The sequence below is a fragment of the Streptomyces sp. NPDC028722 genome (genome assembly GCF_040637655.1).
In the GTDB taxonomy this organism is placed as follows: Bacteria; Actinomycetota; Actinomycetes; order Streptomycetales; family Streptomycetaceae; genus Streptomyces.
In genome coordinates this window covers 1-44,419 of record NZ_JBEZWU010000039.1, presented here as the reverse complement: position 1 = coordinate 44,419, position 44,419 = coordinate 1, and the positions used below count along the sequence as shown (strand labels likewise).

The window sequence follows — 44,419 nt, the reverse complement described above, 5'->3', positions numbered from 1 at the left end:
ACGCAGGCGCAGATCGGTGAGCGTCTGGGTGTCTCGCAGATGCACGTCTCGCGGCTGCTGTCCCGCACCCTCAAGCGCCTGCGCGAAGGAATGCTCACGACCCGCTGAGTTCCCTTCGTCCAGTCAGGGGCATGGAGACCTACAAGGCGGGTATAGGCGGCCAAGTGAAGGTAGTGAATGCGGCTTCCACGGCGTGCGGTCTCCGCGCCGACCGTGTACGGGACATGACCCCCGAGCCGATACAGGCCAGCGCGGCGCTCGACGGAGGTGTCGGCTGCATCGCCGAGGCCCGGCGCCGGGCCGCCGTGTTCCTGACGCACGCCCAGCAGGAGTACGGCGTCCCGGTCTCCGCCCGGGCGCTCGACCTGACGCAGCTGGTCGTCAGCGAACTGGTCACCAACGCCTGCAAGTACGCGCCGGGACCGATCCTGATGGACCTGCGCGTCTCCGGCGCCCTGGTCGAGGTGTCCGTGTGGGACTCCGACCACGTGCTGCCGGTGGCCCGCGCCGCCGAGCCCGGCCGGGTCGGCCAGCACGGCCTGGAGATCGTCCTGGCCGTCGCCGAGGCCTTCGAGGCGCAGCGCGAACCGGTGGGCAAGAGGATCACCGTCCGCATCGCCCTGGCCGACGGGCCGGCCGCGGCCAGGTAGGACATCGCCGGGCGCCCACGCCGAGGACCGCGTGCCTGCTCAGGCATGCGGGCCCGGCACGCCCTCCAGGCGACCGGGCCCCGCTCCGCGTGAGGAATCCGCGACGCACGCGGCCCCGGACAGGAAGTCGCCCACATTTTTCTCACCACCGTACGGCCGCTCCCAGCAGGGATTCCGCACCGGAGTGCCGCCATCGACCGCACGGAGCGGCTTGCGCCTGACACCAGGATGGGGAACTGTTGCCGTAAGGCATCTATTTCCCGAGGCAGGAAGGTGGTGGGGCGCGCATGCTGCGTGCCCCTGCTTGTGTGCGCTTCTCGCGGCTTCTCCGCCGCCCCGCGCGACGCCGCCGACAGTGTCGGTGCGACGTGGGTCGACGCCCCCTGTCCCGTCCTGGTCGTCGACCGGCACGGCGGCCTGGTGCACCTCAACCGGGCCGCCCGGTCGCTGCTGCCGGACGCCTGCGACGGTGACCGGCTCCACGACATCGTGCCGGTCTGGCTGTCCGACGCCCACCGGCACCTCGCCGGCGGGCAGCCCGATTCGTCCTGCGGCCCGTCGAGCGGCACCATCGACGAACGCTTCTTCGACGCGCATCCCTCGCCGTCCGCCGACGGGGACGTGGTGTGGTGGCTGGTCGACGACACCGGCCGCCGCCGGGCCGAACAGGCCCTGCACAGCGCCCAGGAGCGGTCGAACGCCCTGGCCGAGGTCTCCAGCAGGCTCCTGTCCACACTGAACGTGCCCCGCTGCATGGAGGTCGTCGCCGACACGGCCGCCGAGTACCTGGCCGAGGCCGCCGTGCTCGTCGCCCCGCCGCAGGGCCGGCGCCACCATGTGACGTACGCACGGCGCGGCGGGTCCGTCACCCAGGTGACCCGGAACATCGATCCGCACGGCGTTCCCGGTCTCAGTGAGGCGCTCCAGGGCTTCCCGCCCGTCCCGGCGCGCTGGATCAACCCCGACGACATCCCGGACTGGCTGCTGCCCGAGGGGTTCCCGGGGACGGCCGGCTCCGTCATCATCGCCCCCCTGCCCGGCCACGGGGTACCCGCCGGAGCACTGATCCTGCTGCGCTCCGGCACCGAGAAGTCCTTCTCCGACGGGGAGGAGGTCTTCGCCCGGCTGTTCGCCGCCCGGGCGGGCGCCGCCCTGTCCGCGGCCCGGCTGTACACCGAACAGGCCGCCATCACGGCCACGCTGATGCGGGAACTGCTCCCGCCCGCCCTGCACCGGGTGCACGGGGTGGAGTACGCCGCCGCCTACCGCCCGGCCAAGGACCACGAACGGGTCGGCGGGGACTTCTACGACTTCCACCCCGGCGCCGACCCCTCCCGGGAGAGCCTTGTCGTCCTCGGCGACGTCGCCGGCAAGGGCCTGGACGCGGCCGTACTGACCGGCAAGATCCGCAACACCCTGCACGCGCTGCTGCCCCTCGCGGCGGACCACCTCCAGGTCCTCAGCCTCCTCAACGGCGCCTTACTGACTTCGCACCACACCCGGTTCGCCACGCTCGTGCTGGCCTCGGTGTCCCGTCGGGGCGGCCGGACGCAGCTGCGGCTGACCAGCGCCGGACACCTTCCGCCGCTGGTCGTCCGCAACAACGGCGAGGTCGAGGAGATGCCCACCCGCGGCACCCTGGTCGGCGCGCTCCCCACGGTGACGGCACGCACGGTCGAGACGACGCTCGCGCCGGGGGAGACCTGCCTGCTCTACACCGACGGCATCACCGAGGCCCGCGGCGGACCGCTGGGCGACGAGTTCTTCGGGGAGCACAGGCTCCGGCGGGCACTGGCCGAGTGCGCGGGCATGCCGGCGGAAGCCGTCGTGGAACACGTCCAGATGCTCGCCACCCAGTGGCTCGGCACCGGCCACCACGACGACACGGCCGTCCTCGCCATCAGCGCCCCCACGACCGGCCCCCTGTCGCTGGTCGACGGCAAGGCCCGGCATCCGCATCCCAGGAGGAGCAGGTGATCCACCCCGCCCAGGCGGACGAGTGCCGCGACCGGCTCTGGGAAGCCGTCGCGGCCGGTGACGAGTACGACGCCGTGGACGTGGTCCGGGAGGCGCTCGCCGACGGCCTCGACGAAGAGGCGCTGCTGCTGGAGGTGATCGCCCCCGTGCAGGAGAAGGTCGGCACCGAATGGGCCGCCGACCGCCTCACCGTCGCGCAGGAGCACGCCGCCACCGCCATCAACGAACGGGTGGTCGCCGCCCTGGCCCACCCGCCGCGGGCCGAGCGGACCGGCCGGACGTACCTGGGCCGGGTGACCGTCGGCTGCGTGGACGGCGACTGGCACGCCTTCCCGGCCCGGCTGGTGACGGAGGTATTGCGCCTGCGCGGCTGGCAGGTGGACTACCTCGGGGCCCAGACGCCCACCCCGCACCTCATCGCCCATCTGCACCACACCGATCCGCAGGCGGTCCTGTTGTCCGGCTCGCTGCCCACCCACCTGCCCACCGCCCACATGGCCATCACCGCCTGCCAGGCCGTCGGCGTCCCGGTCCTCGCCGGGGGCCGCGCCTTCGGGCCCGGCGGCAGATACGCCAGGGCACTGGGAGCCGACCGCTGGGCGGCGGACGCCCGCGGCGCCGCGGACGTACTGGCGGACGGCCTGCCCCGGCCCGCACCGACGGCGGTCCGGCAGGCGGTCGACGACCTGCCCCACCTGGCCGACCAGGAGTACACGATGGTCGTCCACTCCCGTGGCGGGCTGGTGAAACAGGCCCTCACCGACCTCGAGGACCGCTTCCCGGCGGTGCGCGCCTACACCGATGCGCAGCGGGAGCGGACGGCCGAGGACGTCGCCCACATCGTCGACTTCCTGGCCACCGCCCTCTACGTGGACGACCCCGAGGTGTTCACCGCGTTCCTGACGTGGACCGCCGGCATCCTGCGGGCACGCGGGGTGCCGGTGCACTCCCTGCTCGCGGGGCTGGACGTCCTGGCCGGGCAGCTGCGCGACTTCCCCCGCACCCTGGGACTGCTGCGCGAGGGGAGCCTCGCGATACGCACCCGCTCCACCGGCCCCGCTCCCGGACCCGACATCCGCGTATGACCGAGCACGCCCCCACCGAATTCAGCCTGGAGATCACCGGCGAGCCTGCCGTGTGGACGGTGCACATCACGGGCGAGCTGGAGTACTCCACCAGCGACGACCTGGTGGACGCCGTCGTCGGACAGCTCCAGCGCCATCCGCGGCCCAGGGTGGTCCGGCTGGACTTCCGCGGCTTGACCTGGATCGACTCCTCCGGTCTGTCCGCCCTGCTCATGGTCCACCGGTACACCAGTTCCCTGGGTGCCGACCTCTGCCTGGACAACCGCCCCGGCTTCCTGGACCACCGGCTCCGGCTCACCGACATCCTCGACCACCTCACCCGGCCCGCGACGCCCGCCGACGCCCGGGGAGCCGGGGCGGACGGTGGCGCCACCCGGGCCGGCGCCACCTGAGCGCACCTCTTTCCCCCGGCACCGGCCGGAGCGTGCGCGCTGCTGAGGCCCCGGTTCCCCGGCGCGCCCGCGGGCGCGCTCCCGCCGGCCCCGGCGAGAAGTGCGCCACAGGTACGGCGGATCGCCCGGAGCTCGGGGTACACGGATGACAGAACGACTTCTGCACGTCCGCCCAGGGACCATCCGGCGCACACAGTTGCCGTTTGACAACTATAGCCAGGAGGCAAGAAAGTAGCCGTGTCGTATGTACACGGGGAAGGATTCGGGATGCTCCGGTCAACGGAGGCCGCTCCGTGTGCGCGCCACCGTCCAAGAGAAGCGGTGCCGGCCGGCCGGCCGGTTCAGGCGGTCCGGGCGGTCCGGCTTCCGGGCCCCTGCGCGTCGTCGTGTATCTGCTCCGCGGCCACGGCACAGAACGCTTCCAGCCCCTCCGCGAGCGCGGTCCGCTTCGAGACCGGCATGAGGCCGAGGACCGCCCTGATCTCCGCCTCCCGGCGGGACCGCAGATCGGCGAGGAAGGCGCGGCCCCGGCCGCTCAGGCGCAACCGCACCTCACGCCGGTCCGCCGGGCTGTTCTCACGCTCCACCAAGCCCGCCGCCTGCAACCTGTCGAACAGCCGGCTGGTCGACGGCGGCGTCGAGGCCAGTGCCTCGGCGAGCGTGCGCATATTGATGCCGTCCTGGTGCTCGAGGATATGCAGCAGGCGCAGCTGGGACGCGGAGGCCGGCGCGGTGGACGCCCGGCCCCACAGGACTTCCAGCAGCTCCGCGGCCGTCGAGGTCACGCGTGCGATCTCTTCGGGCTCCGGTCGGCGGTGGAAGGAAGTCACAGTCACACTCTCGCAGGCACTGGGGTGCCCGCCAGCGTACTAGGTGCGGGTGCTGGCGACGGATGTCCGGCGCGACCGGCTGACGGTACGCGAGAACTTCGCCTCCGCAGGAGGCTCACACTTTGTCCGGCGAAAGATTGGTTCACTTCCCATCGTGAAGAGATTCGTCGCCGCTGTACGCGCTCTGCGGACAGCGGCTCCCCATGAGTTGCTCGACGCCGCCCGCCGCGTACTGGTCGAACAGTACGCGGCCGAGGCCGTCGAGCTGTTCATGGCCGACTACAGCCTGACCGTGCTCCAGCCGGTGTCCGTGCTGCCGCACACCCTGGAACCGGTGTCGGTGCACAACAGCGTGGCGGGACGGGCGTTCGGCTCGCAGCAGTGCTACAGCGAGAACCTCAGGGACGGCCGTGCGCGCCTGCACCTGCCGGTCAGCGTGCGCGGCGACCGGATCGGCGTGCTGTCCGTGACCCTGCCCGACGCCGACCACGCCCGCCGCCACGAGGCCGAACTCTGCGAGATCGCCGAGGTGCTGGGGCGTGAGGTGCTCGTCGCCGAGCGGGACACCGACCTGTATCTCCAGGCGCGGCGCAAGGACCGGCTGACCCTGGCCGCCGAGATGCAGTGGCAGCTCCTGCCCGGCCGCTCCTGTTCGCGTGCCGAGTACGACCTGGCCGCGCAACTGGAGCCCGCCTACGCCATCTTCGGTGACAACTTCGACTGGTCGGCCACCGCCGACCATCTGATGCTGTACGTCACCAACGGCATGGGCGAGGGCATAGAGGCGTCCCTGCTGACCAACCTCGCCATCAACGCCCTGCGCAACGCCCGCCGGGCCGGCATTCCCATCGCCGACCAGGCCGCCCTCGCCGACCAGGCCGTCTACGCCCACTACCGCGGACGCTGCTACCTGTCGGTCCTGCTCTTCGACTTCGACCTGACGAACGGGCGGGTGCGGGTGGTCGACGCCGGTTCCCCGCAGCTGCTGCGCCTGCGGCGGGGCGTCGTGGAACACGTCGGTTTCGAGGCCCAGCTGCCGCTGGGCATGTTCGAGGAGACCGACTACGTGGCGCAGGAGTTCGAGGTCGAGCCCGGGGACCGGCTGCTGTTCGTCAGCGACGGCGTGCACGCGGTCGCCTCGCCCAAGGGGGAGGCCTACGGGGAGGCCGCTCTCGCGCGGGCGATCCAGTCGACCCGGTTGCTGCCCGCGGCCGAGGTGCCGCGCGCCATCCTGCGGGAGCTGACCGGCCACCGGGGCGAGGCCATGCCCGACGACGACGCGCTGGTGGTCTGCCTGGACTGGCGCGGAAGGCCGGCCGACCGGTGAGCACGACAGCCTGACCGCCGGGGCGGCCCCGGCGGCCCGGACCGACACCGGGCCGGGCGTCCGCCACCGGCCGTACGGCGGTGCGCGGCACCCGGTTCGCCGGTGCGGCACGTGAATCGCCGGTGCGGCACGTCGGATCCCGCGCCGCGCGCGGCCGGCTGCGTCACCTACGGAAGCTGGCGCCGGACCCCGAGGACCGGCTCGGCGCCCCGCCTGTCGGCGCCGCCCGTGTGCGTCGGATCCCGCCGTGCGCCGTCCGCTGATCGCACCTGCGCGCCGCATCCCGCCGAGCGCGGCCGGAGTCGTCACCTGTGCGTCGTGCACGGCAGCGTCCTGACCCGCGCTGCGTGTGGGGCAGCGCCCTGACCCGCGCGGGCCGCACGGGCACCGCGTCCGTCCGCCCGTTCCCGTCTGCCGGGCTCCCCGCGAGCCGACGCCCGCCCGCCGGACCTGTGCGCGCGGGATGCCGCCGCGGTCCTCCTGTGACCGGCACGCACCACTGACCGGCCGTCACCCCGGGCCCGCCGTCCGTCAGGGTTCGCGGGTGCCGGGACCGTCGTCCCGCGCGGGCCCGTGCCGCTGTGCCCGCAGGAATGCCTGCATGCCCTGGACCAGCGCCGCGCGTTCGGCCGTCCGCATGGTGGCCAGGGGGGCGGCGAGCGCCCTTGCGCGCTCCGAGGCCACCTCGGTGAGCAGGCGCCGGCCGTGACCCGTGAGGTTCAGCTGCACCTCGCGCCGGCTGTGCGGATGCAGCACCCGCTCCAGCAGGCCGGCTGCCTCCAGACGGTCGCACAGCCGGCTGGCCGTGGGCAGGCCGATGTCCATGCGCTCCGCGAGCCCGGTCAGATTCAGCCCCGGCGTGGCCTCCAGTATCCGCAGCCCCCGCAACTGGTGCGCCGACAACCGCAGACTCGCGCGCTGCGCGGCATCCGACCACAGCTGGGACAGACGCTCCACGGCATCGGCGATCTGCGACGCGGCGGCTTCGGGGCCGTCCCCCTCCGCGCGTCCCTGGCCGTCTCCGGCATCACCGAGACGAGTCACGAACACATCACTCTCAGGAACCCCTGGACCGGACGGACACCTACCTCACGCACACGCTGTACCCGCCCATGCGCGGGGCAACCGGTGCCCGTCCGCTCCGGTCCGGGACGCGGGTGACTCCTCCCGACGGGCCACCCGTGCGCGAAGGGGACGGGGGCCGCGGCCTGCTCGGGGGGCCGGCCGCGGCACGCCGCCGCCGGAACCAGGCAGGCATGCCCGGCTCCGGCTCTCGTGCCGACTGCCCGGCGAGAGCCCCCGCACACGGAGCCGTCCGGGTGATCCGCGTACGAGGGCGACCGCGCCGTGTCCCGCTGGGGTCAGACGCGGTCCGCGTGGACGACCACGGCATAGGAGCCGAGGCCGATCAGACGCTCTCCCGGGATGTCACCGAGCGCCGTGTACAGCGTGAGGATCTCTCCGGTCACCGGGTCGAAGCCGACGTCCTTGAGGGTGCCGTGTTCGGTGCCGTACTCGGTCAGCACCCGGCTCCCGACGGCCTCGCGGTGCTCGGGCGTGCCGTCCGGCCCGGACTCCGCGGCGACGCGTGAGCGTACGATCACGGCGTCGCGCCCGACGGCCTCCACCGCCCCCCAGGCGATGACCGAGGAGCCTTTCGGCGCCCCGGACAGGCGCAGGCAGGCCACGCTCCGCGTCCGGGCGTCGATGGTCAGGCCGCTCACCGTGCCCAGGGTCACCGCTTCCTCGGCGGTGATCACCGAAAGGCCCCGGGCCTGCGTGAAGAGGGTCATGCCGGGTCTCCTTCGGCTTCGGCGGGTGCGGGGGTGTCCGCGTGCGGCAGGTGGGCGCCCGCCTGGAAGGCCTCCACCTGGGCGCCGAAGCTGGGCAGGTCCGCAGCGGCGAAGTGGCTCGCCCGCGCCGGGACGACCATGGCCTCGCCCGAGACGGCCAGGGTCTCCCCACGGGGGATGAACACATGACGCCGGTGGCTGTCGAAGTGGTCGTTGGCGGCGATCTCGAACCCGACGACGCGCCCGCCGGTACCGGCTTCGACCACCACGTCGCGCACCGTGCCGATCGCGGTGCCCTGGTCGGTGAGCACCGGTGCCCCGATCACCTGGCCGTTTCCGGCCGCGTGGGACCCCACCACCGCGTCCCGGTCCGCGAGGACGGCCTCGCTCGGGATCATCACCGCCGCGGGCCCCACCGCGTGCACCGCGGAGAACGGCAGACTCCGCTTCAGCGGCCCGGCCAGCAGCCCCCGGCCACTGAGGGTGAAGCCGGTGATCCGGCCCGCCCCGGCGTCGAAGACGGTGTCCTTGATCCGCGCCACCGCGTCGCCGCCGAGGGTCACCACCTCCCGCCCGGTCAGCTCGCGAGCGAGCATCAGCGTGATCACCGCGGACCTCCTCGACCGGAGCGACGGCCCCCGCGCACCGCGATCACCGTTCCGGAACGACGTCTGGCCTGCACCGCCAGCGTCGCCGCGGCGATCAGTCCCATCGCCACGATCACCAGGACCACCCAGGCCCACCACACCATCGCCGACCTCCTCAGGGACCATGTCCCTCGTCGTACCGGGGTTCCCCTGTGCTCCCGCTTGCCCGCAGGGGCAGGGCACACGCCTGCCGTACGGGGGACACGGCCCACGGTTTCCCGGGGAGCAGGCCCGTGCCGGCCCGCGGTCCTCCGGGCATACGGCCTCCCGCACGAGGGCACACGGCACGCCGGCCGGTCACACGGTTGGGCCGCCCGTCCTCGGGCACCCGGTGTCGGCCGTCGGCAGTCCGCTATCCGGAGGCACCTATGGCAGTTCGTCATCGTCTGATCAAGGCCGACCCGGCCGCGGTGTGGGAAGTCCTCGCCGACGGCAACCGATACGCCGACTGGGTGGTGGGCACCGGCGAGTCCCGCCCGAAAGAGGGCCAGTGGCCCGAGGTCGGCGCGTCCATCGCGTACGAGATCCGGCTGGGCCCGGTGCGGCTCGCCAACGAGACCATCGTCCGGCGCTGCGAGGGGGGCTCCCGCCTGGAACTGGAGATCATGGCGGGATGGCTCGGCACGGCCCGTTTCTCGATCGAGCTGCGGGAGTGGGGTGAGCACTGCCTGGTCATCGTGGACGAACATCCCTTGCAGGGGGCCGGAGCCGTCCTGCACAACGTCGGCATCGAGGCGTTGATCCAGGTGCGCCACCGCTCTATGCTCGCCCGGCTCGCCCGGTGCTGCGAGGACGGCCCACAGCGGCGCCCCACGGCCTCCGCCCGGCAGGCCCACACCGGGAGGGCACCCGGTCATGCCTGACGCCGTGGTGATCGGGGCGGGCCCCAACGGGCTGGTGGCCGCTAACGTGCTGGCCGACGCCGGGTGGAGCGTCCTGGTGATCGAGGAGCAGCCCGAGCCGGGCGGCGCGGTCCGCCACGACCGGGGCGTCCACCCCGACTTCGTCAACGACCTCTTCAGTTCCTTCTACCCGCTGGCCGCCGCGTCCCCCGTGCTGTCCATGCTCCGTCTGGAGGAGCACGGGCTGCGCTGGAGCCACGCGCCGAGCGTGCTCGCCCACCCGCTGAGCGACGGCCGGTGCGCCGTCCTCGACCGGAACACCGAGAGGACGGCCGCGTCCGTCGAGGCCTTCGCGCCCGGCGACGGAGCGGCCTGGCGGCGCCTGTGCGAGTTGTGGGAGACCCTGCGCCCGGACCTGCTGGGCGCCCTGTTCACCCCGTTCCCGCCGATCAAGTCCTCCGTCCGGCTCCTGCGGACACTGCGCGCGGCGGGCGGTCTGCGCACGGCCCGGTCCCTGGTCCTGCCGGTGCGCCGGATGGGGGAGGAGGAGTTCCGCGGCGAGGGCGGACGGCTGCTGCTGGCCGGCAGCGCCCTGCACGCCGACCTCGCCCCCGAGTCCGCGGGCAGCGGCGGCTTCGGCTGGCTGATGTCGATGCTGGGGCAGACGTACGGCTTCCCCGTGCCGGCCGGCGGCTCCGGCGCGCTGACCGAGGCGCTGGTGCGGCGGCTACGTCGCAAGGGCGGGGAGATCCGCTGCGGGGAACGGGTGCAGAACATCGTCATCCGCGGTGGCCGGGCCGTGGGGGTGCGCACCAGCGCCGGTGCGGCGGTGCCCGCGCGCAGGGCCGTACTCGCCGACGTGGCCGTACCCGTCCTCTACCGGGAACTCGTCGGCGCCGAACACCTGCCCGCCCAGCTGATGGCGGACCTGCTGCGGTTCCAGTGGGACTTCGCCACCTTCAAGGTGGACTGGGCGCTGGACGGCCCCGTGCCGTGGCGGGCCGAGCAGGCCGCGCGGGCCGGAACCGTCCACCTGGCCGACGGCGTGGACGAGCTGACCCGCTTCGCCGCGCAGATCGCCATGCGTCAGGTGCCCGACCGTCCCTTCGCCCTGTTCGGGCAGATGACCACGGCGGACTCCTCCCGTTCCCCCGAGGGCACCGAGTCCGCCTGGGCCTACACCCACGTGCCGCACGACATCCGGGCGGACGCCGGCGACGAGGGCATCACCGGTACCTGGGACGAATCCGAGCAGCAGCGGATGGCGGACCGGGTGGAACGCCAGGTGGAACGCTTCGCCCCCGGCTTCCGTTCCCTCGTCCGCGCCCGGCGCGTACTCGCGCCGCCCACCCTGGAGGCGCTGGACGCCAATCTGACGGGCGGCGCCATCAACGGCGGCACGACCGCCCTCCATCAGCAGCTGGTCTTCCGCCCCGTACCCGGCACGGGACGGCCGGAGACCCCCGTGCCGGGCCTGTACCTCGCCTCCGCCGGCGCCCATCCGGGCGGAGGCGTGCACGGCGCTCCCGGCGCCAACGCGGCCCGGGCCGCGCTGCGCTCCCGGCGGGCACCCGGCCTGGCAGGTGTCCAGCGTGTCCTCACCCGCCGCGACCGCACCGGACGCAAACGCTGACCGGCCGTCCGGCGGACGGCGCATCCGGTCACCCGGCGAAACGGGAAGAGATCCGGACACGCCATCGCATCCAGGGGAGCACCATGCACGACCACCAGGACGGACCCGACCGCCGGCACCGGCGTCCCGAAGGTGTCGACGACAAGACCGTCGAGGCCCTCGGAGCCCTGTCGAAGGCCCTGGAGACCACCGAACGCGCCCGCGGCCACCTGTACGGCTTCCACCAGCTCACCGGCGGAGCCGACCTGGAACTGGACCGGGCGGTGCGGCTGCTGCGCGAGGCGGGGCATCCCGAGTGGGCGGACAAGGTCCAGACCGAGATCCTGGGCCGCAACGTCATCCCGGGCCACTGGACGTTCCAGATCGTCGAGGCATACAACGACACGTACTACCGCCCGTTCCAGCAGCTGGAACGCAGCGCGGTGAGCGAACTCGCGCAGGGCCGGGACCACCTGTACGAGGCCGAGATGAAGGAGGAGCGCCGCACCTGCGGGCACCCCGACCACACGGCGCGCCCCCCGGCCGCCGAGGCCTGACCCGCACCCCGCCACCGGAGCGCGGCGAGCGCCCCGCCGAGAGAAAGGCGAAGCCCGTGACAAGCAGTCCCCTGAAGGACCGGACTGTCGTGGTGACGGGTGCCGCACGGGGGCTGGGCGCCGCGCTCGCCCGCGAGGTCGCCCGGCGGGGCGCCCGGCCGGTCCTCCTCGGACACGAGAAGGACCTGCTGGACGACCTGGCCGCCCAGCTGCCGACGCGGGCACTCGCGATCGAGGCGGACGTGACCGACCTCCCGGCCCTGCGCCGGGCCGCGCGCGAGACACACCGGCGGCTCGGCACCCCGTCCGTCGTGATCGCCAACGCCGGCATCGCGGCGGGCGGCCTGTTCGCCGACACGGACCCGGCCGAGTGGCGGCGGGTGATCGACGTCAACCTCACCGGGAGCGCCCAGACCGCCCGCGTCTTCCTTCCCGACCTCCGGGCCACGGCCGGCTACTACCTCCAGATCGCCTCCCTGGCGTCGCTCGGCGCCGCCCCCATGATGAGCGCCTACTGCGCGTCGAAGGCGGGGGTGGAAGCGTTCGCGCACGCGCTGCGCGCCGAGGTCGCCGCGCACGGCGTCGCCGTGGGCATCGCCTACCCGAACTGGACCGACACCGACATGGTGCGCGACGCCGACCGGTACGCGGTGCTGCGCGAGCTGCGCGGCCACATGCCGGGACCCGCGCGCCGGGTGTACGACGTCACGCAGGTCGCCGGCCGGATCGTCAACGGCCTGGAACACCGCCGTACCGCCGTGTACGCACCGCCCTGGCTCCGGCTCGTGCAGCCGGTGCGCGCCGTCCTGCCCCCGCTGGTCCTGCGCGCGGCCCGCAGGGGACTGCCGCGCCTGGAGGCCGAGGACTCCCTGGAGCCCACCGGACTCCTCGGCGCGGGAGGGGACGCCGACCGCGCGGCGAGCGGGCACGCCCCGTGAACCGCCGGGGAACACCACCGCGGCACCCGGACCGGGCGGACACCCCGCCCCCACCCCCCTCAGGACGGCGTCCATGCAGACGTTTCTCCCCGATCCCGACTTCCGCTGCTCCGCCCTGCTCCTCGACCGCCGCCGCCTGGGCAAACAGCGGGTCGAGGCGCTCCAGGTCCTGCGCGGCCTGACCGTCCCCGGATACGGCTGGCGCCGGCACCCGGCCGTGCGCATGTGGAGCGGGTACGACGAGGCTCTGGTCCGCTACGGCCTCGAGGTGTGCCGGGTCTGGCGGGAGCAGGGGCACCAGGACAGCTGCGCCGCCTCACTGGTCGCCGGATACGCCGCGCACCGTCCGGGCGCGCCCGTGCGTGACCAGGCCGCCCTCGCCGCCGCCGGGGAACTGCCGCCGTGGCTCGGTGACGAGGCCTTCCACCGCAGCCACCGGTCCGCGCTCGTCCGCAAGGACCCGGAGACGTACGCGCCCGCCTTCCCCGGCGTCCCGGACGACCTGCCCTATGTGTGGCCCTCGTCCGACCGGGAGGGACGCGACCTGTCTCCGCATCCCTGACACTGGTTGGGCGCCCGCATCGGGGGCAGGCGCCCATTCCCGGGACGCGGTGCGCGCTCCGGGCGGTATCGGGAGGGCTGGTGTCCAACGTTCCTACGGTGGTGAAGACCCGTTCGGGCCAGGCTCTGGTGGCCGTGTTCCACGGGGAGATGGATTACCTGACCGGACCCATGTTCCGCACGGAGTTCCTGGACCTTCTCCATTCCGGTGACCGGTTCGTCGTACTGGATGTCGCGGGGGTGCCGTTCTGTGATTCCGCGGGACTGAACGCGCTGCTGGCGGCCCATCGGTATGCGAAGGAGATCGGTGCCAGGCTGGTGCTGGCCGCGGTGCCCGACCAGCTGCGGCAGCTGCTGAGAATCACCGGCGTCGACGAGATCCTCGACATCTACGACTCCGCCCAGGAGGCGGCGGCGGCGTTAGACAGCTGACCTCGTTGCGGCATCCGTCACCCTGATGGCCGTATCGGGCGCATTTCCCCGCTCGACTGCCCCAGTTCAGCACCCTTTCGAACGCACGGGCGGGCCTGATGCGTGATCAGGTGGGTAAGCGCCTGTTCTCGACGGCATCAAGGAAGGGGCAAGCCATGTCAGTGGAACCCGAACCTGCCGGAGCGGAGCTGGCGGCGGAACACGTTGCCGCATCGATGATCCAGTTGTGGCAGCGGGCCCATGAGGACGTCGCCCCGACGGTCGCCGAGGAGCAGATGCGCGGTCTGCTCGCCCTGGAGGGTGGTCAGGCCGGCCCGGAGCGGATCGCCAGGGACCTCGGAGTCAGCCTCTCCTCGGCGCGGAACCTGCTCGACCGGCTGGAGCAGCGCACGCTGGTGCGCCGTGTCCCGCCCGGGGAGTTCTGCCTCACCGGCGCCGGCAAGTGCGTACTGGAAGCGACGAGGCAACGCCGCCGACAGCTCCTGGAACAGGTCCTCGTGACGGCCACGCCGCAGGACCGCCCGGTGCTGCGGGACGCCTTCAACCAGTTGTACGGCCTGGTGAGTCCGCTGGCCCGGGTGCCTCGCAGCCGTTCACCTCTGTGAGCTGTCAGGCGCATATTCATGCGGACAGCGAAAAGGGCCTGCCCGGTTCAATTCCCGGGCAGGCCCTTTTCGTATGACGGGGAGAAGCACATCAGTGCTTGAAGGCGTCCTTGGTCTTCTCCTTGGCCTCGCGGGCGTCTCCCTTGCTCTTGGTGGCCTGCCCCTCGGCGGCCATGCGGTCATTCCCCACGGCGCTTCCTACGGCTTCCTTGGTCTTGCCCTCGGCCTGCTCGGTCTTCGCCTTGGCCTTCTCACCGGCAGTCATGGAACAGCGCCTCCTCATAGCTTGTGTGCCGCTGTCGCGGTAACCCGCTCGTGCCCCCGCTTTCCCTTCACAAACAGGAGGCCGGTGAAGAATGAAGGGAAGTTCGCAGGGCATGCGGAGGTCAGGAGGTTGATACTTATGGTTCCCCTGCTTCTCGTTCTGCTTCTCGCCCTGATCCTCTTCGGTGCCGGTTTCGCCATCAAGATTCTCTGGTGGGTCGCCATCGCCGTCCTGGTGCTCTGGCTCCTCGGCTTCGTCATGCGCTCCGCCAACTCCGGCGGCGGCCGGGGCCGTTGGTACCGATGGTGAGCTGACCCGCAACACCCGCACTCCGCTCGGGGCCCGGCCGTACGACGGCCGGGCCCCGAGCGTGTGCGGTGGCATCCCGCTCGGGCCGGCCGTCGGGTCCGACGGGCGCACCGTTCGCGATCCCTTCACGGGGGCCAGGTGGCCGCCGGGTCAACCCGTCCGGCGGCCTTTCACCTCTCGGGCGCGTTCCACAGTTCGCTGAGCTCGGCCCAGTGCGGGGCGGGTCCCGGCAGGCCGGCGGGCTCGGCGACAGCCGGCGTGCGCAGCCCGGCCAGGACCAGGCCGAGATAGCGCAGGTGCAGCGCGGTGGCACGCTCACCTGTGACCGGGATCCGCGCGGCGAGGTGTTCGAGCAGCAGCGGAATGTCGGCGGAGGTGAAATCGGTGCGCAGCACTCCCGCCCGGTGCGCGTCTCCCACCAACTCGTCGAGGGCGGCACGCAGCCGGGCGGCCGCGGCGGTCACCTCGTCCGTGGCCGGCAGCCGGCCGCCGACCAGGGGGAGGAGCGGACCGCCCGGCCCCTGGGCCGACAGCGCGTCCCGCAGGAAACGGGCGAAGGCCGCCCAGGGTTCGGACTCCTCGGCGAGCGCCGTACGTGCCTGGGCGATGAGCTGTTCCATCCCCGCGACACGCATCCGCTGCGCCAGCAGTTCCTTGCTCGGGTAGCGGCGGTACAGGCTGCCCATACCGATGCCGGCGCGGCGGGCGATCTCGGAGACGGGGGCGTCCCAGCCGCGCTCGGCGAAGACCTCGCGGGCCGCCCGCATGAGGCGGGCGTCGTTGAGGTCCGCCTCCCGCTGCCGGCCGCGCGGTTTGCCTGCGTGCGTGTCACCCATGGCGCAGCATTCTTCCTTACGGGCGGCCCACGCCGTGCCCGCCGTCGACGGTGACGACCGCGCCGGTGACGAACCCGGCCTCCTCTCCGACGAGCATGGCGATCGCCCGGGCCACATCCAGCGGTTCCGCGACCCGCCCGAGGGGGGTGCTCTCCACCAGGCGCCGCTGGAACTCCTGCGGCATCCCGGCGCTGGCCTCGGTGCGGACGAAGCCGGGCGCCACGACGTTGACGTTGACGCCGAGCGGACCGGCCTCGTAGGCGACGAAGCGGGCGAAGGTGTTCAGGGCGGCCTTGGCGGTGCCGTGCGCGGCCATGCCCACGGTGGGCGGCCCGTCGGCCACGGCGCTGGAGACGTACACGATCCGGCCCCGGCCCTGGGCGCCCATGACCGCCAGGGCCCGTTGGGTGAGCGTGTAGACGGACGCGAGTTCGTTCGTCACCTTGGTGTGGAAGTCGTCCCACGCCAGCGTCTGGACGGGCGTCGGGGTGAAGCGGGCGCCGGCGTTGCAGACGAGGACGTCCAGGCGCCCGTCGACCGCGGAGCGCTCCAGCAGCCCGGCCGCCTGGGCGGGGTCGTACACATCGGCCCGCACGGCGAACGCCTCACCGCCGTCGGCCTCGATGAGCGAAACCACCCGGTCGGCCGCCTCACGGTTCGAGAAGTAGTTGACGGCCACGCGGTATCCGCGTGCCGCGAGCTCCCGTGAAGTGGCCGCGCCGATTCCCCGGCTGCCGCCCGTCACCAGAGCGGTCGGCCTGCTTGTCGCCTGCATGTGTTCCTCCGTGTCGGCGCCGTGTCTACCCGCGCAACATATCGGAGCGGAGCGCTCCGTTCAAACGTGTCCGCGTGGGAGTGCGTGGGGATCAGCTCGCCCTTCGGGCCCTCACCCAGGGCGCCGTACGACTCTTCGTGGAGGACCTCGCAGGTGAGCAGCACGAGAAGCTGCTCACGCCCGGCGACTTCGGCTTCGTCCCGAAGAACTGCCCCCACGCCTACCGCATGGAACGCCACCACTCCCAGGTCGTCGGCGTCGCCGCCGGGCCCGGCGGCACCTTCGAGCGGTTCTTCGAGAACCTCGGCACGCCCACCGGTGAACTCGGGCTGCCCGCGCGCCCGTTCGTGCCGGAACCGGAGAAGTTCGCGACCGTGCCCCAGTGGTACGACGTCCGCTTCCTGCCCGGCCACCAGTGGCGCACCGGGAGCTGACGCACGTGCCGCACGCCGAGGCGCTTCCGGCGGCCACCCCGGGCGGTGCCCGTTCGCGCTCCTGCGGGTCAGGTCACCGGCACCACCACCCGTCGCCCTGTTCGGCCCGCTCGGCATGGTGCTGGGACAGGCCCTGCCGACGGCCTGGTGAGCCCGTCGGCCGGCCCCGCCCTGCGGGTGACGCCGCAGGGCCCCGCTCTTCCTCGTCCTGCGCGGCACCCGGGACGCCCTCGTGCCGCGGGGCGAACGGCTCGCCGCGGCCCTGCGCGCCGCGGGAGTCCCGGCCGACCACGCACCGGTGGCAGGCACGGACCAGCTGAGGGCGGGTCTCACGGACGAGGAGGTCGAGCGGTGCTTCGCGACGACGGCCGGATTCGTCGCCCGCCGCTGCCCGGGAGCATAGTCCGGCGGGTATCCCGAGCCTCCGAGGAGCCATGAGTCATCGCGCCGCCAACCTGCCCCAGCTCCTGTCCGAGGCCCGCCGCTGGTTCGCGCCCTGTTCGCCAGCATGGAGGCCGCGGGCGAGCAGCCGGTGACGACGGCGCAGGCGTCCGTCTTCGCGATGCTCGACGCGGAGGGCACCACCGTCTCCGAACTGGCCCGGCGCATCGGTGTCACCCGGCAGACGGCCCATCAGGCGGTGCACGGCCTGATCGGCATGGGGCTGCTGGAGCAGACGCCCGACCCCGGGTCCGCCCGCAGGCGCCTGATCCGCACGACCCCCGAGGGGCGGCGCGTGCACGAGCGGGCGCAGGCCACGATCAGGGTGATCGAAACGGCGCTGGAGGAACGGATCGGTCCGGCTCCGGCGCGTGCGCTGCGGGAGGCGCTGACCCGCGACTGGGGGCGGCCGCCCCTCGTCGCCGCGCCCTGAGCGGCCTCACCCGGCCATGTGCTCCTTCCCGGCCGGCGCCGGGACCACGATGATGCGCTGGACGGCCCGGCTGAGGACCACCACTCCCACCACGATCATCAGGGCCCCGCACGCCTCGGGCACGAGCCACCACCCGGTGCGGATCCGTTCGTCGAAGAGGGTGATCCCCAGGACCAGGCTCACCACCGCGTCGCCGATGGTCAGCGCGGGCTGTGCCGCGGCCAGCGGACCGGCCTGGAGCGCGTTCTCCAGCAGGAGCACGGAGACGGCCCCGGCGAGCGCGAAGCCGTACGTCTGCCAGGACCGCAGGAACGCGGAGAAACCGTGGTCGGCGAACGTGCCGCTGGCCGACTTCAGGAGAGCGGCGGTCAGGGCGTTGCCCGTCGCGGAGGCCGCCGCCAGCAGCGCGGCGCGCCGGGCCGGCGGGCGTCCCCGGCCGGCCAGGAGGATCGCCGCGGCCATACCGCCGATGCACAGGCACACGGCCGGGATCCAGTGGGAGAGGGGCGCCTGGTCGGTCGCGCCGTGCGGGGCCGCCGCCAGGAGCAGCACGGCGAGGCCCGCCACACAGCCGCCGACGCCCCACCAGCCCCAGGTGGGCAGCCGCCGGTGCATCAGCGGGGCGGCGACGAGCAGTGCGAAGGGCAGTTCCAGGATGAACAGCGGCTGGACCAGCGCGAGCGGGCCGTTGATCAGGGCCAGGCTCTGGAACAGCGCGGCGCAGATCACCCCCGCCATGCCGATCATCCAGTAGGGCTGGTGCACCAGCTCCGCCAGCAGCCGCAGCCCGCCCCGGCTGCTGGCCGAGGCCGCCTTGCGCTGGAACGCGGTGCCCACGGCGTTGCTCGCCGCTCCCGCGACGGCGAACGCCGCGGCCAGTTCGATCACGACCGTCTCCCGCCTGCGGCGTACCTCCCGGAGGAGGACCGGGCCCGTCCAGCCTACGGAGGGCGGGATCCGGGTGCCGGGTCTGACCGCGGGCGGCGGGCGCCGTTCTCGCCCGGACGGGCTATGCGCCCGTTTCCGGGGTACCTGCCGGGCGTAGCCCGTCCGGTTGAGCTGGAGGAGTGCATGACGCAGGCGGTCCGCGAGATCATGACCACCAATCCGGTCGCGGTGGCACCGGACACCCCGGTGTGCGAGGTCGCGGCCCGGATGCGCGACGAGGACATCGGCGCGGTCCTGGTATGCGCCGGCCACCGGCTGCGCGGCCTGGTCACGGACCGGGACCTGACGGTGCGGATCCTCGCCGAGGGCGGGGACGTCACCGGGCGGACGGTCGCCGAGGCGTGCAGCCGCGAGCTGGTCACCGTGGCACCGGACGACGACGTGGAGCGGGCCGTGCGGCTGATGCGGGGCAAGGCCCTGCGCCGGCTGCCGGTCGTGGAGGACGGGTGCGTGGTCGGGATCGTCGCCCTGGGCGACGTCGCCGTGGAGTACGACCCCGAGTCCACGCTGGGGGTCATCAGCGCGGCCGGCCCCACCCGGTGAGGACGGGCTCCCCGGTCGTACCAGTCGTGGACGTACCCGGTGACGGTGCCCGGGTCGCCGGCGGTGAACGGCGCCGTCACCCCTAGAGGTCCGACAGGTTCGGGTACGGCTCCGTGGGCCCGACGGCGCAGCGAGTCGGCCGGGCGTACGGCTGTTCGCAGTGCTGGACGGCGTACGGAGCCGCTTGCCGCGCTGCGCGCGTCCGGGTTCCGGCCGACGCGCACCGTGTGGCTCACGCCGTGTCGGTGCCGTTCGTGCGCAGGGCCGTGTCCACGGCGCGGATCCGCCACTCCTCCACGGTGTCCTGCTGCCGGCGGGCCCGCTCCAGGAGGGTGTCGAGCCGACCGGGATCCAGGCGCCGGTCGACCGTGGTGAGCCGGCGCAGGGTGCTCCATCCGGCGGCCTTGCCCTCCACCGCCATCCGCAGCGCCTCCAGCTCCACGACCGTGGTCAGGGGAGACCGCCGTACCAGCCGGCCGTTGGTCTTCAGGCGCCCCACCTTCTCGGCCGCCCAGCCGGCGCAGACCTTGGCGCGGCGCACCGGCACGTTCAGGTCCCGCATGATGCGCAGCAGTGCCGCCCGGTCCTCGCGGATCTCCGCGGCGACCGGTCCGAGGGCCCTGCCCAGCGCGGAACCACGGGCCGACCGCACCAGGTTGCCGGCCCGCTCGGTGCCCGCCGTGGCACCGGTGAGGTGGTCGTTGAGGTAGATACCGAGCAGCCGCATGTCGAGGCCGTTCGTGCCCTCGGGGCCGGACGTACGGGAACGGTTCATCGCGAGCCTCCTTCGTAGCTGCCGTGACTGCCGTGACTGCCGTGGCCCCGGGGTGTCCGTGATCCCGGTGGCCCGCCGCCGTCCGCGTCCCGGCCGCGGGCGGGCCGCAGCGGGCGGGAGACGCCGAGACGCACGCTCCCCACGCCGTCGGAGAAGTGCACGGTCGGCTCGGTGCCGGACGGTGGCAGTCCCGCCGCCCGGGTGAGGGTCTCCTCGACCCGGTCGAGGCGGGCCGCGCGCAGCGGCCAGGGCGCGTGTTCGACGGGCGTCTCCCAGAGCATGCCGAGTCGCCGCGTGTAGGCCCGCCACCGCGAGGTCAGCCACACGTCCCGGGGGCCCGGCCGGATCGGCGTGCCCGGCCGGACGGCCAGGTGGTAGCGGGGGCCGTTGCCGCGCCGGACCCCGGTGTAGACGAGGGTCTCTCCGTGGCGCGACACGTCCAGGCGGCCGAGGCGGTACGGCACGCCCACCGCGCGGGCCGCCAGCATCACCGGGCAGGCCACCTCGATGGAGAGGAACCACAGCCCGTCCCGGCCGCCCCGGTCACGGACGTAGGTCCGCAGGTTGGTCTCGGCGAAGGACGGCAGGGCGACGGGGGAGCCGGGCGGACGCACGCCGGTCATGACGAACGCGGTGAGGCCCACCCACGCCGCCCCGTCGAACGTGTCCACCACGAGCCCCGCCGGCAGCAGCCGCTGGACCTGGCGGGGGGAGTACGCCCAGTGCACGAAGGTCTGGGTGAGCCACCCGGCACGCAGCACGGGGGTGTGCACACGCTGCTCCGGTCCGTACGACACCACGCCCACCGGTTTTCCCGGACACGCCGGCCGAAACCCGATGTGCCCGGTACACCGGCGGGCTCAGCCGCCCCAGACCGACCAGGACGCCGTGCCGTGCGCGAAGACGAGGACGGCGAGCACGACGAGGTCCGCGATGCCCAGTCCCAGTCCCAGGAGCGCCCGGAACCGGCGAGGTGTGTCCCGGCGCAGGGCCAGGACGGCCAGCACGATGGCGACGGGGCCGAGGACGAGGTTGAGGACGAGCAGTCCGACGAGTCCGAGGACGAAGGAGGCCACGGCCATGCCTTCGGTGTCCCGCCGGCCCGTCCGGGCCGAGGGGGGTGCGGTCAGTCGCATCGTCACACCCTCCTCGTCCGGTTGCGGCGCCGCCGTTCGCGTCCCGCGAAGACGACGAGCCAGAGGGCGATGAGCGAACCGACCACCAGCGTGACGGGCCAGGGGAGGTAGGCCGCCGACCCCACGACGATGCCCAGCAGGAGCAGGGCGGCGATCAGGAAGAGCACGGCTGCCTCCCCGGGCCGGTGACGAGGGGCGCGGACTCCTGTCGGTGCACCGGCCACTGCGGCCGTTTCTTCAACGCGTTCATGACATCGCCGGTTACCCGTGAGTCGCCGTCTCACGCGGCGGTTCGCCGTCCGGGCGCGTTCCTGACGGAGTGGCGGCACCCGCGTGGCCGGATCGGACCCGTTCGCGCTCCGGACTCCACGGACCGCACCCGTGCCGCTCCCGGGCGCTCGGCCTGCCCGTGGCCGCCCGCCCGCACTCGGCCGGGTCCGATCCTCCCACTCCGATCCGGCCACCGGCGCTCAGGTGGCGCGGGTGCCGCCACCCCGGCGGATACGGCCCAGCAGATCCCGGTGGTAGGCGGCGATCTGGCCGCCCGGCACCGGCGCGGGGCTGCCGGCGAGGGTGTACCAGGTGTCGCTGCCGGACTGCTGGACGGCGACGCGCACACTGTGGCCGTCCGAGCGGAGGATGGTCGCGACGGTGAGGTCGCCGGTGAGGACGCCGACCTCGTCGGTCATCGCTCCGCCGGGGCCGGCCGTGACCCGGTCGACGTAACTGTTGATGGTGGGAGGGTTGTTCATGAGGCGCAGGTTTCCATCAACCTGACCGGTGCGCCCCGCACCGCGCAGGAGTCGCGCGCGTGTTCCCCGTGTTGGGCGTGTGGCCGGGGCCCGGCCGGTGCCTCAGCCGAACAGCGGGAACCGGTCCGCCGCCGGCCCGAGGGCCGTCCGTTCGGCGTCGGTGAGCGCGGCCCGCCCGGTGCCCACGCGCGCGTAGTGCGTGTCGCTCCACTCCGGCAGGGCGGGCCGGCCGAGCAGACCGTCCAGGGTGGCGCGGACCGCCCCCAGTCCCTCGGCCGAGGGGCCGGGCGCGTGCGGGAGCCGGACGGTCAGATCCAGGTGGTGGACGGTCGCCTCCACCGCGAGCGTGATCGTGAGGTCGCCGGCCGTCAGGACGTGCCCCTGCGTGGCCACCCGCGTCTCGGGCGGCACGGTGGCCGCCGCGTGCGCGGCCGCCGCCAGCGTCTCCAGGTACAGGCCGCGCAGTTGGCCGAAGTCGAGGAACATGCTGCCGTTCACCCGTACCCAGCGCCGGCCGTTCGCCGCCCCGGCCGTGTCCGGCCGCCAGTCCCGCCAGTAGGTCACCGCGTCCCGGTCGGCGGGTCCGTGCGCGGGCGTGTGCAGGGCCACCAGGGCGCGCTGGGCGTCCTGGAGGCAGTGGAAGACGAGGTCGCGCACCGCCCAGCCCGTACAGCCGGTCGGCAGCCAGGACTCCTCGTCGCCGAGGTCCGCGACCGCCGCCGAGGCGGCTCCGTACGCCGCGCGCAGGACGGACGCCGGGCCGGTGCTCTGCGTCGTGCTCATGCGGTCGCCCTCTCCCTTCGCGGTCAGGACACCGGATGGTACTCACCGTCCCCCGCGGCGCGGGACCGGCCGTGCGGGAGAAGCGGATGTCCGGGGCGGTCAGTCGCGTGCCGTGTCCGGGTAGGGCACCCGGGCCAGCTCGTGGACCTCGCCGACCGTGCCCCACTCGTTGCCGCCCAGCCGGGACAGCGGGCGCAGCAGCCCGATGTCGGGGTGGCCGGCGACCAGCGCGTCCTCGCGGACCGCGGCGTGCACGACCCGGCCGAACACGACCGTCGAACCGCCCAGCCGCAGCGTCGAGTGCAGGGTGCACTCCAGGGCGACCGGGGAAGCGGCCACGCGCGGGGGCCGCACCCGCAGCGAGGGCTCGCGATCGATGCCCACGGCGTCGAACTCGCTCCGGTCCCGGGGAAAGTCGGTCGCCGTCGCGTTGATCTCGGCGAAGAGCGGCTCGGGCGCGAAGTTGACGACGAACTCGCCCGTCGCCTCCGCGTTGCGCAGCGAGTCCTTGCGGCCCACGGAGGTGAACTGGACGATGGGCGGATCGGTGCAGGCGACGGTGAAGAACGAGTGCGGAGCCAGGTTCGCCGTCGCGCCGTCGGGCGTGAGGGTCGAGACCCACGCGATCGGCCGGGGCACGACGACGGCCGTGAGCAGGCGGTAGAAGGATCCGGGATCCATGTCATCCGGTGAGTAGTCGACACGCATGACAGCACGCTAAGCGGTCGCCCGCGCAGGCCACCGCCGACCCCTCTGTATCGCGCGTACACACACTGTGAAGCGCGCTGACCGTGCCGCTGAGCGGGACCCTCCGCGCCGACGTCGACGGGGCGGAGGCCGCCCCCCGCGACCACGTCCGCGAGCGGCACGGAACGACCCCGGACCGTCGTGTGCCGGTCCGGGGTCGCTCGCCCGGGTGCCGCCCGCTGTCCGGGCCGTCGGTCCGTCAGACCGCGAGGCGCCCGGCGAGCTGCTTGGCCCTGGTGGCGGCGGCCTCGAAGGCCTGGTCACGGGAGGCCTCGTACAGCGGGACCAGCTCGGCCATCGCCGGGTTCTTCGACGCCATCGTCAGCTCCGGCACGATGAACTCGAGGTCCAGGCCGAGGGCGTCGGCGAGGACGGCCTTGAGGTAGTTCTGCACGTACTCGTACGACTCGCGCGGGGTGCCCGGCGCGTAGGAGCCGCCCCGGCTGGCGACGACGGTCACCGGGGTGCCCTTGGCGGACGGGTCCGGACCCCCGGTGCGGCCCATCAGGACGATGTTGTCCAGCCACGCCTTGAGGGTCGACGGGATCGTGTAGTTGTACATCGGGGCGCCGATCAGCACGGCGTCGGCCTGCTCCAGCTCCTCGATCAGCTTGACGCGCTCGGCGAAGACGGCCGCCTGCTCCGGCGTGTGCGTGGCCGGGTCGGTGAAGCCGGCGAGGTGCGCCTCGGCGGTGATGTGCGGGACGGGGTGCGCCGCCAGGTCGCGGTAGATGACCGTGCCCTGCGGGTGCTCCTCCTCCCAGTGCTTGCGGAAGGCCTCCGTCACGGCGCGGGAGGCCGAGGCCTGGGTCGGGAAGACGGACGAGTCGATGTGCAGCAGGGTGGCCATGAAGGTCTCCAGTAAGCGAAGCGAGGCAGCAATGAGCGAGGCAAGGCAGCCGGACACGCAGCGCCGCGGCTGACGTTTAGTACGACACTATTTCTAACACAGGGACTTACTTTTTCTCACCCCCCTACGGAGGAGTAGTACCCTGAGGTCATGGCGGACGAGAACCACGACAGTGCGGCCTGCAAGCGGGTGGACGACGGCATCACCCGCGTCTTCCAGTTGCTCGGCAAGCGCTGGAGCGGCCCGATCGTGGCCGTTCTGGTGGAACAGCCCGCGTACTTCACCGACCTGCGCCGGGCCGTCCCCGGCATCAGCGAACGCATGCTGTCCGACCGGCTCGCCGAACTCGGCGCGGCCGGACTCGTGCTGCGCGAGGTCGACGAGGGCCCGCCGCTGCGCGTCTCCTACCGGCTGACGACGGCCGGCGCGGCCCTGGAGCCCGCGCTGCGCGAGCTGGCGGAGTGGGCCAAGGTCCACCTGCCGGAGGCGTCGGCGTGCCCGGAGACCAGCCTGGAGCGGCCGTCCCGGACACGGGCCTGAATCGTCCTTGTCCGGGCACGGCGCCGGCCAAGGAGACAGAACGGTGACCGATCCGGTCCGATGGCTGCGGGACGACCGCGCGGATCTGCCGGCGGCGCGGGTGGCCGCGGATCGCGCGGGATGAGGGCGAACTTTGGTGCTCAGCCCGCCGAGGGAACGTCCGAACGCTGCGACTCGATACATCCGGACGCCTCGTGGAGCGGAGGGGTATCCGTTGCCGGCAACTCGTCCACCAGGCGGAGGAGCATGCTGCGCGTGGCACTGTCCCGCCTGCCGGTCGGACGGGCGGGACAGCACAGGCCGACCTGTTGTGAGCAGGCCGTCAGTAGTCGATCTGGCCTGCCGCGCGGGCCGTTCCACTGAACTGTAGGAAGAACTGGGTACCGTCCAGCACATCGGTGGCAGCCACGCCCCAGCTGCCCGCGCTCAGCGTCCGCCAGGCATTGCAGCTCCAGCCGGACCCCGATTTGAAGCACGTCCGCACCGATCGCGTCCCGTCCAACTTCAGGTTGATGTCGTTGCACCGGCTGGTGGTGGTGGCGTAGGTGCCCCGGGCGGGCCAGTACGCGGGGTCGTTGGAACCGGTCCCCGGGTAGCTGGTGAAACGCGGTGCGTCGACCGTGCAGGCCCGCGCCGGGCTTGCGTTCGATGCTGAGGCCGAGCCTGCTTTCGCGGCCGCCACATGCTGTCCGGCGGCCGAGGTGGTGGCCCCGGCGGTGCCGGCGGCCGAGGTCATGGCGAGCAGGGCCCCCGCCACAAAGGCGGCGCGACGGATCCGGGTGCGGCTCGTTGTACGCCTGGTCGTGTGCCTCATCGGTCTCTCTGCCTTCCAGAGGTTCTCCGGTGCGCTTCTGATGTGCCACCGGGCTCACCCAGTCTCCGGACACGCAACCCGCATCACCTTAGCGAGACGTGCCAACCCGTTAGCACGGAGCGCCAGGCACGGATCATTCGGAGAAGGGCGAGCGAAGAAAGATCATTCGCGCGAGGTCCTCCGCGCCTTTGGGCACAGCAGTGCCTGGTGTCGGTAGTCGACAGGCGCGACGTCGTAGGCAGAGCGGAAGGCGCGAGTGAAATCAGCCGGGCGGAGATAGCCCCAGCGGGCGGCGATGGCCCTGATGGGCACGTCACGCTGTACCGGATCGCCCAGATCGCGGCGGCAGCGCTCCAGGCGTTGCTCGCGTATCGAGGCGCGGACGTTCGCGCCGTGTGCTTGGAAGAGCCGATGCAGTGTGCGGACGGAGACGTGGTGGGCCGCAGCTATGCCGTCGACGCTGAGCATGGGGTCGCCGAGATGCTCTTGGATGTATGAGGTGACACGGGCGTACAGGGTTCGTTGCCGACTGTCGGCCGGTATGTCGTCCTCACGCTCCAGATGATGGGCGAGAACAGCAGCGGCCAGATCGAGACCGATCGTGCCCAGCCGAGGCATGTCTGCGGGCGTGTAGCACGTATGGTCGTCCGTCACACGGGCTAAGTAGTCGAACAACAACTGACCGATCCCCTTGTCGGCAGGCAGTCGACAGGCGACCAGTTGGTCAACACGGCGTGCACTCAACGGCAGCAGGGCGACAGGGAACTGCATGAGCGTCGCTTCGCCGATGGCGTACGACTCGAACGGCCGGGAGCTGCTCAACAGCACCAGCTCCCCGGGCCCAACGAGACTGCTGCGCCGATTCTGCTCAATGAAATGAGGGCCGGAACGGGGCACCACAATCTGTAGGCACTCCGGGTCGGAGACGCGGATGGACTTCGATGTCCGGGATGTGGTTATCGATGAGTAAGCCATCGAAGAAACCTGGATCGGCCCCAACGACATTTCATCGAACCAGCCGTGGAACACGTCACCGTCCACGGCACGGAACGTTTTCGGCATGACTTCTCGCCGAGCCGTCTCCGTCCAGGCGGCCAGAGCCTCTTGCCCGGAGAAGTTCTTGCTGTCGAAGACCCGTTCCATGATGTCCCCCTCCCGGTGTACGAGCAACGTGCAACGGAGTACCAGTCGGCGTCCCTTGCGGACAGGGCCGAATCAGGCAACGTCATGGGTAGGCACCTCTTCTGGCCACCGGACACGCCGCCCACAGACCGCAGTTCAGCCGCGCGGGCGAACTCGGCCTCGGCGTCCGCGAGACGTTCGAGTACGACGGGGTCACCGCCGTCGGCAAGGGGGATGAGCTGGGTGACGCGTCGCTCGATGAAGGAGGGACGCGGCAGTGTCGTCACCGCCACCGACGAGGACCCGGGCGCGCTCGCCGAGGGTCTCCGCCTCGGCGGCGGCCCGGCCGCCCGGGGTGAGTGTGTCCGGCAGACCGGCGGCCGGGCCTGGAGCGTGTCTCTTCGATGGTCTCGCCAGTTGATCGGATGAGTCCGTCCGGTGAGTGATCACTGATGCGATGTGGGCCCGGATCGAGCCGCTGATGCCGGCCGATCCGATGCGCGGACGGCGGTGGGCCGATCACCGCCGCACGCTCGGGGCCATCGCGTGGAAGTACGGCACCAGCTCGCCCTGGCGGGACCTCGCCGACGAGCCCGGCGCGTTCCGGTCCGCTCAGGGCGCCCGGGTGACTGAGGACCAGGTTCTGTCTCCTCGGCCAGCGCCGGGCCCGGCAGTCACCCGGGCCCGGTCCTCAGTCGACCGGCCAGGTGTGCACTGGTGCGTTCAGGTGCATGTAGTCGATGTACAGCTGGGCCATCCGCCGCAGCGCCTCGTGCCGGCCGGCGTGCGTGGCGGTGTCGAGGCGGTGGAACATCTCCTTCTGCCACACGGCCCCGTTCCGTGCCGTCACACAGCGCTGCTCGATGATCCCCAGGAGCGGCTCCCGCCACGCGTCGTCCATGCCGGAGTGCTCCAGCCCGCGGTGCGCGAGCGGCAGCAGCCGGCGCAGGACCAGCTCCGGCACCGGCACCTCGCCCATCCCGGGCCAGTACAGCAGCGCCTCGATGCCGTGCCGGGCGGCGGCGTGCAGGTTGTCCTCGGCGGCCGAGAACGACATCCGTGACCACACCGGCCGGTCCTCCTCCACCAGGGCCCGGGTGAGCCCGTAGTAGAACGCGCCGTTGGCGAGGGTGTCGGCGACGGTCGGACCGGCCGGCAGCACCCGGTTCTCCACCCGGATGTGCGGGACGCCGTGGGTGACGGCGTAGACCGGGCGGTTCCAGCGGTAGATGGTGCCGTTGTGCAGGGTGAGTTCGCCCAGCTCGGGGGTGTCGCCGCGGTCCAGCGTCTCCGCCGGGTCCTGCTCGTCGCACAGCGGCAGGAGGGCCGGGAAGTAGCGCAGGTTCTCCTCGAACAGGTCGAAGACGCTGTTGATCCAGCGTTCCCCGAACCACACCCGGGGCCGTACCCCCTGCACCCTGATCTCCTCCGGCCGGGTGTCGGTGGCCTGCTCGAACAGCGGGACACGGGTCTCGTGCCACAGCTCCTTGCCGAACAGGAACGGGGAGTTCGCCGCCAGCGCGACCTGCACCCCGGCGATCGCCTGGGCGGCGTTCCAGTAGGGGGCGAACTCCTCCGGGGACACCTGGAGGTGGAACTGCGTGCTGGTGCAGGCCGCCTCCGGGGTGATGGTGTCCGCGTAGGTGCGCAGCCGGTCGACCCCGTCGATCTCGATGCGCAGGTCCTCGCCGCGCGCCGCGAAGACCTGGTCGTTGAGGAGCCGGTAGCGGGGGTTCTCCGACAGCGCTCCCTCGCCGATGTCCTCCTGGCGCAGCGTGGGCAGGATCCCCACCGTGATCAGGCGGGCGCCCACCGACCGGGCCCGCTCGTCGGCGTGGTTCAGCGCCGCCCTGATCTCCGACTCCCAGGCGTCGGGGCCGCCCGCCGTCAGCCGCCGGGGCGGGACGTTGATCTCCAGGTTGAACCGGCCCAGCTCGGTGGACCAGGCGGGATCGGAGATCGCCTCCAGCACGTCGTTGTTGCGCATCACCGGCTCGGCGTCGTCGTCCACCAGATTCAGCTCGATCTCCAGGCCGACCTGCGGCCGCTCCGACTCGAACCGTGCCTCGCGGAGCATCAGTGCCAGCGCGTCCAGGCAGGCGTGCATCTTGATCCGGTACCGGCGGCGGTCCTCGCGGGTGAAGACGAGCGCCGGGACGTCACGCCCCATCGACCCTCCAGGGTCCCCTCGACGGACACCTCTTCCCCCAGCGTCGCACCCCTGCGCGACCCGCACCAAGCGGGTCGCCGTCGCGCACCCCGCCCGTCACCGCGGGTCGGCCGCGCCGTACCGGCGCCGCGCGGTTCCGTCTCACCCGCCCGGCCCTCTCGGATGGCCCGCGGGCGCTCGGCGGCGGAGGGTCTGAACCAGACCGGTCGGGTCGTTGGACGGCCGGTCCGAGGCGGGGAACGGTGCATCCATGCGCTCGGGCCGTTCCCCGCCGCCCTCGGGCCGTTCCCTGTCGCGCCCGGCCCCGCCGCTTCACCCACCCCGCCCCGCCGCGCCGGGACGCCGCGCCCGGACCCGTGCACCCGGTGACGGCTCCGCTCCGCGCGCGGCGGACGCGAACGCCGGCCGATTGCCGCTTGCCGCTGGAAACCGATCGGTTTACCGTAGTGGAAACCGATCGGTTTCCACTCGGGAGATGCACATGACTTCGATCAAGGGCTCGGTCGCCCTCGTCACCGGCGGCAGCCGCGGGCTGGGCAAGGCGCTGGTGGAGGAGCTGTACGCACGCGGCGCCGCCAAGGTGTACGCGACGGCCCGCGACCCGCGCAGCGTCACCCACCCCGACGCCCTCCCCCTGGCCCTGGAGGTCACCGACCCCCGGTCCGTCGAGGCCGCGGCGGAGCGGGCGCAGGACGTCACCGTCCTGGTCAACAACGCCGGCGTCCTGCTCGGCGCCACCTCCTTCCTCGACGCCCCGGTCGACGACGTACGCCGGGAGTTCGAGACCAACTTCTACGGCCCGCTCCTGGTCACCCGGGCCTTCGTGCCGGTCATCGAGCGCAACGGCGGCGGCCACCTCCTCAACGTCCACTCCGTGTTGTCCTGGCTCGGCGTCGCAGGCTCCTACAGCGCCACCAAGGCGGCACTGTGGTCCCAGACCAACTCCCTGCGTCTGGAGCTGGGTCCGCGGGGCATCGGGGTCACCGGACTGCACGTCGGCTACCTCGACACCGACATGGCCGCGCACGTCGACGCGCCCAAGTCCAGCCCCCGGGACGTCGCCGCACTGGCGCTGGCCGGCGTCGAGTCCGGGGCGTACGAGGTGCTGGCGGACGACGTCAGCCGACAGGTCAAGGCGGCCCTCTCCGGCGATCTGGCGGCCCTGTACCCGCAGTTGGCGAACCAGGGCGTCCTGTGAAAGTGGGTGAGTCTCGCAACGTCCATGAAGTGGCCCGGAGGCTACGGACGTTGCTCAGGGCATGACTCAGCGACCCGCGCCCCGCCCACTGTCCGACGAAGCCCTCTCCGACCTGCTCGGCAAGCAGCGGTTCGGCACGCTCGCCACCGTCAGGCGCAGTGGCCGTCCCACCTGACCACCATGGTGCACAGCTGGGACTCCGAGGCCCGCGCCGGTGCGGTCCGCGGGGCGGGGTGATTGTCAGTGGGGCCCTCTACCGTGTGGAGCAGTGAGGACCTGCGGGAACGGCCGCGGTCCGTCCTGGGGGAGGGGGCTGCCATGTCCACGGCGTGCACCGTGTCGACGACGTATCTGGAGCTGTCGCAGGAGGGCGAGGGTGCCCACAAGTTCTACGAGGTGACCGTCGACGGTCTGGTGGTGACCGTGCGGTACGGCCGGATAGGCGCCGCCGGGCAGACGCAGACCACGGCGTTCGCGACGGCGGAGAAGGCGCGGGCCGCCGCCGCGAGGAAGGTGGGGGAGAAGGTCCGCAAAGGATACGCCCCGGCCGTCCCGGGACAGCGCGCCCCGCGCGCGGTGACCCGCCGTCAGGTCAGCTCGGCCCCGTCCACGGCGCGGGCGGTGGCGCCCGTGCTGTGGCGGTTCCGCACCGGCTCCGCCGCGTTCGGCATCCATGTCGACGACGAGCGCTGCTGGGTGGGCAACCAGGCGGGTGACGTCTACACCCTGGACCACGAGGGCGCCCTCCTGGCCCGGTTCGGCCTGCCGGACGGCGTCAAGTGCCTGGTCGCCGACGACTTCTGGATCTACGCGGGCTGCGACGACGGCACGGTGTACGACCTTTCCTCGAAACTGCCCTTCGCCGCCTATGACATCGCCGCCGACGTGGACATCTTCTGGCTGGACATCCACGAGGGCGTCCTGGACGTCTCGGACCGCGCGGGCCGGCTGACCGTCATCGACCACGAGGACGAACACCAGTGGTCCCGCCGCAGCCAGGGCGAGCACGCCTGGATGGTCCGGGCCGACGACCGGGCCGTCTACCACGGCCACCAGCGGGGCGTCACCGCCTACGCGCCCGACGGCGGCGGCGAACTGTGGCACACCCCCACCCGGGGCGGCGTGCTCTTCGGCTGGCAGGAGGAGCACGCCGTGTACGCGGGCACCGCGCACCGGGTGGTCCAGCGGCTGTCCAAGGAGAGCGGTGCCATCGAGGCGACGTACGCGTGCGACAGCAGCGTGTACTCGTGCGCCACCTCGCCCGGCGGCCGGTTCGTCTTCGCCGGGGACGCCGCGTCGTCCGTGTACTGCTTCGACCAGGACGGCAGGCGCCTGTGGAAGCTGGGCACGGGCAGCGGTTCGGCGCTGTCGATGCAGTACCACGACGAGCGCCTGTACCTGGTGACCACGGACGGGTCGCTGGTCTGCGTGGACGCGGGCGAGGCGGCGGTCTCGGCGGCCCAGCAGGGCACGGTGCCGGTGGTCCGGGACGTCAAGCTCGCCGCCGCCCTGCCGACGTACGCGCCGGCCACGACCGTGACCGCGGTGGCCACGGTCGCCCAGGCGCCGGCCGGCACGGTGGTGGTCGAGTGCGTGCGGGAGGCCGGCCGGGTCCGGGTGCACGTGCTGTCGGACGGCTACGACTCCTCCTGGAACGTCCAGTTCCCCCGTGCGATACGGGAGCCCGGCGCGCGGTACGTCGTCGACGCCCTGCACCCCGCGGCGGGCGGCTTCTACCGGGTCCGGGGCGACATCCGGCGCCTGCTCTGACAGCCCCGGCCGCACCGGGCCGTTGTCCGCCCGCCGGGTCAGGGGCGCGTGGTCGCCGTCCGTTCCAGGATCTCCCGTGCGACGGGGAGCGCGTCGGCGCGGTCCGCGGGGACCAGGCCGATGCGGGTGCGGCGGTCCAGGAGGTCCGACTCGTCGAGGGCCCCCTCGTGCTCGACCGCCCAGCGGAGCTCCGCCCGGGTCACGGGATGGCCGGGCAGGACCGGCTCGGCCAGGGCGGGGTCCCGGACGGCGAGGGTGTGGACGGCCGTGGCCTCGGTGCCGTAGCGGCGGACCAGGCCCGGGGGCGCGGACAGGGCCCGCAGCCGGCCGGGGGCGGCGGCGCCGACCAGCGGCAGCCCGGCGGTGGGGGAGGGGCCCGTGCGCAGCCCGCGCGCCGCGGCCGCGGCGTCCACGGCGTCCTGCGCCATCCGCCGGTAGGTGGTCAGCTTGCCGCCGACCACCGTGGTGACACCGTCGGCCGAGGTCAGTACGGCATGCCGGCGCGAGATGTCGGAGGTGCGGGCCGGCGCGCCGTCCCGGCCGCCCGGTCCGGAGGTGTCCAGCAGCGGGCGCAGTCCCGCGAACGCGCCGACGACCTCGTCCCGGGCCACGGGGGTGTCCAGGACGGAGCCGAGCACGTCCAGGAGGAAGCCGATGTCGGTCTCGGGGACCTCCGGCACGTCCGGGATGCCGCCCTGGACCGGCTCGTCGGTGAGGCCGACGTACACCCGGCCGTCCCCCTGGGGCAGGACCAGCACGAAGCGGTTGGTCTCCCCGGGGACCGGGACGTGCAGGCCGGCCGGGAGGGCGCCGAGCCGTTCCGAGCGCAGGACCAGGTGGGTGCCGCGGGACGGCCGGACGCGGATGCCGTCGGCGAGGGTGCCCGCCCACACCCCGGTGGCGTTGATCACGGCGCGCGCCCTGATCTCGCCCTCCTCACCGGTGCGTTCGTCCCGGATCCGGGCGCCCGTCCCGGTCAGCTCCAGCGCCCGCACCCGGGTCAGCACCCGGGCGCCGTGCGCGGCGGCCGTGCGGGCCAGGGCGGTCACCAGGCGGGCGTCGTCGGTCACCCGGCCGTCCCAGGACAGCAGCCCGCCGCGCAGTCCGGCCGCGCGGACCGAGGGCGCCAGGTGCCGGGCCTCCGTCGCCGACAACCGGCGGGGCGCGGGCAGCACCTGGCGTGGGGTCCGGGCGGTCAGCCGCAGCACGTCCCCGGCCCGGAACCCGGCCCACGCCAGCGAGGCCTGAGCCCTGGACACCAGCGGGGTGAGCGGCAGCACGAACGGCTGGGCGGCCACCAGGTGCGGGGCGGTGCGGGTCATCAGGATGCCGCGTTCGACCGCGCTCTCGTGCGCTACGTCGAACTGGGCGGAGGCCAGGTAGCGCAGCCCGCCGTGGATGAGCTTGGAACTCCAGCGGGAGGTGCCGAAGGCCAGGTCGTGGGCGTCCACCGCGACGACGTCCAGTCCGCGGGCCGCCGCGTCCAGGGCGGCTCCGGCCCCGGTGGCGCCGAGCCCGACGACCAGGACGTCGGCCGTCCGGCCGTCCGCGGCCTCGGCCAGTTCCCGGCCGCGCCGGTGGGCGCTCAGGGACGAGCCGGGCGCGGCCTCGGTGTGGCTCATGGCGTCAGGGTCCTCTCCAGGAGGGTGCGCAGCTCACCGAGGAACGCGCCGGAGTCCAGCTCCGGGTCGTCCTCGTCGGTCATCGTGCGCAGGGACAGGGTGAAGGACTGCACGGTCAGCAGCAGGGCGCGGGCCTGCCGTTCGGTGTGTCCGGGCCGGACGGACCCGTCCGCGTGGCCCTCGCGCAGGGCGTCGGCCAGCAGCGCGAGCAGTGCTTCCTGGCTGGCGCCGCGCCGGTCGAGCACGTAGGTGAGGAGCAGTTCGGGATCGACGTCGATGATCTTCCGGAAGAGTGGATGCGCCCGGAACGCCTCGACCCCCCTCACCAGTCCGTCCACGATCCGGGTGCGGGTGACGGTGCCGGGGGAGGGCTCCGGTACGGCCCGGCCGGCCACGTCGATCCACTCACGGGTCATCAGGTCACCCACCAGGGTCCGCAGGTCGGGCCAGCGCCGGTAGAGGGTCATCCGGGAGACACCGGCGCGCCGGGCGACGTCGGCGAGGGTGGTGCGCCGTACCCCGACGGCCAGCACACAGTCGCGTACCGCGTCGAGGACGTGGTCACTGTCCGAACCGTTGTGACGAATAGGCGTCATGTGTCACAGTGTAACGCCCCGGGGGCCGGACGGAAGCGGCCCGCGCCCCGGGACGGCGGCCGAGCCGCGCGAACCGAGCACACCGACCTGTGAGGACGACCGTTCAATGGACATGCTGTGGAACGGCTGGGGCGACCCGGCCAAGGCGGCACCGCTGCCCGAGACGGTGACCGGCCTGCTGCGCGACCTGCTCGGTGTCACACCCCGCACCACACCCGCGCCCGCCCTCGCGGACGTCCGCCCGCCCGCCCCCAGCACCGCCCCCGCCGCGCTACGGGCGCTCGCCCGCGCTGCCGGCGGCGAGGAACACGTCCGCACCGACGCGGAGACCCGCGCCCGCCACACCCGCGGCAAATCCACCCCCGACCTGCTGCGTGTGCGCGCCGGAGACCTCTCCGACATCCCGCAGGCCGTCGTCCTGCCGGGCAGCCACGACGAGGTCCTCGCCGTGCTGCGTACCTGCGCCGCGCACGGCCTGGCCGTCGTCCCCTTCGGCGGCGGCACGTCGGTCGTCGGCGGACTCGCCCCCCAGCGCAGCGCGTTCGTCGCCCTGGACCTGCGCCGCCTCAACCGCCTGCTCGACCTGGACCCCGTCTCGCGCACCGCCGTCCTCCAGCCCGGCCTGCGCGGCCCCGAGGCCGAGGCGCTCCTCGCCGGACAGGGCTTCACCCTCGGCCACTTCCCGCAGTCCTTCGAATGGGCCACCATCGGCGGTTTCGCCGCCGCCCGCTCCAGCGGCCAGGCCTCCGCCGGCTACGGCCGCTTCGACGAGATGGTCCTCGGCCTGACCCTGGCCACCCCCGAGGGCACCATCGAGACCGGCCGCGCCCCCCGCTCCGCCGCCGGACCCGACCTGCGCCAGCTGATCCTCGGCTCCGAGGGCGCCTTCGGCGTCATCACCTCCGTCACCGTACGGATCCGCCCGCTGCCGCAGACCCGGGTGTACGAGGGCTGGCGGTTCCGCTCGTTCGAGGAGGGCACCACGGCGCTGCGCCGGCTCGCCCAGGACGGACCCCGCCCGACCGTGCTCCGCCTTTCCGACGAGACCGAGACGCTCATCGGCCTCGCCCAGCCCGACGCGATCGGCGCCGGTCCGGGGCGCAGCGACGCCGGATGCCTCGCGATCACCGGCTACGAGGGGACGGCCGAGGACACCGCGTGGCGCCGGGAGCGGGCGGCGGCCGTCCTGGCGGACTGCGGCGGCACCCCCGCCGGCACCGAACCCGGCGACCGCTGGGCGCACGGCCGCTACTCCGCGCCCTACCTGCGCGACGCCCTGCTCGACGCCGGCGCCTTCGCCGAGACGCTGGAGACCGCGGCGTTCTGGTCCCGGCTCCCCGGCCTGTACACGGCCGTCCGCACCGCCCTCACCGACACCCTCACCCAGGCGGGCACCCCGCCCCTGGTGATGTGCCACATCTCCCACGTGTACGAGAACGGCGCCTCGCTGTACTTCACCGTCGTCAGCGCCCAGGGCGAGGACCCGGTGGCGCACTGGACGCCCGCCAAGCACGCCGCCAACGAGGCCGTACTGGCCGCCGGCGGCACCATCTCCCACCACCACGGGGTCGGCACCGACCACCGCGACTGGTACGTCCGCGAGGCCGGCCCCCTCGGCGTCTCGGCCCTGCGCGCCGTCAAACACCGCCTCGACCCCGACGGGCTCCTCAACCCGGGTGTCCTGCTGCCCACCGACTGACCCCACCGACCCGACCGCCTGCCGCGAAAGGCACACCGATGCGACAGTTCACCGCCGTCGTCAACCCCACCGCCGGCGGCTCCACCGGGGCGGCGACCCTGCTCCACCTGGCCCGGCTGCTCCGCGAGGCCGGCGCCGGCCTGGACACCGAGTACAGCCACAGCCTCGCCCACGCCCAGGACATCGCCCGCACCGCCGGTGAACGGGGCCGCGTCGTCCTCGCCGTCGGCGGTGACGGCATCGCCGGCGGCATCGGCGGCGCGCTCAGCGGCACCGGCACCGTCCTGGGGCTCGTGCCCGCCGGACGCGGCAACGACTTCGCCCGCGCGCTGCGCCTGCCCGCCGACCCGGCCGCACTCGCCGGCATCCTGCTGCGCGCCGAACCCCGGCCCGTCGACACCATCGAGGTGGAGTCGGCCGTCCATCCGCGCACCGTCGTCCTGGGCAGCGTGTACGCCGGGGTCGACGCCGAGGCCAACCGGCACGCGAACAACGCCCGGCTGCTGCGCGGCGCCGCCTCCTACTACGCCGGAGGCCTGCGAGCCGTCACCACCTGGCGGCCGGCCGGCTTCCGCGTCACCGTCGACGGCACCGAGCACACCCACCGCGGTTACACCGTCGTCGCCGCCAACTCCCCCTACTACGGCTCCGGCCGGCTCATCGCGCCGGACGCACGGGTCGACGACGGGCTGCTCGACATCGTCATGATCCGCGACGCGCCACGCCGGCTCTTCTTCACGCTCATGAACGAACTCAGGACGGGCGCCCACGTGAACCGGCCCGAAGTGCGCGTCCTGCGCGGCCGGGAACTGCGCATCGAGGCCGACCGGCCCGTCCCCTACGGCGCCGACGGCGAGGTGGAGGCCGTCCTCCCGGTGACGCTGCGGGTACGCCCGGCGGACCTGCGGGTGCTGTACTGACTCCCGTCCGCACCGGCTGCCGCGCGACCGGCGCCGAGCGGGCCGCGGGGCTCGGGGCAGGCGACCGCCTCCGGCACGGCCGGCGCCCCGCCCGTCCCGGCGTGCCGGCGCCGTTCAGTCCTGTAGGGCCTCGCTGACGCTCGGGTAGTTGGGGATGAGGGTGGTCAGGCCCACGATCTCCAGGGTGCGCAGGACGGTGCTGCGGACGCCGGCCAGGCGCAGCCAGCCGACCGGTTCATGGGCCTGGTGCGCGGCGATGAGGACGTTGATACCGCTGGAGTCCATGAACGCCACGCCGCTGAAGTCCGCGACGGTACGCGCCGGCTCAGCGGGGTCCTCGGGCGTCAGGGCCCGGCGGAGCACGCCTGAGGTGTGATGGTCGACCTCGCCGCTCACCGTGACCACGGTGACACCGTCGACGGTGGCCCGATCGACCGACAGCCGGTCCGCTTCCGTCTCTTCGTTCGTGTCTGCCACGTGTTCCTCGTCCACGCTCGCCGATCCTTGCCCAGAGCTTTTCTCTCCGGGAGGCTGCCCCGGATCACGCGGAGGATGCGGGCCGGCCCCCGACCGTTGTGCGCCGAGGTGCCGAGTCCCCTACAACCTCGGGAGGCTCTGGTGTGTCCAGCACACGACGACCGGGCCCGCGCGGCCCGGTCACCGCCTTTTCCTGCCCCGACGAGGAGACCCACCGTGCGCTCACCCCTGCGCCCCGCGGCAGCGGCGATGGCCGCCGCGATCGCCATCGGCGTCCCCGCCCTCGCCGCCCCCCTGGCGCACGCCGACGACCTCGCCCCCGACCTGGTGGTCTCCACCCTGCCGGCCGCCTCTCCCGCGCCCGGCGAGGTCTACGACCAGAGCGTCACCGTCACCAACAGGGGCACGGCCCCCGCGGACGGCGTCACCTTCCGGATCCGGCTCACCCGCGGACTCGACTTCCCCCAGCACACCGACGGCTGCACGTACTCCACCGTCACCGACCACGTCCGGCAGGCACTGTGCGAGCTGGACACGGTCGTGCGGCCCGGAGCCACCCTCACCACGCCCGTGCGGTTCAAGACCCTGCCCGCGGCCCTGATGGAAGCCGTCGAGTACGGCACCGGCCCCACCGGGGAGGCCCCGGGCGAGGGCTTCGGCGACAGCTACCGGCGGCTGACCCTGACCGCGGACAACACGGCCGACCTGGCGGCGGAGGGAGACCGCGTGACGGGCGCTCCCGGCAGCCGCGTCACCGTCACCGCCACCCTGCGCAACAACGGACCCGGGTGGATCCAGAACCAGGAGAGCGACGACCAGCCGGCCCTGATGGTGCGGATCCCGCCGGGCACCGTCGCCCGGGAAGTGCCCGAGGACTGCGCGCCGTTCGGGATCGACGGCCCGACCGGTCCCTCGGAGCCGGGCCGTCCGCGCTACGTGTGCTGGCCCGCCGACCACACCATCGACGTCGCCCGCTCCCTCGGCTACACCTTCGTGCTGGAGATCGGGAAGACGGCGCGGGACACCCAGGGGGAGGTGACGGCCACCTCGGTGTACGGCATCCACCCGGCGTTCGACGAGAACCCCGCGAACGACACCGCCCTCCTCTCCGTCGACGTAGCCGGCGGCGGTCAGCCGGGCACGAGCACCTCCGGCGGCACCACGACCGGTACCACCACGTCCGGCGGCGCGACGTCCGGTGGCACCACGTCCGGCGGGGACACGGGCAGCGGCGGCACCGGCACGGGAGGACAGGGCAACGACCCGCACGGCCAGTCGACCGGCACCACCGGCACGTCCGGTGCCTCGGGCGGCTACGGATCGGCGTCGACGACCGCCGGTACGAACGCCGGGACCGGCGGCACTCTCGCGGCGACGGGCAGCGACGGCATGCCGCTGCTGGCCACCGCCGCGGTGGGCGCGACCGCCCTCGGCGGCTTGGTGCTGGCGGCCGTACGCCGCCGGAGCACCACCGGGTGACCGCTGTCGCCCCGACGACCGCCCGCAGTGCTCGACAGTCGGTACCGTATGGCGGAAGATGACTGCCGCACAGCGGAAAGAGGGGGCGGAGCGTGCGGCGGTCTGGTGTTGTCCGACGGTGGGGTCGGAAGGACGGTGCGGGCAGGTGGGGGGCATTGCTGCGCGGCCCGGCGCAGGTGCTGTTCCTGGCCGACGCGCGGATGGGCGCCGTCGTCTGTCTCGCCCTGGGCGCGGCGGACTGGCGGTACGGCGCCTACGCGCTGGGCGGCGCCGCCCTCGGCACCGGCACCGCACATCTGCTCCAAGTGGCCCGCGACCGGGTGGAGACGGGCCTGGAGGGCCTCAACTCCTGCTTGGTGGCACTGTGTTTCGCGGTGCTGCTCGAACCCGGCCGGCCGTCCTCGGCGTTGCTCGCCGCCGCGGGCTGCGCCGTCGTCACCGTCGTCACCGCGGCCGTCGTGCGGCTGCTGCGCGTCGGCCACCTGCCGTCGCTGACCCTGCCGTACTGCCTGCTGGCGAGCGCGGTGACCGTCGCCGCGCCGGCCTTCCGGCGGATCTGGCCGCACGGCGACAGCCTCGCCGCGCTGCCGCGCGCCGCCGCCGGGCCGACCGCGCTGCGCCCGGGCGACCTGTGGCGGGCGTTCTTCCGCAATCTGTCCCAGGTCTTCCTCCTCGACGAGTGGTACGTCGGGGCGCTGCTCCTGGCCGGACTCTTCCTGGCGAACCGGCTGATGGGGCTGGTGGCCTGTGCCGGCAGTGCGACGGGCATCCTGACGGCCTGGGCGCTCGGGGCACCGGCACCCCGGATCGCCGACGGCACGATGGGGTACAACGCGGTGCTCGTCGCCCTCGCCCTGTGCGGCGTCTTCCTGGCGGCGGCCCCGGCCACGCTGCCGTACGCGCTGCTGGGCGCGGCCACGGCGACCGCCGTGACACCGGCCGTCGCCCATCTCCTCGCCCCGTCCGGCGGTCACGCGTTCACCTGGCCGTTCGTGCTGACGACGCTCGCCTTCCTCGCCGCCGCCCGTTCCTTTCCCCGGCTGACCGGCGGGGCCGAGGGCGCCCGCGCCGGCCTGCGGGCGGGACAGGGCGTCGTGAGCCGGGTGCGGTGAGGTGCCGGGCTCGGGTTGTCGGGGGCTGGTCGCGCGGTTTCCCCGCGCCCCTTGGGGGCTGGACGGGCCGTTGACCGTGTCGTGCCGCCTACACTGGGTGTGCGGGCGGACGTCGGCTGTGACGGGTGCGGGACGGAGCGGGCTGTGACGGAGAAGGCCGGGGACACGACGACCCGCCCGCGGACGTGCTCGCCGAGGCCGCCGCCGCGTTCGGACTCCTCGCCTCCCCGTCCCGGCTGCACCTGATGTGGGCCCTGTCGCAGGGCGAGAGCGACGTCACGCGTCTCGCCCGCCGGGTGGGCGGAGCGCTGCCCGCCGTCAGCCAGCACCTGGCGAAGCTGAAACTCGCCGGACTGGTCCGCGCCCGCCGCGACGGCCGGCGGCAGGTCTACTACATAGACGACCCGGACGTGGTGACTCTCGTCCGGGCCATGCTGGGCCAGCTGACCGCACGCTCGCGGCCCGCCGCCCAGGTGCCCCGCCTGCGCCGCACCGGCGGCTGACCACCCCGCCCGTCGCCGGATGCGGCGCTGCCATGAGATGCCTCACCTGTGAATTGCGGGTGGATCTGTGCGGTTCCGGCCACGGCTTTGTTAGATTGCGCAACTACGCAACCGAGCGGGCACAGCACCTCTCGCCTGCCCGTACACCGCCGCGTACGCCCGGCCGTCCCTGCGACGGACCGGCCCGCGACAGGCCCGACCGTTCAGGGGAGTGGGAAATGAGCGACCCGTGGGACGGGCCGGCCGGCCAGGCCACGCGCCGCCGCGGCGGGGTGCCCGGGCAGCGCACGGCCGGACCCGACGCGTCGGACGGCCGGGCCGCGGTCCGGGACGCCGCCGGCACACGCGAGGGCACGCGCGAGGGCATGCGCTCCCGCCGCGCCCGCCCGGTGGGCCGCGGCCGACGGGCCCTGAAGATCCTCGGGATCTGCCTGTCCACCCTCATCCTGATCACCGCCGGCGCCGGCTGGTGGTTCTACCAGCACCTGAACGGCAACATCCACAGCATCGCCCTGGACGGCAAGGGCGGCGCGGAGCAGGCCGACGCCTTCGGCCGGACGCCCATCAACATCCTCGTCATGGGCTCCGACGGCCGGACCAGCAAGACCGACTGCTCCCTGGGCGGCGGCTGCTCCCGGACGGGAGTGCAGACCGGCAGCAACGCCGACGTGGAGATGGTGCTGCACATATCGGCCGACCGCTCCAACGCCACCGTGATGAGCATCCCCCGGGACACCATGACCAGCGTCCCGGCCTGCAAGGACAGCGAGACCGGCAAGTCCACGTCCGGGTACTACGGGCAGGTCAACAGCGCGCTCCAGTACGGCCCCGCCTGCCAGGTGGCCACCGTCCACCGGCTCACCGGCATCCCCGTCGACCACTTCGTGAAGCTCGACTTCTCCGGCGTGGTGAAGATGTCCGACGCGGTCGGCGGTGTCTCCGTCTGCGTCAACGCCGACGTCTACGACACGTACTCCCACCTGAAACTCTCCGAGGGCACCCACACCCTCAAGGGCGTCGCGGCCCTGGAGTTCGTCCGCTCCCGGCACGGCTTCGGGGACGGCAGCGACCTCGGCCGTACGATCTCCCAGCACATCTTCCTCAGCGCGATGATCCGCAAGTTCAAGAGCGCGGGCACGCTCACCGACCCCAGCGCGGTGTACGGGCTCGCCGACGCCGCCACCAAGGCGCTGACCGTGGACGACGGCCTGGGCTCCGTGAAGAAGCTGATCGCGCTGGCGGGCGACGTCAACAAGGTCCCCGCCAAGCGGATCACCTTCGCCACGATGCAGACGGCACCCGACCCGGACGACGACAACCGGGTGGTGGTCGGCCCGGGAGCGAAATCCCTGTTCTCCACGATCGCCCACGACCAGTCCCTCAGCACCGGCTCCGGCGGCAAGTCCACGGTGGCCTCCGCGACCGCCACTGCCACGGCCTCCGCCGTACCCGCGTCCGAGATCGCCGTGACGGTGGAGAACGGCACCCGCGTCACCGGCCGCGCCTCCGCCGTGGCGGACGCCCTGACCGAGCAGGGCTTCGGCTCCGGTACCACCACGGGCAACGCCCCGACCCCCGCCACCAGCACCACCCTCACCTACGGCACCGGCCGGAAGGGCGCCGCGCAGACCGTCGCCAAGGCACTCGGTCTGCCCGCCTCCCACCTGAAGCAGGGCACGGGCAGCGGCCTGACCCTGGTCGTGGGCGGCGACTGGACCAGCGGCAAGGACTACCCCGGCGGTTCCTCCGCGCCCGCCGACACCGGCACCGCCGTCTCCCACGCCCACGCCTCCACCGCCGACCAGGCCAAGACCTGCGCCAAGGTCAGCCCCTACAAGACGGTCACACTGCACGGCGTCTCCATGACACCGTCCCAGGCGTACGCGGCGGCCCGGAACAAACCCGACTCCGACGGCTGAGCGGCACGCAAGGAAGCGTCGCGGTCGTCGTGGGTCTGTTCCGGGCCGGCGGAACTGTTCGGCCGGGCGGGGCCCGGCGGGGTCAGATCCTGCGCCAGCGGGCCATGAACCAGGAGAAGACGCCGAAGGCGGCCAGGCCGAGCGCGATCAGGGCGAGGAGCCAGGGCCCGGCCGGCAGATCCCGGAACGAGCGCAGGGTGTCGTCCATGCCCTTGGCCTTGCCGGGCTGGTGCTGGACGGCCGCGACGATCGCGAACACCCCGGCGACGGCGAAGACGATGCCGCGCGCCGCGCCGCCCGTCACCCCCAGGACGTCGGTCACCCGCTCGGTGCGCTGCGACATCTCGCCGGTCCGCAGCCGCTTGCGGAACTTCTTGCGCACGGCCTGGACGGCGATCCACAGTCCGGCGATCACCACGCCGGCGCCCGCGATCCCGACGAGCCACTCACCGGCCGGCCACTTCAGCACCATCGCGGTGACGTCGTCGGTGTGCTGGTCCGAGGAACCGCTGCCGCTGCCCTTGTCGCCCGCCGCGTAGGACAGCACGGAGTAGGACACGAAGGCGTAGAAGACGAACCGGCCCGCGGACGCCGCCCGCTTGGTCAGCTTCGTCCCGTCCGGACCCGCGGCGCCGACCACCGCCTCCGACAGCCGCCACAGCGCCATGCCGGCGAGCGCGATCCCCACGATCCACAGCATCGCCGAACCGAGCGGCTTGCCCGCCAGCTCCGTGAGGGCACCCCCGCGGTCGGCCTGTTTCCCGCCGCCCCCACCGCCGAAGGCGATCTGGAGCGAGATGATGCCCACCAGAAGGTAGATGAGCCCACGGGCGGCGAAGCCCGCCCGGCCCGCCATGGCCATCGCCGTACTGTCGGCCGCGCGCCGGGCCCCGAACCGTCCATGCACTGCCCACGAGTGTGTCCCCATACATCGCCGATGCCCCCGCGCCCCGGTACGACACCTGGCCGACGCCTCCGGCCGTCGGGGCGGCGCTACTTCGACTGCTGCGAGGCGGCGGCGGCGGGCCGCAGATCGGCGAGAGTGAGGAGACGGGCCGGAGGGTCGGGCAGCACGGTCCGGGACGAGATCCGTCCCTGCCCGTCGACGTGCAGCAGCTCGCCCGGGTCCATGAGCCGCCAGTGCGGGTTCTCGTCCATGGGCTCGCTCGCCACGACGACGGCGGGCCGGTCGCTCAGGGCCGCCGAGTGCACGCGCAGCCGGCCGTGACGGCCGGAGTGGTCGAGATGCCGCGACCCGTGACGCCCGCCGGCCGGACGTGGAAGGACGTACAGCTCGTGGGTGGCCGGATAGCGCAGGGCCCACAGCTCGTCAGCGGTGGCGACGATGATGTTGAGGGCGTAGAGGGGCAGGTGCCCGGCCGCCCAGCGGGCCGCGGAGACGATACCGGCGGACACGTCACCCCCGTGCGCCGCGGTCTCCCGGGTCACCAGCGCGAAGAAGCGCTCGGAGTCGGTGTCGCCGTGCACCAGGGAGCGGTCCTCGCCCAGGTGCCGGTCGAGTGCGTCGAGGCCCTCGATCACGCCGTTGTGCGCGAACAGCCGCCCGTCCTGCGCGAAGGGGTGGGTGTTGCGCACGTCCAGGCCCCCGGTCGAGGCGAAACGGATGTGGGCGAGGAAGGTGGCCGACTCCACCTGCCGGGCCTCCCGGGCGAAGACCCGGTCCTCGTAGGCGGCGATCGGCGCCTTGTGCACCTTCGGCGTGCCGTCCTCGGTGAAGTAGCCGAGACCCGTGCCGTCAGGTTCTCGGTGGCTCTGCGCGTCGAGGCTGTCCGGCGCGTCCAGCAGCCAGAACGTGGCGTTCGTGCGCGCGGGGGAACTGCTCAGCCCGAAAAGGCGGCACACGGCACCCTCCTTCGTCTCGGTCCCGCCCGGGAGATCCACGGCCGGACGGCCATGGTCCCGCGCCCGGCGCCGCTCCGCACGCGACGTGCGCGGCGGACGGTCCGCCGGCATCCCGCGAAAAAAACAGGTGTGTATGCCGAACGACCGGGTAGACGCGGCTTCGTCGACCGGTGACCAGCACCTATGGAACGATTCGGGAGGGGAACACCATGACGACGCTCACCGTGGCCCAGGACACGAAGACGGCGGTCGGGCTGCCGGAGGTCGCGGATCCCACGGCTGTGGCTCCTCGGGATGCGCGGGAGTTGTCGAAGGTGTTCTTCGATCAGCTGGCGGTGCT

The 44,419-nt window shown here is 73.2% G+C and carries 52 protein-coding genes and 4 pseudogenes; 31 read left to right on the top strand and 25 right to left on the bottom strand.

The window, feature by feature from the left end; translation table 11 throughout:
- The 5 genes from AB0F03_RS34745 to AB0F03_RS34725 form a co-directional block, all read left to right on the top strand.
- Nucleotides 1-108 (top strand): sigma factor-like helix-turn-helix DNA-binding protein (locus AB0F03_RS34745; protein ID WP_361999654.1); only part of this gene is annotated, 108 nt, incomplete at its 5' end.
- A 116-nt stretch (nt 109-224) separates the two neighbouring features.
- The gene (locus AB0F03_RS34740; protein ID WP_361999651.1) at nt 225-650 is read left to right on the top strand and encodes an ATP-binding protein; all 426 of its coding nucleotides are present in this window, start codon (nt 225-227) and stop codon (nt 648-650) included.
- A 306-nt stretch (nt 651-956) separates the two neighbouring features.
- Nucleotides 957-2,627, top strand: a complete 1,671-nt coding sequence (locus AB0F03_RS34735) for a PP2C family protein-serine/threonine phosphatase (RefSeq protein WP_361999649.1) — start codon at nt 957-959, stop codon at nt 2,625-2,627.
- A complete protein-coding gene (locus AB0F03_RS34730) occupies nt 2,624-3,712 on the top strand; it encodes a B12-binding domain-containing protein (protein WP_361999646.1) in 1,089 nt (362 codons plus the stop codon). The genes AB0F03_RS34735 and AB0F03_RS34730 overlap by 4 nt, the downstream gene beginning before the upstream one ends.
- A complete protein-coding gene (locus tag AB0F03_RS34725; protein WP_361999644.1) occupies nt 3,709-4,104 on the top strand; it encodes an STAS domain-containing protein in 396 nt (131 codons plus the stop codon). Before AB0F03_RS34730 ends, AB0F03_RS34725 begins: the two co-directional genes overlap by 4 nt.
- A gap of 341 nt (nt 4,105-4,445) precedes the next feature.
- On the opposite strand, the gene AB0F03_RS34720 is transcribed toward AB0F03_RS34725, so the two are convergent.
- Nucleotides 4,446-4,940: a MarR family transcriptional regulator gene (locus AB0F03_RS34720; RefSeq protein ID WP_361999641.1), complete on the bottom strand. Its 495-nt coding sequence runs from the start codon at nt 4,938-4,940 to the stop codon at nt 4,446-4,448.
- Between the two features lie 148 nt (nt 4,941-5,088).
- On the opposite strand from AB0F03_RS34720, the gene AB0F03_RS34715 reads away from it, so the two are divergent.
- The gene (locus tag AB0F03_RS34715; RefSeq protein WP_361999638.1) at nt 5,089-6,261 is read left to right on the top strand and encodes a PP2C family protein-serine/threonine phosphatase; all 1,173 of its coding nucleotides are present in this window, start codon (nt 5,089-5,091) and stop codon (nt 6,259-6,261) included.
- Between the two features lie 531 nt (nt 6,262-6,792).
- On the opposite strand, the gene AB0F03_RS34710 is transcribed toward AB0F03_RS34715, so the two are convergent.
- From AB0F03_RS34710 to AB0F03_RS34695, 4 genes are all read right to left on the bottom strand, one after another.
- Nucleotides 6,793-7,305, bottom strand: a complete 513-nt coding sequence (locus AB0F03_RS34710) for a MarR family transcriptional regulator (RefSeq protein ID WP_361999636.1) — start codon at nt 7,303-7,305, stop codon at nt 6,793-6,795.
- A gap of 317 nt (nt 7,306-7,622) precedes the next feature.
- Complete coding sequence (locus tag AB0F03_RS34705; RefSeq protein WP_361999633.1) at nt 7,623-8,054, bottom strand: PRC-barrel domain-containing protein; 432 nt, start codon at nt 8,052-8,054, stop codon at nt 7,623-7,625.
- Complete coding sequence (locus tag AB0F03_RS34700; RefSeq protein WP_361999631.1) at nt 8,051-8,662, bottom strand: PRC-barrel domain-containing protein; 612 nt, start codon at nt 8,660-8,662, stop codon at nt 8,051-8,053. The genes AB0F03_RS34705 and AB0F03_RS34700 overlap by 4 nt, the downstream gene beginning before the upstream one ends.
- Nucleotides 8,659-8,805 (bottom strand): hypothetical protein, encoded by a 147-nt coding sequence (locus tag AB0F03_RS34695; RefSeq protein ID WP_356947597.1) that lies wholly within the window; start codon nt 8,803-8,805, stop codon nt 8,659-8,661. Before AB0F03_RS34695 ends, AB0F03_RS34700 begins: the two co-directional genes overlap by 4 nt.
- Nucleotides 8,806-9,069: 264 nt before the next feature.
- Between AB0F03_RS34695 and AB0F03_RS34690 the strand changes: the two genes are divergently transcribed.
- The 7 genes from AB0F03_RS34690 (at nt 9,070) to AB0F03_RS34660 (ending at nt 14,248) form a co-directional block, all read left to right on the top strand.
- The gene (locus tag AB0F03_RS34690; protein WP_361999629.1) at nt 9,070-9,564 is read left to right on the top strand and encodes an SRPBCC family protein; all 495 of its coding nucleotides are present in this window, start codon (nt 9,070-9,072) and stop codon (nt 9,562-9,564) included.
- Nucleotides 9,557-11,176, top strand: a complete 1,620-nt coding sequence (locus AB0F03_RS34685) for an NAD(P)/FAD-dependent oxidoreductase (RefSeq protein WP_361999627.1) — start codon at nt 9,557-9,559, stop codon at nt 11,174-11,176. Before AB0F03_RS34690 ends, AB0F03_RS34685 begins: the two co-directional genes overlap by 8 nt.
- 83 nt (nt 11,177-11,259) lie before the next feature.
- A complete protein-coding gene (locus AB0F03_RS34680; protein ID WP_361999624.1) occupies nt 11,260-11,712 on the top strand; it encodes a hypothetical protein in 453 nt (150 codons plus the stop codon).
- A gap of 56 nt (nt 11,713-11,768) precedes the next feature.
- Nucleotides 11,769-12,650, top strand: coding sequence for an SDR family oxidoreductase (locus AB0F03_RS34675; protein ID WP_361999622.1), 882 nt, complete (start codon nt 11,769-11,771; stop codon nt 12,648-12,650).
- A gap of 73 nt (nt 12,651-12,723) precedes the next feature.
- Nucleotides 12,724-13,212, top strand: a complete 489-nt coding sequence (locus AB0F03_RS34670; protein WP_361999619.1) for an MSMEG_6728 family protein — start codon at nt 12,724-12,726, stop codon at nt 13,210-13,212.
- Nucleotides 13,213-13,292: 80 nt separating this feature from the next.
- A complete protein-coding gene (locus AB0F03_RS34665) occupies nt 13,293-13,643 on the top strand; it encodes an STAS domain-containing protein (protein ID WP_361999617.1) in 351 nt (116 codons plus the stop codon).
- 155 nt (nt 13,644-13,798) lie between these two features.
- The gene (locus AB0F03_RS34660; protein WP_361999614.1) at nt 13,799-14,248 is read left to right on the top strand and encodes a helix-turn-helix domain-containing protein; all 450 of its coding nucleotides are present in this window, start codon (nt 13,799-13,801) and stop codon (nt 14,246-14,248) included.
- Between the two features lie 91 nt (nt 14,249-14,339).
- Here the strand turns inward: AB0F03_RS34660 and AB0F03_RS34655 are convergent, their stop codons facing one another.
- A complete protein-coding gene (locus AB0F03_RS34655) occupies nt 14,340-14,513 on the bottom strand; it encodes a CsbD family protein (protein ID WP_356825994.1) in 174 nt (57 codons plus the stop codon).
- Between the two features lie 138 nt (nt 14,514-14,651).
- On the opposite strand from AB0F03_RS34655, the gene AB0F03_RS34650 reads away from it, so the two are divergent.
- On the top strand, nt 14,652-14,822 hold the full coding sequence (locus tag AB0F03_RS34650; RefSeq protein ID WP_361999612.1) for a hydrophobic protein: 171 nt from the start codon (nt 14,652-14,654) through the stop codon (nt 14,820-14,822).
- 170 nt (nt 14,823-14,992) lie between these two features.
- Here AB0F03_RS34650 and AB0F03_RS34645 read toward each other — a convergent pair whose 3' ends face one another.
- Together AB0F03_RS34645 and AB0F03_RS34640 are read right to left on the bottom strand one after the other, a co-directional pair.
- Nucleotides 14,993-15,658, bottom strand: a complete 666-nt coding sequence (locus AB0F03_RS34645; protein WP_361999609.1) for a helix-turn-helix domain-containing protein — start codon at nt 15,656-15,658, stop codon at nt 14,993-14,995.
- A gap of 16 nt (nt 15,659-15,674) precedes the next feature.
- Nucleotides 15,675-16,433, bottom strand: coding sequence for an SDR family oxidoreductase (locus tag AB0F03_RS34640; RefSeq protein ID WP_361999606.1), 759 nt, complete (start codon nt 16,431-16,433; stop codon nt 15,675-15,677).
- 110 nt (nt 16,434-16,543) lie between these two features.
- Between AB0F03_RS34640 and AB0F03_RS34635 the strand changes: the two are divergent.
- From AB0F03_RS34635 to AB0F03_RS34620, 4 genes and pseudogenes are all read left to right on the top strand, one after another.
- Nucleotides 16,544-16,867 (top strand): annotated as a pseudogene (locus AB0F03_RS34635) (quercetin 2,3-dioxygenase); the annotation flags it as partial.
- Nucleotides 16,752-17,018 carry a DUF1427 family protein gene (locus AB0F03_RS34630; protein WP_361999603.1) on the top strand — a complete coding sequence of 89 codons (267 nt, stop codon included), beginning with the start codon at nt 16,752-16,754 and terminating at the stop codon, nt 17,016-17,018. The pseudogene AB0F03_RS34635 and the gene AB0F03_RS34630, both read left to right, overlap by 116 nt.
- 81 nt (nt 17,019-17,099) lie before the next feature.
- Nucleotides 17,100-17,270, top strand: coding sequence for a hypothetical protein (locus AB0F03_RS34625; RefSeq protein WP_361999600.1), 171 nt, complete (start codon nt 17,100-17,102; stop codon nt 17,268-17,270).
- A 105-nt stretch (nt 17,271-17,375) separates the two neighbouring features.
- Nucleotides 17,376-17,741, top strand: coding sequence for a MarR family transcriptional regulator (locus AB0F03_RS34620; RefSeq protein WP_361999597.1), 366 nt, complete (start codon nt 17,376-17,378; stop codon nt 17,739-17,741).
- 6 nt (nt 17,742-17,747) lie between these two features.
- On the opposite strand, the gene AB0F03_RS34615 is transcribed toward AB0F03_RS34620, so the two are convergent.
- On the bottom strand, nt 17,748-18,629 hold the full coding sequence (locus tag AB0F03_RS34615) for a DMT family transporter (RefSeq protein WP_361999594.1): 882 nt from the start codon (nt 18,627-18,629) through the stop codon (nt 17,748-17,750).
- Nucleotides 18,630-18,812: 183 nt separating this feature from the next.
- Between AB0F03_RS34615 and AB0F03_RS34610 the strand changes: the two genes are divergently transcribed.
- Nucleotides 18,813-19,232: a CBS domain-containing protein gene (locus AB0F03_RS34610; RefSeq protein WP_361999591.1), complete on the top strand. Its 420-nt coding sequence runs from the start codon at nt 18,813-18,815 to the stop codon at nt 19,230-19,232.
- Between the two features lie 232 nt (nt 19,233-19,464).
- On the opposite strand, the gene AB0F03_RS34605 is transcribed toward AB0F03_RS34610, so the two are convergent.
- From AB0F03_RS34605 to AB0F03_RS34570, 8 genes are all read right to left on the bottom strand, one after another.
- On the bottom strand, nt 19,465-20,007 hold the full coding sequence (locus tag AB0F03_RS34605) for a hypothetical protein (RefSeq protein WP_361999589.1): 543 nt from the start codon (nt 20,005-20,007) through the stop codon (nt 19,465-19,467).
- Nucleotides 20,004-20,780, bottom strand: coding sequence for a DUF2071 domain-containing protein (locus tag AB0F03_RS34600; RefSeq protein ID WP_361999586.1), 777 nt, complete (start codon nt 20,778-20,780; stop codon nt 20,004-20,006). The genes AB0F03_RS34605 and AB0F03_RS34600 overlap by 4 nt, the downstream gene beginning before the upstream one ends.
- 87 nt (nt 20,781-20,867) lie before the next feature.
- Nucleotides 20,868-21,143 carry a DUF4190 domain-containing protein gene (locus tag AB0F03_RS34595; protein ID WP_361999583.1) on the bottom strand — a complete coding sequence of 92 codons (276 nt, stop codon included), beginning with the start codon at nt 21,141-21,143 and terminating at the stop codon, nt 20,868-20,870.
- 2 nt (nt 21,144-21,145) lie between these two features.
- The gene (locus AB0F03_RS34590; protein ID WP_361999580.1) at nt 21,146-21,310 is read right to left on the bottom strand and encodes a hypothetical protein; all 165 of its coding nucleotides are present in this window, start codon (nt 21,308-21,310) and stop codon (nt 21,146-21,148) included.
- 303 nt (nt 21,311-21,613) lie between these two features.
- Nucleotides 21,614-21,895, bottom strand: a complete 282-nt coding sequence (locus AB0F03_RS34585; protein ID WP_361999577.1) for a hypothetical protein — start codon at nt 21,893-21,895, stop codon at nt 21,614-21,616.
- 102 nt (nt 21,896-21,997) lie between these two features.
- Nucleotides 21,998-22,678, bottom strand: coding sequence for a maleylpyruvate isomerase N-terminal domain-containing protein (locus AB0F03_RS34580; RefSeq protein WP_361999574.1), 681 nt, complete (start codon nt 22,676-22,678; stop codon nt 21,998-22,000).
- Nucleotides 22,679-22,777: 99 nt separating this feature from the next.
- Nucleotides 22,778-23,386 carry a flavin reductase family protein gene (locus tag AB0F03_RS34575; RefSeq protein WP_361999571.1) on the bottom strand — a complete coding sequence of 203 codons (609 nt, stop codon included), beginning with the start codon at nt 23,384-23,386 and terminating at the stop codon, nt 22,778-22,780.
- A 238-nt stretch (nt 23,387-23,624) separates the two neighbouring features.
- Nucleotides 23,625-24,275, bottom strand: coding sequence for an NAD(P)H-dependent oxidoreductase (locus AB0F03_RS34570; protein ID WP_361999569.1), 651 nt, complete (start codon nt 24,273-24,275; stop codon nt 23,625-23,627).
- A 150-nt stretch (nt 24,276-24,425) separates the two neighbouring features.
- On the opposite strand from AB0F03_RS34570, the gene AB0F03_RS34565 reads away from it, so the two are divergent.
- Nucleotides 24,426-24,815 (top strand): helix-turn-helix domain-containing protein, encoded by a 390-nt coding sequence (locus AB0F03_RS34565; RefSeq protein ID WP_356825966.1) that lies wholly within the window; start codon nt 24,426-24,428, stop codon nt 24,813-24,815.
- 322 nt (nt 24,816-25,137) lie between these two features.
- Here the strand turns inward: AB0F03_RS34565 and AB0F03_RS34560 are convergent, their stop codons facing one another.
- Both AB0F03_RS34560 and AB0F03_RS34555 read right to left on the bottom strand, forming a co-directional pair.
- On the bottom strand, nt 25,138-25,551 hold the full coding sequence (locus AB0F03_RS34560) for a hypothetical protein (protein WP_361999566.1): 414 nt from the start codon (nt 25,549-25,551) through the stop codon (nt 25,138-25,140).
- A gap of 240 nt (nt 25,552-25,791) precedes the next feature.
- On the bottom strand, nt 25,792-26,772 hold the full coding sequence (locus AB0F03_RS34555) for a helix-turn-helix domain-containing protein (RefSeq protein WP_361999565.1): 981 nt from the start codon (nt 26,770-26,772) through the stop codon (nt 25,792-25,794).
- A 436-nt stretch (nt 26,773-27,208) separates the two neighbouring features.
- On the opposite strand from AB0F03_RS34555, the pseudogene AB0F03_RS34550 reads away from it, so the two are divergent.
- Nucleotides 27,209-27,364: pseudogene (locus AB0F03_RS34550) on the top strand (transposase); the annotation flags it as partial.
- A gap of 78 nt (nt 27,365-27,442) precedes the next feature.
- On the opposite strand, the gene AB0F03_RS34545 reads toward AB0F03_RS34550, so the two are convergent.
- Nucleotides 27,443-28,921: a glutamate-cysteine ligase family protein gene (locus tag AB0F03_RS34545; RefSeq protein WP_361999562.1), complete on the bottom strand. Its 1,479-nt coding sequence runs from the start codon at nt 28,919-28,921 to the stop codon at nt 27,443-27,445.
- Between the two features lie 481 nt (nt 28,922-29,402).
- Here AB0F03_RS34545 and AB0F03_RS34540 point away from each other — a divergent pair, with 481 nt between their 5' ends.
- The 3 genes and pseudogenes from AB0F03_RS34540 to AB0F03_RS34530 all read left to right on the top strand — a co-directional run bounded on the left by AB0F03_RS34540 (nt 29,403) and on the right by AB0F03_RS34530 (nt 31,889).
- Nucleotides 29,403-30,119, top strand: a complete 717-nt coding sequence (locus AB0F03_RS34540; protein WP_361999560.1) for an SDR family oxidoreductase — start codon at nt 29,403-29,405, stop codon at nt 30,117-30,119.
- Nucleotides 30,120-30,180: 61 nt separating this feature from the next.
- Nucleotides 30,181-30,329: pseudogene (locus AB0F03_RS34535) on the top strand (PPOX class F420-dependent oxidoreductase); the annotation flags it as partial.
- Between the two features lie 108 nt (nt 30,330-30,437).
- Nucleotides 30,438-31,889, top strand: coding sequence for a WGR domain-containing protein (locus AB0F03_RS34530; RefSeq protein ID WP_361999558.1), 1,452 nt, complete (start codon nt 30,438-30,440; stop codon nt 31,887-31,889).
- A 38-nt stretch (nt 31,890-31,927) separates the two neighbouring features.
- Here AB0F03_RS34530 and AB0F03_RS34525 read toward each other — a convergent pair whose 3' ends face one another.
- Nucleotides 31,928-33,511 (bottom strand): glycerol-3-phosphate dehydrogenase/oxidase, encoded by a 1,584-nt coding sequence (locus AB0F03_RS34525; protein ID WP_361999555.1) that lies wholly within the window; start codon nt 33,509-33,511, stop codon nt 31,928-31,930.
- Nucleotides 33,508-34,107 (bottom strand): TetR/AcrR family transcriptional regulator, encoded by a 600-nt coding sequence (locus tag AB0F03_RS34520; RefSeq protein ID WP_361999552.1) that lies wholly within the window; start codon nt 34,105-34,107, stop codon nt 33,508-33,510. The genes AB0F03_RS34525 and AB0F03_RS34520 overlap by 4 nt, the downstream gene beginning before the upstream one ends.
- Nucleotides 34,108-34,213: 106 nt before the next feature.
- Here AB0F03_RS34520 and AB0F03_RS34515 point away from each other — a divergent pair, with 106 nt between their 5' ends.
- Nucleotides 34,214-35,806 (top strand): FAD-binding oxidoreductase, encoded by a 1,593-nt coding sequence (locus AB0F03_RS34515; RefSeq protein ID WP_361999549.1) that lies wholly within the window; start codon nt 34,214-34,216, stop codon nt 35,804-35,806.
- A gap of 38 nt (nt 35,807-35,844) precedes the next feature.
- Nucleotides 35,845-36,726 (top strand): YegS/Rv2252/BmrU family lipid kinase, encoded by an 882-nt coding sequence (locus tag AB0F03_RS34510; protein WP_361999546.1) that lies wholly within the window; start codon nt 35,845-35,847, stop codon nt 36,724-36,726.
- 114 nt (nt 36,727-36,840) lie between these two features.
- On the opposite strand, the gene AB0F03_RS34505 is transcribed toward AB0F03_RS34510, so the two are convergent.
- A complete protein-coding gene (locus tag AB0F03_RS34505) occupies nt 36,841-37,203 on the bottom strand; it encodes an STAS domain-containing protein (protein ID WP_361999543.1) in 363 nt (120 codons plus the stop codon).
- Between the two features lie 216 nt (nt 37,204-37,419).
- Between AB0F03_RS34505 and AB0F03_RS34500 the strand changes: the two genes are divergently transcribed.
- From AB0F03_RS34500 to AB0F03_RS34485, 4 genes are all read left to right on the top strand, one after another.
- The gene (locus AB0F03_RS34500) at nt 37,420-38,682 is read left to right on the top strand and encodes a hypothetical protein (protein WP_361999540.1); all 1,263 of its coding nucleotides are present in this window, start codon (nt 37,420-37,422) and stop codon (nt 38,680-38,682) included.
- A 155-nt stretch (nt 38,683-38,837) separates the two neighbouring features.
- The gene (locus AB0F03_RS34495) at nt 38,838-39,794 is read left to right on the top strand and encodes an urea transporter (RefSeq protein WP_361999538.1); all 957 of its coding nucleotides are present in this window, start codon (nt 38,838-38,840) and stop codon (nt 39,792-39,794) included.
- Nucleotides 39,795-39,919: 125 nt separating this feature from the next.
- Complete coding sequence (locus AB0F03_RS34490; RefSeq protein ID WP_361999535.1) at nt 39,920-40,297, top strand: metalloregulator ArsR/SmtB family transcription factor; 378 nt, start codon at nt 39,920-39,922, stop codon at nt 40,295-40,297.
- A 218-nt stretch (nt 40,298-40,515) separates the two neighbouring features.
- A complete protein-coding gene (locus AB0F03_RS34485; protein ID WP_361999534.1) occupies nt 40,516-42,216 on the top strand; it encodes an LCP family protein in 1,701 nt (566 codons plus the stop codon).
- A gap of 82 nt (nt 42,217-42,298) precedes the next feature.
- Here the strand turns inward: AB0F03_RS34485 and AB0F03_RS34480 are convergent, their stop codons facing one another.
- Nucleotides 42,299-43,078, bottom strand: coding sequence for a DUF1206 domain-containing protein (locus AB0F03_RS34480; protein ID WP_361999532.1), 780 nt, complete (start codon nt 43,076-43,078; stop codon nt 42,299-42,301).
- A gap of 131 nt (nt 43,079-43,209) precedes the next feature.
- Nucleotides 43,210-44,079 carry a class II glutamine amidotransferase gene (locus AB0F03_RS34475; RefSeq protein ID WP_361999530.1) on the bottom strand — a complete coding sequence of 290 codons (870 nt, stop codon included), beginning with the start codon at nt 44,077-44,079 and terminating at the stop codon, nt 43,210-43,212.
- Between the two features lie 209 nt (nt 44,080-44,288).
- Here AB0F03_RS34475 and AB0F03_RS34470 point away from each other — a divergent pair.
- Nucleotides 44,289-44,419: pseudogene (locus AB0F03_RS34470) on the top strand (RNA polymerase sigma factor SigF); the annotation flags it as partial.

Excerpts from the sequence above, each read along its gene's own strand:
- AB0F03_RS34740 (WP_361999651.1), top strand. The coding sequence starts at position 225 with ATGACCCCCGAGCCGATACAGGCCAGCGCGGCGCTCGACGGAGGTGTC.
- AB0F03_RS34725 (WP_361999644.1), top strand. The coding sequence starts at position 3,709 with ATGACCGAGCACGCCCCCACCGAATTCAGCCTGGAGATCACCGGCGAG.
- AB0F03_RS34705 (WP_361999633.1), bottom strand. The coding sequence starts at position 8,054 with ATGACCCTCTTCACGCAGGCCCGGGGCCTTTCGGTGATCACCGCCGAG.
- AB0F03_RS34695 (WP_356947597.1), bottom strand. The coding sequence starts at position 8,805 with ATGGTGTGGTGGGCCTGGGTGGTCCTGGTGATCGTGGCGATGGGACTG.
- AB0F03_RS34690 (WP_361999629.1), top strand. The coding sequence starts at position 9,070 with ATGGCAGTTCGTCATCGTCTGATCAAGGCCGACCCGGCCGCGGTGTGG.
- AB0F03_RS34685 (WP_361999627.1), top strand. The coding sequence starts at position 9,557 with ATGCCTGACGCCGTGGTGATCGGGGCGGGCCCCAACGGGCTGGTGGCC.
- AB0F03_RS34680 (WP_361999624.1), top strand. The coding sequence starts at position 11,260 with ATGCACGACCACCAGGACGGACCCGACCGCCGGCACCGGCGTCCCGAA.
- AB0F03_RS34670 (WP_361999619.1), top strand. The coding sequence starts at position 12,724 with ATGCAGACGTTTCTCCCCGATCCCGACTTCCGCTGCTCCGCCCTGCTC.
- AB0F03_RS34660 (WP_361999614.1), top strand. The coding sequence starts at position 13,799 with ATGTCAGTGGAACCCGAACCTGCCGGAGCGGAGCTGGCGGCGGAACAC.
- AB0F03_RS34655 (WP_356825994.1), bottom strand. The coding sequence starts at position 14,513 with ATGACTGCCGGTGAGAAGGCCAAGGCGAAGACCGAGCAGGCCGAGGGC.
- AB0F03_RS34650 (WP_361999612.1), top strand. The coding sequence starts at position 14,652 with ATGGTTCCCCTGCTTCTCGTTCTGCTTCTCGCCCTGATCCTCTTCGGT.
- AB0F03_RS34645 (WP_361999609.1), bottom strand. The coding sequence starts at position 15,658 with ATGGGTGACACGCACGCAGGCAAACCGCGCGGCCGGCAGCGGGAGGCG.
- AB0F03_RS34640 (WP_361999606.1), bottom strand. The coding sequence starts at position 16,433 with ATGCAGGCGACAAGCAGGCCGACCGCTCTGGTGACGGGCGGCAGCCGG.
- AB0F03_RS34620 (WP_361999597.1), top strand. The coding sequence starts at position 17,376 with ATGGAGGCCGCGGGCGAGCAGCCGGTGACGACGGCGCAGGCGTCCGTC.
- AB0F03_RS34610 (WP_361999591.1), top strand. The coding sequence starts at position 18,813 with ATGACGCAGGCGGTCCGCGAGATCATGACCACCAATCCGGTCGCGGTG.
- AB0F03_RS34605 (WP_361999589.1), bottom strand. The coding sequence starts at position 20,007 with ATGAACCGTTCCCGTACGTCCGGCCCCGAGGGCACGAACGGCCTCGAC.
- AB0F03_RS34595 (WP_361999583.1), bottom strand. The coding sequence starts at position 21,143 with ATGCGACTGACCGCACCCCCCTCGGCCCGGACGGGCCGGCGGGACACC.
- AB0F03_RS34585 (WP_361999577.1), bottom strand. The coding sequence starts at position 21,895 with ATGAACAACCCTCCCACCATCAACAGTTACGTCGACCGGGTCACGGCC.
- AB0F03_RS34580 (WP_361999574.1), bottom strand. The coding sequence starts at position 22,678 with ATGAGCACGACGCAGAGCACCGGCCCGGCGTCCGTCCTGCGCGCGGCG.
- AB0F03_RS34575 (WP_361999571.1), bottom strand. The coding sequence starts at position 23,386 with ATGCGTGTCGACTACTCACCGGATGACATGGATCCCGGATCCTTCTAC.
- AB0F03_RS34570 (WP_361999569.1), bottom strand. The coding sequence starts at position 24,275 with ATGGCCACCCTGCTGCACATCGACTCGTCCGTCTTCCCGACCCAGGCC.
- AB0F03_RS34565 (WP_356825966.1), top strand. The coding sequence starts at position 24,426 with ATGGCGGACGAGAACCACGACAGTGCGGCCTGCAAGCGGGTGGACGAC.
- AB0F03_RS34560 (WP_361999566.1), bottom strand. The coding sequence starts at position 25,551 with ATGACCTCGGCCGCCGGCACCGCCGGGGCCACCACCTCGGCCGCCGGA.
- AB0F03_RS34555 (WP_361999565.1), bottom strand. The coding sequence starts at position 26,772 with ATGGAACGGGTCTTCGACAGCAAGAACTTCTCCGGGCAAGAGGCTCTG.
- AB0F03_RS34545 (WP_361999562.1), bottom strand. The coding sequence starts at position 28,921 with ATGGGGCGTGACGTCCCGGCGCTCGTCTTCACCCGCGAGGACCGCCGC.
- AB0F03_RS34540 (WP_361999560.1), top strand. The coding sequence starts at position 29,403 with ATGACTTCGATCAAGGGCTCGGTCGCCCTCGTCACCGGCGGCAGCCGC.
- AB0F03_RS34530 (WP_361999558.1), top strand. The coding sequence starts at position 30,438 with ATGTCCACGGCGTGCACCGTGTCGACGACGTATCTGGAGCTGTCGCAG.
- AB0F03_RS34525 (WP_361999555.1), bottom strand. The coding sequence starts at position 33,511 with ATGAGCCACACCGAGGCCGCGCCCGGCTCGTCCCTGAGCGCCCACCGG.
- AB0F03_RS34520 (WP_361999552.1), bottom strand. The coding sequence starts at position 34,107 with ATGACGCCTATTCGTCACAACGGTTCGGACAGTGACCACGTCCTCGAC.
- AB0F03_RS34515 (WP_361999549.1), top strand. The coding sequence starts at position 34,214 with ATGGACATGCTGTGGAACGGCTGGGGCGACCCGGCCAAGGCGGCACCG.
- AB0F03_RS34510 (WP_361999546.1), top strand. The coding sequence starts at position 35,845 with ATGCGACAGTTCACCGCCGTCGTCAACCCCACCGCCGGCGGCTCCACC.
- AB0F03_RS34485 (WP_361999534.1), top strand. The coding sequence starts at position 40,516 with ATGAGCGACCCGTGGGACGGGCCGGCCGGCCAGGCCACGCGCCGCCGC.
- AB0F03_RS34480 (WP_361999532.1), bottom strand. The coding sequence starts at position 43,078 with ATGGCCATGGCGGGCCGGGCGGGCTTCGCCGCCCGTGGGCTCATCTAC.